General features: G+C 40.4%; 53 protein-coding genes and 2 riboswitches (2 of these 55 cut by a window edge). Of the genes, 9 read left to right on the top strand and 44 right to left on the bottom strand.

Features of this window, described 5'->3' with window-relative positions:
- From AC1ECB_RS25495 to AC1ECB_RS25470, 6 genes are all read right to left on the bottom strand, one after another.
- Positions 1-106: the beginning of an ATP-binding protein gene (locus AC1ECB_RS25495; RefSeq protein ID WP_485666412.1), read on the bottom strand. Its footprint begins 605 nt before the window's first position; only the first 106 of its 711 coding nucleotides appear in the window; its start codon is at positions 104-106; its stop codon lies beyond the left edge, outside the window.
- A 182-nt stretch (positions 107-288) separates the two neighbouring features.
- Positions 289-759 (bottom strand): universal stress protein, encoded by a 471-nt coding sequence (locus AC1ECB_RS25490; protein WP_485666411.1) that lies wholly within the window; start codon positions 757-759, stop codon positions 289-291.
- A gap of 169 nt (positions 760-928) precedes the next feature.
- Positions 929-1,570: a 3,4-dihydroxy-2-butanone-4-phosphate synthase gene (gene ribB, locus AC1ECB_RS25485; protein ID WP_485666410.1), complete on the bottom strand. Its 642-nt coding sequence runs from the start codon at positions 1,568-1,570 to the stop codon at positions 929-931.
- A gap of 112 nt (positions 1,571-1,682) precedes the next feature.
- A riboswitch (FMN riboswitch) is annotated at positions 1,683-1,833 on the bottom strand.
- A gap of 58 nt (positions 1,834-1,891) precedes the next feature.
- On the bottom strand, positions 1,892-2,548 hold the full coding sequence (locus AC1ECB_RS25480; RefSeq protein WP_485666409.1) for a YkgJ family cysteine cluster protein: 657 nt from the start codon (positions 2,546-2,548) through the stop codon (positions 1,892-1,894).
- A 14-nt stretch (positions 2,549-2,562) separates the two neighbouring features.
- On the bottom strand, positions 2,563-2,787 hold the full coding sequence (locus AC1ECB_RS25475; RefSeq protein WP_485666408.1) for a hypothetical protein: 225 nt from the start codon (positions 2,785-2,787) through the stop codon (positions 2,563-2,565).
- A 335-nt stretch (positions 2,788-3,122) separates the two neighbouring features.
- Positions 3,123-4,250 (bottom strand): reverse transcriptase domain-containing protein, encoded by a 1,128-nt coding sequence (locus tag AC1ECB_RS25470; RefSeq protein WP_485669407.1) that lies wholly within the window; start codon positions 4,248-4,250, stop codon positions 3,123-3,125.
- Between the two features lie 142 nt (positions 4,251-4,392).
- Here AC1ECB_RS25470 and AC1ECB_RS25465 point away from each other — a divergent pair, with 142 nt between their 5' ends.
- Positions 4,393-4,746, top strand: a complete 354-nt coding sequence (locus AC1ECB_RS25465) for a hypothetical protein (protein ID WP_485666407.1) — start codon at positions 4,393-4,395, stop codon at positions 4,744-4,746.
- 82 nt (positions 4,747-4,828) lie between these two features.
- Here AC1ECB_RS25465 and AC1ECB_RS25460 read toward each other — a convergent pair whose 3' ends face one another.
- Entirely contained in the window at positions 4,829-5,569 is a 741-nt protein-coding gene (locus AC1ECB_RS25460) for an ATP-binding protein (RefSeq protein WP_485666229.1), read from the bottom strand.
- Positions 5,556-7,133 (bottom strand): IS21 family transposase, encoded by a 1,578-nt coding sequence (istA, locus tag AC1ECB_RS25455; RefSeq protein WP_485666406.1) that lies wholly within the window; start codon positions 7,131-7,133, stop codon positions 5,556-5,558. The genes AC1ECB_RS25460 and istA overlap by 14 nt, the downstream gene beginning before the upstream one ends.
- 128 nt (positions 7,134-7,261) lie before the next feature.
- Here istA and AC1ECB_RS25450 point away from each other — a divergent pair, with 128 nt between their 5' ends.
- From AC1ECB_RS25450 to AC1ECB_RS25440, 3 genes are read left to right on the top strand one after another with little or no spacing between them, the layout of a single operon-like run.
- Positions 7,262-8,254, top strand: a complete 993-nt coding sequence (locus AC1ECB_RS25450) for a site-specific integrase (protein WP_485666405.1) — start codon at positions 7,262-7,264, stop codon at positions 8,252-8,254.
- On the top strand, positions 8,247-9,227 hold the full coding sequence (locus AC1ECB_RS25445; protein ID WP_485666404.1) for a tyrosine-type recombinase/integrase: 981 nt from the start codon (positions 8,247-8,249) through the stop codon (positions 9,225-9,227). Before AC1ECB_RS25450 ends, AC1ECB_RS25445 begins: the two co-directional genes overlap by 8 nt.
- Positions 9,214-10,224, top strand: coding sequence for a site-specific integrase (locus AC1ECB_RS25440; RefSeq protein ID WP_485666403.1), 1,011 nt, complete (start codon positions 9,214-9,216; stop codon positions 10,222-10,224). Before AC1ECB_RS25445 ends, AC1ECB_RS25440 begins: the two co-directional genes overlap by 14 nt.
- Before the next feature lie 105 nt (positions 10,225-10,329).
- On the opposite strand, the gene AC1ECB_RS25435 is transcribed toward AC1ECB_RS25440, so the two are convergent.
- The 20 genes from AC1ECB_RS25435 to ltrA (AC1ECB_RS25340) all read right to left on the bottom strand — a co-directional run bounded on the left by AC1ECB_RS25435 (position 10,330) and on the right by ltrA (AC1ECB_RS25340) (position 31,285).
- Positions 10,330-11,028 carry a reverse transcriptase domain-containing protein gene (locus AC1ECB_RS25435; protein ID WP_485666402.1) on the bottom strand — a complete coding sequence of 233 codons (699 nt, stop codon included), beginning with the start codon at positions 11,026-11,028 and terminating at the stop codon, positions 10,330-10,332.
- 1,073 nt (positions 11,029-12,101) lie between these two features.
- Positions 12,102-13,463 carry a WD40 repeat domain-containing protein gene (locus tag AC1ECB_RS25430; RefSeq protein ID WP_485666401.1) on the bottom strand — a complete coding sequence of 454 codons (1,362 nt, stop codon included), beginning with the start codon at positions 13,461-13,463 and terminating at the stop codon, positions 12,102-12,104.
- 581 nt (positions 13,464-14,044) lie between these two features.
- On the bottom strand, positions 14,045-14,326 hold the full coding sequence (locus AC1ECB_RS25425; protein ID WP_485669406.1) for a tetratricopeptide repeat protein: 282 nt from the start codon (positions 14,324-14,326) through the stop codon (positions 14,045-14,047).
- A gap of 27 nt (positions 14,327-14,353) precedes the next feature.
- Positions 14,354-14,599: a tetratricopeptide repeat protein gene (locus AC1ECB_RS25420; protein ID WP_485669405.1), complete on the bottom strand. Its 246-nt coding sequence runs from the start codon at positions 14,597-14,599 to the stop codon at positions 14,354-14,356.
- A 93-nt stretch (positions 14,600-14,692) separates the two neighbouring features.
- Positions 14,693-14,869, bottom strand: coding sequence for a hypothetical protein (locus AC1ECB_RS25415; protein WP_485666400.1), 177 nt, complete (start codon positions 14,867-14,869; stop codon positions 14,693-14,695).
- Positions 14,866-15,147 carry a hypothetical protein gene (locus tag AC1ECB_RS25410; RefSeq protein ID WP_485666399.1) on the bottom strand — a complete coding sequence of 94 codons (282 nt, stop codon included), beginning with the start codon at positions 15,145-15,147 and terminating at the stop codon, positions 14,866-14,868. The genes AC1ECB_RS25415 and AC1ECB_RS25410 overlap by 4 nt, the downstream gene beginning before the upstream one ends.
- 287 nt (positions 15,148-15,434) lie before the next feature.
- On the bottom strand, positions 15,435-16,481 hold the full coding sequence (locus AC1ECB_RS25405; protein ID WP_485666398.1) for a tyrosine-type recombinase/integrase: 1,047 nt from the start codon (positions 16,479-16,481) through the stop codon (positions 15,435-15,437).
- Positions 16,474-17,424 carry a tyrosine-type recombinase/integrase gene (locus AC1ECB_RS25400; protein WP_485666397.1) on the bottom strand — a complete coding sequence of 317 codons (951 nt, stop codon included), beginning with the start codon at positions 17,422-17,424 and terminating at the stop codon, positions 16,474-16,476. Before AC1ECB_RS25400 ends, AC1ECB_RS25405 begins: the two co-directional genes overlap by 8 nt.
- Positions 17,421-18,653, bottom strand: a complete 1,233-nt coding sequence (locus tag AC1ECB_RS25395; protein WP_485666396.1) for a site-specific integrase — start codon at positions 18,651-18,653, stop codon at positions 17,421-17,423. Before AC1ECB_RS25395 ends, AC1ECB_RS25400 begins: the two co-directional genes overlap by 4 nt.
- 542 nt (positions 18,654-19,195) lie before the next feature.
- Positions 19,196-19,672 (bottom strand): hypothetical protein, encoded by a 477-nt coding sequence (locus AC1ECB_RS25390; protein ID WP_485666395.1) that lies wholly within the window; start codon positions 19,670-19,672, stop codon positions 19,196-19,198.
- A 186-nt stretch (positions 19,673-19,858) separates the two neighbouring features.
- Complete coding sequence (locus AC1ECB_RS25385) at positions 19,859-20,155, bottom strand: hypothetical protein (RefSeq protein WP_485666394.1); 297 nt, start codon at positions 20,153-20,155, stop codon at positions 19,859-19,861.
- Position 20,156: 1 nt separating this feature from the next.
- Positions 20,157-21,524: a tetratricopeptide repeat protein gene (locus AC1ECB_RS25380; protein WP_485666393.1), complete on the bottom strand. Its 1,368-nt coding sequence runs from the start codon at positions 21,522-21,524 to the stop codon at positions 20,157-20,159.
- Positions 21,525-21,942: 418 nt separating this feature from the next.
- Positions 21,943-22,980: a hypothetical protein gene (locus AC1ECB_RS25375; protein ID WP_485666392.1), complete on the bottom strand. Its 1,038-nt coding sequence runs from the start codon at positions 22,978-22,980 to the stop codon at positions 21,943-21,945.
- Positions 22,981-23,168: 188 nt separating this feature from the next.
- Positions 23,169-23,816 (bottom strand): hypothetical protein, encoded by a 648-nt coding sequence (locus AC1ECB_RS25370; RefSeq protein ID WP_485666391.1) that lies wholly within the window; start codon positions 23,814-23,816, stop codon positions 23,169-23,171.
- Between the two features lie 71 nt (positions 23,817-23,887).
- Positions 23,888-24,436: a peptidoglycan-binding domain-containing protein gene (locus AC1ECB_RS25365; RefSeq protein ID WP_485666390.1), complete on the bottom strand. Its 549-nt coding sequence runs from the start codon at positions 24,434-24,436 to the stop codon at positions 23,888-23,890.
- Positions 24,437-24,502: 66 nt separating this feature from the next.
- Positions 24,503-24,979: a hypothetical protein gene (locus AC1ECB_RS25360; RefSeq protein WP_485666389.1), complete on the bottom strand. Its 477-nt coding sequence runs from the start codon at positions 24,977-24,979 to the stop codon at positions 24,503-24,505.
- Between the two features lie 250 nt (positions 24,980-25,229).
- Positions 25,230-25,508: a hypothetical protein gene (locus tag AC1ECB_RS25355; RefSeq protein WP_485666388.1), complete on the bottom strand. Its 279-nt coding sequence runs from the start codon at positions 25,506-25,508 to the stop codon at positions 25,230-25,232.
- Positions 25,509-26,011: 503 nt separating this feature from the next.
- Positions 26,012-27,568, bottom strand: coding sequence for a tetratricopeptide repeat protein (locus AC1ECB_RS25350; RefSeq protein WP_485666387.1), 1,557 nt, complete (start codon positions 27,566-27,568; stop codon positions 26,012-26,014).
- Between the two features lie 24 nt (positions 27,569-27,592).
- Positions 27,593-28,462, bottom strand: coding sequence for a hypothetical protein (locus AC1ECB_RS25345; protein ID WP_485666386.1), 870 nt, complete (start codon positions 28,460-28,462; stop codon positions 27,593-27,595).
- Positions 28,463-29,254: 792 nt separating this feature from the next.
- Positions 29,255-31,285 carry a group II intron reverse transcriptase/maturase gene (gene ltrA / locus AC1ECB_RS25340; protein WP_485664615.1) on the bottom strand — a complete coding sequence of 677 codons (2,031 nt, stop codon included), beginning with the start codon at positions 31,283-31,285 and terminating at the stop codon, positions 29,255-29,257.
- A gap of 983 nt (positions 31,286-32,268) precedes the next feature.
- Here ltrA (AC1ECB_RS25340) and AC1ECB_RS25335 point away from each other — a divergent pair.
- Both AC1ECB_RS25335 and AC1ECB_RS25330 read left to right on the top strand, forming a co-directional pair.
- Complete coding sequence (locus AC1ECB_RS25335; RefSeq protein WP_485665399.1) at positions 32,269-33,141, top strand: tyrosine-type recombinase/integrase; 873 nt, start codon at positions 32,269-32,271, stop codon at positions 33,139-33,141.
- A complete protein-coding gene (locus tag AC1ECB_RS25330) occupies positions 33,138-34,289 on the top strand; it encodes an IS91 family transposase (protein WP_485665747.1) in 1,152 nt (383 codons plus the stop codon). Before AC1ECB_RS25335 ends, AC1ECB_RS25330 begins: the two co-directional genes overlap by 4 nt.
- 403 nt (positions 34,290-34,692) lie before the next feature.
- Here the strand turns inward: AC1ECB_RS25330 and ltrA (AC1ECB_RS25325) are convergent, their stop codons facing one another.
- The 4 genes from ltrA (AC1ECB_RS25325) to AC1ECB_RS25310 all read right to left on the bottom strand — a co-directional run bounded on the left by ltrA (AC1ECB_RS25325) (position 34,693) and on the right by AC1ECB_RS25310 (position 39,088).
- Positions 34,693-36,069, bottom strand: a complete 1,377-nt coding sequence (gene ltrA, locus AC1ECB_RS25325; protein WP_485664894.1) for a group II intron reverse transcriptase/maturase — start codon at positions 36,067-36,069, stop codon at positions 34,693-34,695.
- Between the two features lie 362 nt (positions 36,070-36,431).
- Positions 36,432-38,651 (bottom strand): IS66 family transposase, encoded by a 2,220-nt coding sequence (gene tnpC / locus AC1ECB_RS25320; protein ID WP_485666385.1) that lies wholly within the window; start codon positions 38,649-38,651, stop codon positions 36,432-36,434.
- Positions 38,602-38,805, bottom strand: coding sequence for a hypothetical protein (locus AC1ECB_RS25315; RefSeq protein ID WP_485666384.1), 204 nt, complete (start codon positions 38,803-38,805; stop codon positions 38,602-38,604). The genes tnpC and AC1ECB_RS25315 overlap by 50 nt, the downstream gene beginning before the upstream one ends.
- A 13-nt stretch (positions 38,806-38,818) precedes the next feature.
- Positions 38,819-39,088 carry a hypothetical protein gene (locus tag AC1ECB_RS25310; protein WP_485666383.1) on the bottom strand — a complete coding sequence of 90 codons (270 nt, stop codon included), beginning with the start codon at positions 39,086-39,088 and terminating at the stop codon, positions 38,819-38,821.
- Between the two features lie 258 nt (positions 39,089-39,346).
- On the opposite strand from AC1ECB_RS25310, the gene tnpA reads away from it, so the two are divergent.
- On the top strand, positions 39,347-39,763 hold the full coding sequence (gene tnpA / locus AC1ECB_RS25305) for an IS200/IS605 family transposase (protein ID WP_485664871.1): 417 nt from the start codon (positions 39,347-39,349) through the stop codon (positions 39,761-39,763).
- A gap of 280 nt (positions 39,764-40,043) precedes the next feature.
- On the opposite strand, the gene AC1ECB_RS25300 is transcribed toward tnpA, so the two are convergent.
- The 5 genes from AC1ECB_RS25300 to AC1ECB_RS25280 all read right to left on the bottom strand — a co-directional run bounded on the left by AC1ECB_RS25300 (position 40,044) and on the right by AC1ECB_RS25280 (position 45,783).
- Entirely contained in the window at positions 40,044-40,589 is a 546-nt protein-coding gene (locus AC1ECB_RS25300; RefSeq protein ID WP_485666382.1) for a hypothetical protein, read from the bottom strand.
- A gap of 418 nt (positions 40,590-41,007) precedes the next feature.
- On the bottom strand, positions 41,008-41,877 hold the full coding sequence (locus AC1ECB_RS25295) for a tetratricopeptide repeat protein (protein ID WP_485666381.1): 870 nt from the start codon (positions 41,875-41,877) through the stop codon (positions 41,008-41,010).
- Positions 41,878-42,079: 202 nt separating this feature from the next.
- Positions 42,080-43,252, bottom strand: coding sequence for a tetratricopeptide repeat protein (locus AC1ECB_RS25290; RefSeq protein WP_485666380.1), 1,173 nt, complete (start codon positions 43,250-43,252; stop codon positions 42,080-42,082).
- Between the two features lie 538 nt (positions 43,253-43,790).
- Positions 43,791-45,320 (bottom strand): tetratricopeptide repeat protein, encoded by a 1,530-nt coding sequence (locus tag AC1ECB_RS25285; protein WP_485666379.1) that lies wholly within the window; start codon positions 45,318-45,320, stop codon positions 43,791-43,793.
- 4 nt (positions 45,321-45,324) lie between these two features.
- Entirely contained in the window at positions 45,325-45,783 is a 459-nt protein-coding gene (locus AC1ECB_RS25280; protein ID WP_485666378.1) for a tetratricopeptide repeat protein, read from the bottom strand.
- Between AC1ECB_RS25280 and AC1ECB_RS25275 the strand changes: the two genes are divergently transcribed.
- Positions 45,732-45,845, top strand: coding sequence for a hypothetical protein (locus AC1ECB_RS25275; RefSeq protein ID WP_485669404.1), 114 nt, complete (start codon positions 45,732-45,734; stop codon positions 45,843-45,845). The genes AC1ECB_RS25280 and AC1ECB_RS25275 overlap by 52 nt on opposite strands.
- 151 nt (positions 45,846-45,996) lie before the next feature.
- On the opposite strand, the gene AC1ECB_RS25270 is transcribed toward AC1ECB_RS25275, so the two are convergent.
- From AC1ECB_RS25270 to AC1ECB_RS25240, 7 genes are all read right to left on the bottom strand, one after another.
- Positions 45,997-47,199: a WG repeat-containing protein gene (locus tag AC1ECB_RS25270; protein WP_485666377.1), complete on the bottom strand. Its 1,203-nt coding sequence runs from the start codon at positions 47,197-47,199 to the stop codon at positions 45,997-45,999.
- A gap of 95 nt (positions 47,200-47,294) precedes the next feature.
- Entirely contained in the window at positions 47,295-48,197 is a 903-nt protein-coding gene (locus AC1ECB_RS25265; RefSeq protein WP_485666376.1) for an LPP20 family lipoprotein, read from the bottom strand.
- A 118-nt stretch (positions 48,198-48,315) separates the two neighbouring features.
- The gene (locus AC1ECB_RS25260) at positions 48,316-50,046 is read right to left on the bottom strand and encodes a tetratricopeptide repeat protein (protein ID WP_485666375.1); all 1,731 of its coding nucleotides are present in this window, start codon (positions 50,044-50,046) and stop codon (positions 48,316-48,318) included.
- Between the two features lie 16 nt (positions 50,047-50,062).
- The gene (locus AC1ECB_RS25255; RefSeq protein ID WP_485666374.1) at positions 50,063-51,763 is read right to left on the bottom strand and encodes a protein kinase domain-containing protein; all 1,701 of its coding nucleotides are present in this window, start codon (positions 51,761-51,763) and stop codon (positions 50,063-50,065) included.
- Positions 51,764-51,802: 39 nt separating this feature from the next.
- The gene (locus AC1ECB_RS25250; RefSeq protein ID WP_485666373.1) at positions 51,803-54,250 is read right to left on the bottom strand and encodes an FHA domain-containing protein; all 2,448 of its coding nucleotides are present in this window, start codon (positions 54,248-54,250) and stop codon (positions 51,803-51,805) included.
- Positions 54,231-55,037 carry a PP2C family protein-serine/threonine phosphatase gene (locus AC1ECB_RS25245; RefSeq protein WP_485666372.1) on the bottom strand — a complete coding sequence of 269 codons (807 nt, stop codon included), beginning with the start codon at positions 55,035-55,037 and terminating at the stop codon, positions 54,231-54,233. Before AC1ECB_RS25245 ends, AC1ECB_RS25250 begins: the two co-directional genes overlap by 20 nt.
- 177 nt (positions 55,038-55,214) lie before the next feature.
- On the bottom strand, positions 55,215-55,913 hold the full coding sequence (locus AC1ECB_RS25240; RefSeq protein WP_485666371.1) for an FHA domain-containing protein: 699 nt from the start codon (positions 55,911-55,913) through the stop codon (positions 55,215-55,217).
- 154 nt (positions 55,914-56,067) lie between these two features.
- Positions 56,068-56,153: riboswitch (cyclic di-GMP riboswitch) on the bottom strand.
- Between the two features lie 417 nt (positions 56,154-56,570).
- On the opposite strand from AC1ECB_RS25240, the gene AC1ECB_RS25235 reads away from it, so the two are divergent.
- A protein-coding gene (locus tag AC1ECB_RS25235; protein ID WP_485666370.1) for a tetratricopeptide repeat protein crosses the window boundary here: on the top strand, positions 56,571-57,671 show its 5' portion. Its footprint extends 354 nt past the window's final position; 1,101 of the gene's 1,455 nt are visible here — the first part of the coding sequence; the start codon lies at positions 56,571-56,573; its stop codon lies beyond the right edge, outside the window.

Here is a 57,671-nt window from a genome sequence, read left to right as displayed (position 1 = left end):
TAGCTTTTCCATCAATCAACTGCAGAGCCGCTTCATGACAAGCGCTAATACAAAGACCACAACCATCACACTTCTCTTCATCAATTGTAACAATTTTCCGTAACATATTTTTTCTCCTCCATAATTTATTTGAACTATTTTTTATCTCTAGATAAAGGATATACCAAATCCAGCTATTTATCAGTGATTAGAATCACAGAAGCAGTTGATTCTATCAAAAAGAAGCAGATCTTGTTTAACAAGAAATGCTTCTTTCTCCTCGTACTATTTTATTATGCTTTCCAGTTATTAATGACAAGAATACGGCACAATGGTCACAGGACACTGAGCAACATTAACTACACCGTAACTGACGCTGCCAAGTACCCCACCCAGCATCGGATTCATTCCGCGGGACCCCATTATGATCATCCGCACACCATTTGATGAACAACTGCCTGCTTCAATAGTATCGTCAATCCCTGCTTCTTGACAAATCTGATCCTTAGCATCACCGATTCTTAGTTTTAGTTCATAGGCTACACCTGAATCTTCCAATATTTTTTTAGCCGACACAATTATCTCTTGGAAAAGTTGTTGCTGATACTCACGAATGGTATTCTCATTGAAGAATATTTTGGTATGGACAGTATGAAAGCTGGATTGAACATTCAAAACAATAATTTTTTCCTGCAGCGCTTTTGCGATAGTGACAGCCCAATGTAATGCTTCAATGGCATTTTTTGAGCCATCAAAAGGAACAAGAATATCTTTCTTCACAGCAATACCTCCCGTTTACTAGTTTATACCTTAAAGTAATTCGCCACAGATTATCAATATTCCTCTTTTCAGTGCAGAAAGTGCCTCAATTTTCTGTAAATAGTAATATAAATTCATACAATAAAGCCCTCCAGGTAACCTGGAGGGCTGATTAGTCTTGAAGTATTCCTTATTCTCGCAACTTGCGGTAATCTATCAAATCATCCACTGTGACCACCGGCATATTGTGCTTGTTCGCAAAAGTCACGATTTCCGGTAAGCGCGCCATGGTTCCATCCGGATTTGTCAGTTCGCACAGTACACCATATGGTTTGAGACCGGCAAGCCGCATTAAGTCAACATTGGCTTCTGTATGTCCCGGTCGTTCTAATACCCCGCCAGGCTTGGCCTTCAAAGGGAAAACATGCCCCGGATGACGCAGATCCTGGGAACAAGCATTATCAGCAATTGCCGCTTTTATAGTCGCAACACGGTCAGCGGCTGACACACCTGTGGTAACTCCCGTAGCCGCTTCAATTGAAATGGTAAATGCGGTTTGAAAACTACTTGTATTGTTAGCTACCATCATTGGCAACACTAATGCTTCGGCTTTTTCCTCCGGCAGACACAAACAAACTATACCACTGCATTCACGAATTAACATCGCCATCTGTTTTGTTGTCAGCGACTCGGCAGCAAAGAAAATATCACCTTCATTTTCCCGCTGTTCGTTATCTGTTACTAAAACACCCTGACCATTGCTGAGAGCAGTAAGCGCCCTTGCCACCCGCTCCTCTGCATTGCCAAATTGACTTAACAAATTCTGATTCAAAGTAATGCGCCTCCTATACTAATAGTAGGACTTACTAAATCAGGGCAATAGACAGACAGCGACTGAACGATAATGCAATAGAACCTCCGGTTCCTTGTATTAATGCTGACCGCCTTATCCTCTTTCGTCCGGACTATACCGTCGGCACTGGCATTTCACCAGTTCTGCTGACCTCTTCCCAAGCAGGAAGAGCGCTCGCGGGCTCCCCGGTAAAAAACCGGGATACCGCCGGTGGGGACTTGCACCCCGCCCTGAGAATAAGTCTCATACCTGTTATTATACTCGCCGACCATTATTTGTCAACAAAATCATTATTCTGAATTACCTGTTGATGATTTCATGAAATAAACGCACGTCCTCTGGCGACACATTAGAATGCACAAAATCAGCTCTTACACAATCCTTAATCAGAATTTCGCTATAATTGTTGCACCCGTAAGCTGTACTGGCGCTTATTATTTCTTCGCGCAACGTTTTTGCCGGCTCAATAGCTGCCGGCGGCGTTGCCGGGTCGTTTATCACCGCATCAAGATATACGGCACGCATTGCATGGTGCATCTCGGCGACAATTGCCGCGTCGAGAATCTTGTAACATGGGCTTTGCGGAATACATATATAGGTTCGGCAGCTTGCCGGTCGCTCATTGTAAACAAGACATCTCGACAATCCATCCAGGTGGCGGCATTTCTTTTTCCCGGCAAGAAGAAATATCTCCAGTTTATTTTGGCCCACGTCAACAAACAGTTTAGGAATTATGCGTTCAAGCTTTCCTTTAGACAGTTTTTTAGCACTAACACTGTCCATATTGATTTTGAACCGGCCTTTACAGCAATGTTGCCTGCAGGTACCGCAGGGCAATGGATTTTCAAGTAAAAATTCATCGACAGCATCGAAAAATTCCTGTACTGTTGATCTATTGCTTAAGCCACTAATATCTACTTCATTTTCCTTGTTGAAAAATAGTTTCAGTTTGACCATTCCCCTCGCTAATTTTACTTCACACTAACCACAATCACACTATTGCTAACTTCGATCACTTTTACCGGCAACTCAGTCATAGAATTTACTTCAATTAGTTGCAGTAACGCTGACTTCCGATATAGGCTTGTAAAGTACTCAGTAAAATCTTGTACCAATGTCCACTCACTGCCATTAGTTGGTCTTCGTGTACTTAGCCCGATTTTATTTTCATTATTAATATAAATTACCTTACTCATAGTAACCCCCATATGGCAATTAGCTTAAATATTTTATCTTCCACAAAATTTTTGTATTTCCTGCTAGCAATATGAAACATCAATATTATTATTGTGCTTTGCACTAACCTGCTCTGCAGTGGCCTCCCAATTTCAAAAAAGTGCTTCAACCCATATTTTCACGGGCCGGAGCACTTTAAAATTTTTCCAAGTATTAAACTATCATACGCATCAAAATTAACCTATTTAGATATCAATAGGTAAGGTTTTGATATACTCGCCACCTTTTCCCCTGATTCACACCGTACGTGAAGCTTTAACCTCATACGGCGTTCCATCAATCGTAATTAACTTACTTAAACCACAGAATTTCCTACTTTTAGCCGGAATTGATTTACTTTTTCTATCTGTTCATTAGATAAATTAAGTTTCGCCAGTAGTTGATGAATGATACCGGATTTGGTTGCGTGTATTAATTGGTCAATATCAGGGTGAACTATAACAAGGTTTTTGTATTTATCATTTCCATTGGTTTGGATGTTTTTGATATGGTGACAGTGAAAATCACTGACATTCAGTCTCGTTCCAAGTATTCTGCATTTCCCGCATTGGGCAGAGAATAATGATATTCGGTTGTCATTGTATTCAATGCTTTGATTTTCTACAGGGTGTTTCACCAGATAGAGAAATTCATGCTCTGATACCTTTTCGATCTGTTCATGAATGAGTATTCTACCTTCAGTGGTGTAGTTATTTATTTTGGTAGAAAAGCTCATTGCATTTTTATGCTTGCAACATGACATGGGGTATATAATTTTGCAGCGGATATATAATTTGTTTTTGTTATAGCCCTTATATTTTTGGGTATATACTTTGTCAGGAGAGCCTTTATTGGTGGCGATTAACCGCCATCTCATTTTTGCTATCCTATCAAGATAGTATCCAATATTATTGAAGTCTATAGAACAGTGCGTTGCTATACGATAGTAATTTTGGGTTCCCAGCACGTAGGAATTGAACAGGGCGATATTTTTTTGGCTGGACTTCTGTTTGACTTTTTTGATTAGTTTTTTACCTTTGACCATTATTTTACTAACAGCATCAGATTTTATCCTTGAATGGGCTACCCGCTTTTTGCCTTTTACAACGGCTTTAATCGAAAAGCCAAGAAATTCAGATGATTTCTTTCGCAGATTTGTTATTTTGGATTTATCCGGGCTAATTTTAAGATGTAATCTTTCTTTGAGCCAAGACTTAACTGCTATGAAGACTCTTTCGGCTATATCGCGGGTACGACACATGATCTTAAAGTCGTCAGCGTATCTAATAATGAAGCATTCTTTTAGCTTTGAAGAATTACGTAGAGCATTTAGCTTATTGTCATTTCTTGTAAAGGTATGAGCTGTTTCGAAACTTTCCCATTGATCACTAATCCACCAGTCCAGTTCATTTAAGACTATATTCGATAACAACGGAGATAAAATGCCACCTTATGCAAAGAAAGTAACTATGCAAAGAAATATGCTAAAAATGTTGATTTTTGGCCATTTCGGGTTAAATTACTTTGCATAACCTCCAATGATAGATTTGAGATTGTTCTCAAATATCTATCAGGAGGTATTGCTCATGCAACGACAGACACTTCGCGAACTGCTCCAGGATCTGGAACAGGAACTGCTTCGCCTCGGTTACACAAAAGGCACCATGACCTTTTACCGCAACCGCTGGCGCAAGCTCGAGAATTTTGCCCACAAGAACGGGCAGGTTTACTATACGGAACAACTTGGCATTGATTTCGTACGAGAATATTTCGCTATTACGCAGGATGATTTCTCGCGAACATTGAACCAAGCGCAGACACAGGAACTCCGTGTCATACGTATGGTCGGTGATTTTCAGCTTCATCATGCGGTTTTACGGAGATACTTGAAACACCGGGTGATTATTCCGCACGATTCGTACCGCGAATCGCAATTATAGATACTGTCTGTCCATGCTAAGCGTACTGGTAGTCCGCTGGTCAGTACCGCTCCGAAGAGCGGTACCCAACACAGCTTTTTTGTTACTCGTTAACCTTTACCTTGCGCATATTCAGATCGCCGGAATAAATCCGAATGGAATTATTCACAATGCGGTCAATGATCGCATCCGCATGGATTCCACCACCAAGGCGTGTGTGCCAATCCTCAATTCGATACTGCGTACAGAATACGGTGCTTCTGTCAGTATAACGACGCTCAATCAGTTCGAACAGGAAATGTTCCTGCTGGCGTGACAGATCATCGATAAGCCATTCATCCAGAATCAGGAGTGTGTAACTCTCAAACTTCTTGAGGAGTTTTGATACGCCAGTGACAGTGGTAGCGGCTTCATCATGCAGCTGTAACAGATCCGGCATCCGGATGTATCTAGTTCTGTATCCCAACCTGCAGGCAGCTTTGCCAAATGCGCAGGCTAAATAGCTCTTGCCTGATCCCGTGAAACCGTCAATAATGATATTCGTATTGGAATTCAGGAACTGACAGCTAGCAACGCCAAGTACCTTGTCCCGGTCAAGATGACGGTCTGTGTAGTAGATATCATCGACATTGGCCTGTGGGAAGCGGAACTTTGCAAGTTTCGTCAGACGTTTCACTTTGTTTGTATATTTTTCCTGGTATATATAATCAACCAGGAGCTGCATGCGTTCCTCAAAAGTGAGGGTCTGGCAGCTCTGTTGACCGGATTGGAGCTCCAGTCCACGCATCATTTCGCTCAGATTGAGTTCTTCCAGTTTGCGGCGGGTTTCCTCATTTATCATCATCGTATCCTCCATAATAAGCGGCACCGCGGACATATCCGCGCACCTCACTATTCTTTTGACGGATTTCGCTTTCTTCTTTCTGGGCAAGATAGATTTTATCTTGATTGCCGGAAAGAACGGCTTTAAGATGATGGTAACGGGGCACCCGTATACTGGACAGGCCGATTTCACATGCGGTTTCCAGACGCTCTTCGGAATACGTCTTTGCCAGATGTAACACCGACAGGGCCGAATTATAGCCCTGCTCTTTTATAGTTACGCTACGGAAAATACGGTCAATGACTTCCGCCGTACTTTCTCCTATGGACGCAGCCCAGCGTTTGATGCGGTTTTCATCCATTTCAGGCTGATTGTATGCATCCGGCATATCCTCCTTGTGCGTGCTCCATCCGTTGCTCCGGTAATCGGGGAACTTTGGATGGGTGGCAATGCGCTCGTGATTGTAATAGATTTCGAGAAGCGTATCCGTGATCCGTACACTTACTTCCTTGCCGCGATAATGAAACGGGCAGGAATAATGATTTTTCCAGAACACGATATGGCAGTCAGGATAAACCTTTACCCCATGCTTCCACTCGCAGATCTCATAAGGAACTGCCGGCAGTTCATGCAGATAGGGTTTTTCCTCCACATACACGAGGTAGCGGCTGCCTTCCCGCTTCTGAAACGGCGCTTCATTCAATTCAGCCAATGCTTTGCTCACTGCAATCCTGAGTTCACCGAAGGAATGGAATTCTTCATTCCTGAGCTTTGCGATGACCGCAGTGGCAATTTTACCGACCGTCCCTTCTACAGAGGCTTTCTGCTTGGGTTTGCGGACGCCGGTAGGCATGATAGCGGTGCAGTAGTGATTGCCAAGTTCCTCATATGCGCTGTTAAGGAGGATGTCTCCTTCTTTTGGGTGTTTGATAACGCCCGTCTTGAGGTTATCGCATACAGTTCTCACAGGCACACCGCCAAAGAATTTATACATGTTGATATGGCATCTGAGCCAGGTATTCAGTTTCATATCAAGGCAGGGCTCAACATAAGAATACTGGCTGTAAGGAAGAGTCGCTACAAACAGGTAAACCTTTATGAGCTCACCAGTGTCCGGATCCATAAATTTCATGGTAGGTCCGCTCCAGTCCACTTCGCACCGGATTCCCGGCTTATGGATAAGATGATTGGTAAGCGCCTTCTCTGCAACGTATTGGCCGTAATCTTCGCAATACTTGGAGTATCCGACTGGTATTCTTCCGTTTGCTTCGCACTCGGCTTTGTATTCTTTCCAGAGAAGTTTTAAGGTAACACCTACCTTTTTGAGTTCGTCATGAACCTGATCATACGACGGTAATTCATAGAGCTGGCTTAGATCCGAGTATTTGTTGGGGAAGAACATCTGATAGACTTCATCTTCAGCCAATTCTTTAACATCGTCATAGCGGATCTGTTTCTCATCAGCGATGTGGCATACTTCGCTGACGGAGGATTTTGACATGTTTCGAGTGGCAGCAATGCTGTTCTGAGACATGTGTGCATCCCGCAGTTCCAAAATCAGTTTGACTTTGATTTTGTTTGCCATAGTGATGGTCTCCTTTATCTTAGATTTGAACCAAATGGTTCTTACTAGTAAGATAAAGGAAACCGGTATCATTGTCATGGACTGATGGTACGATTGCGGTAGATTAGGGAATCGAAGTGGTGGTATCATTGCCATGGAGTGCCGGTATCATTGTGCGGATTAGCGGTACGCCACGCACGGAATATTCACACCGGGAACTGCTGACTAATTTATGTTTCATTGAGACAAGCAGACGGTTCGAGGACTACTGTGTCTCAACAAAAGATTATTCAAAAGCCACGGTAGAACACTATACCAAACAATCTGGCTATTTCATGGACTATCTAGAGGCCCAGGGGATGCATGGTTTTTCGGGTATAAGTATGGATACAATAAATGCCTACATCCTCACACTCTCAGGGTTTTCCTACAAGACGGTCGAGCAAAACATTTGCTCTCTGCGTGCCTTCTTCCTGTTCCTGTTTAGGGAAGGCATCATAAATACCGATTTAGCATCGAAGATGCCTATGGTCAAAGCCAGAAAGCAGACATCCATTCCATCCGTATGGACCACAGAGGAACTGACAAAGCTCATCGGAGCCATAGACCGCGCAAGTCCTAAAGGGAAGCGCGACTATGCAATCATATTGATTGCCTGCCGACTGGGACTGCGTTGTAGGGACATTAAGAACTTGCGCCTGGGGGAATTTCATTGGGCGGAGAAGAAGCTCTGCTTTATACAGTCAAAGACCAGGCAGCAGATGGAACTGCCGCTCGTACCGGATGTTGGCTGGGCCGTCATAGACTATCTGAAATACGGACGACCAAAAGTGGATTCTGACTGTGTATTCGTACGGCACATGGCACCGTTCCTTCCTTTTTCAGAGGGAGACCATCTGAATCAGTTGATCCTGTCATACATGGAGAAGGCTCATATCCCAAGGCTTAAGAAACGCCGGGGTATGCACAGCCTTCGCCATACCATGGCAAGCGTGCTACTGGAGAAGGAGACCCCACTCCCAGTTATCTCGGACATCCTCGGCCATCTCAACACTAACTCCACCGCGATATACCTGAAGGTTGACATGGAGCGTCTTTCACAGTGCCCGCTCGATTTCGAGGAGGTGATCCACTGTGAATGAATTCGGTTTTATCGGCCCGCTGAAGGACGAGATGAATAAATTCATCCTGCTGAAACGTTCTGTCGGCAACAAATACGAGTCGGAGGTCGGTGTCCTGAAGAGATTCGACCGGTACCTGGCCCTGAACTACCCCACAATTACTGGGCTTTCAAAAGAGTCCGTCACTGGTTGGTGTGCAAAGCAGGCACATGAAAAACCGGCTAACCAGTGTTCACGTGCCTCTGCTATCCGGCAGTTCGCAAAATATCTGGACAGCACCGGGTATCCGGCATATATACTGCCGGATAATTATTATCCTTCAGGATCTCAATATGTACCACATATCTATGTGCGGGATGAACTGTTGCGTTTTTTTGCGGAGACGGATAAATGCCATTTCTGCTATGAATGTCCTTGGCGGCATCTGGTTATGCCGGTCTTTTTCCGACTCTTGTTTGCATGCGGGATGCGCTGTTCGGAGGCGAGGCTCCTTATGGTCGGCGATGTAGACCTCGAAAAAGGTTGCCTGACCATACGGGAATCGAAGAATCGTAACAGCAGACTAGTAATGGTATCGACATCCATGTTAAAACGTCTCAGGGAATATGCGGATGCGGTACATCCATTCCCGGATGAAGGCGCATTCTTTTTCCCAGGAGCTCCTCGCAGGCCTATGACGCTGGTAAACGTCTATAGAAATTTCCGGCGTTTCTTATGGCGGGCCAGAATATCCCACACTGGCGACGGACCGAGGGTCCATGATTTTCGACATACTTTTGCAGTCTATCGGCTGAAAGCCTGGTCGGAACAGGGGAAGGATCTTATGGCCATGCTCCCAGTCCTGAAAACCTACATGGGTCACGACAGCTTTAATGAGACAGCATACTACCTGCGCATGACGGCGGACGTATTTCCGGACATCCGTATGAAATTAGAAGGTGCATTTGGGAACATAATACCGGACACGGGAGACGAACCTTATGAAGCCGACTGATTTTTCCATCTACCTGACGAAGTTTCTCTCTGATTACCTGCCCGGGCAGAAGAATGTGAGTCCCAACACCATCCGCTCCTACAGGGATACCTTCAAGCTCCTGCTCCGGTATTTCCAAGAACAGGAGGGGATGCCACCTGAAAAGATCAAGATGTCTTGTATTACCCATGGGTGCGTCATTTCCTTCCTTGACTGGCTGGAAACGGAGCGTGGGTGTGGCGTGACCACACGCAACCTGCGTTTGACGGCGATCCACTCCTTTTTCCGGTATGCACAAGCGGAATCCCCGGAATCACTGTTTCATTTCCAAAAGGTAATTGCAATACCGGTTAAAAAAGGTAGGAAGAAAACCGTGGAGCACCTAACTCCGGAAGGAATCCGTCTGCTGCTAGAACAACCGGACCGCAGTTACCCGAAGGGACGCCGTGACCTTGTAATGTTGAGCACGCTGTATGACAGCGGTGCACGCGTGCAGGAACTGATTGATTTAAGTGTCGGGGACTTCATCTCCGGTGCCAATGCGATCCTCATGCTTACGGGAAAAGGAAGCAAGATGCGACGTGTCCCGCTAATGAAGAATACAGCCAACCTTCTTGTCGCTTATATTTCTGAAAACCATCTGGATGTATCGCACAAGAAGACATACCCGCTCTTTACAAACAGCCAGCATAACCGGCTTACAAGGGAGGGCGTTGCCTACGTGCTCGGGAAATATGCAGCACAGGCACATGAAATATCGGATTCAGTCCCATCGAAGGTTAAATGCCACATGCTCCGCCATTCGAAGGCCGTCCATCTGCTCCAAGCAGGGGTGAATCTCATATACATCCGTGATTTTTTGGGGCATACGGATATCAAGACCACTGAGATTTATGCTCGGGCTGATACGGAATTAAAACGCAAGGCACTAGAGAATGCGTACCCTGACCTTGTGGATCCAGATCTCCCTGACTGTAATAGCAATACTAATCTGATGTCTTGGTTGTCAAGCCTTTAGACTTGCAGATAACTATGCAAAGTAAAGCGGATAGAAATGCAGTAGTTCCAAGCTTTTCCTGCGGTTACTTTGCATAGTCTCCCACTTTGCATAAGGCGGTCTATGCTAAGCTTTGCATAGGCCACCTTGCGGAGTACCTTTTGAGGGGATACCCAATCCTTGAATTTCTGCTTTTAACATTGCTGATATGATACAGAGAAGCCTTTTATCCTGTATTCCCATAGTCCACATTTGTTTTAGTAATTTGCCATGGTCAACATTATCAAAGAACCCTTTAATATCAATGTCCACAACAAAATGTAATTTTTGTACATTAATCCTCCTATTCATAGTGGCAATAGCATGTTCTGTACTTCTGTTGGGTCTAAAGCCAAAGCTATGATTATGAAACTTTGCTTCACATATGGGTTCAAAAATTTGCAGGATACATTGCTGAATCAGCCGGTCAGATATGGTTGGTATGCCTAGTGGTCTTAATTTTCCATTGTTTTTTGGAATTTCCACTCGTTTGACTGATTGTGGTTTGTATCTTATTAGTCGTTTTTGCACCAGTCTTATGACTTGCTCATTTTTCATGGCTGCAATATCATTGATGGTTTTATTATCCGTACCCTCTGTTATACTGCCGGGATTAGTCTTGATATTGCGATAGGCTAAAAGAATATTGCTTTCACTTATTATTTTTTCGTATAGTTTCTTGAATTTAGCACTTTTAAGACTTTGCGAATATAATTCATCAAGTGTACTTTGCTCGCCATAATATTCATTGTGGCGTAGCTTTTTATTCTTAGCCGCAGTAGCCATAGTCGTCAACACCTCCTTTCGTGGAGTGGCCTCTTTTAGTCGCACCAGAACCTATGGAGTGATTTGTGATGTTAAGTTTTTAATCATGATTGACTTGGGTCTATCCCTCCACCAGTTATTATCATGGTTTCATTGGTACTGTGACCCTGCTTTCGCATTGATAAAGACAGGTTACCCTGTCACCGCTTCATAGAAGATAAGTTCTCCACGTTCAATGGTTACCACGTTCCAATATCTCTATCTTGCATATACCGTTAGGCAGTTCCTCTAGGTTTGTAGATTATCCAATGCCTATAACATTGCAAGGATTTTCATACATAGGATTTTTTACTCATCCTCATCTACCATACTTATGTATGTGCTAACATTTCTATTAGCCGCGAAATTCCCCCGTACATTCGGAATCTTTGTCGGAGCTCTGATGCTCATTCTTGCCATAGGTATTTTATAGACTTCCGCGCTATAGACTGCACCATCCACCGCTGGACAGGTTTCCTGCTTCTTTTGAAACAGGGCAGTTCTCACGCGACTTCACCGAGCTTCTGACATTTCAGTACTTACCTGTATCGACGCCAGTCGGAGTATTAAAGTGAACCCTTCAAGGCGTTACCCCATCATTTGATTCATCAAGATATTAGTTCTCTTGGCAATAGTGCCAATGCCTAAGCTTTTCACTTAGAAACGTGTCGCACGCTATGTTCGCACAGACTTAGGGGGCGTTTTTTTCGATTCCCAATAAGTGTTAGCCCCATTTTGAATGTCTATGCAAACATAAATATACACATTTTTAATTTATCAAAACCAGCGAATCCTTACAGAATCAGGCTATTTAGGCTCTATCACGGCTACTGACTCAACGTGTGTTTTGATAGAAAAACGATACTAATACACGTAATTTGAGTTTCGTGTAAAGGTTCGGCACCCTTAGAGGGGGGGCGTTTTTCGCATAGGATTACCAGGAGATCTCCATACCTGATCAACGGCTAACTTTTCCATTTAGACAGGAGTTTGATTCGTTGATCCGTAACCTTGCAAATCCACGTATTCTAAGTTTCAACATTCTAGTATTCAAACTATTCCCAAACTGAAATATTTTGATCTTTAAGGTTTTTTGCGACTAAGTATTTACCATTAGGTGAAATAGCTATAGGACCCGAAGAATTTTCGACCACTTGTGTAAATTGTCCAGTTTTTATGTTATATATTTTAATTGCCTTATCTCGCACATCTTCAATTGCCAGGTTTTTCCCATCTCCTAAAAACGCTATTTTACCTCCTCCAACATCTATTTTTTTAACTAATTGGAATGTCTGTGCATCCCATAATATTGTAGTTTTGTCCTCACTGCTACTGGCAATTAGAGTCCCATCAGGTGAACATTCTACTGCAGTCACCCCCCCATTATGACCGTTTAATGATCTAACGAGTTTTCCACTAATAGTCCAAACCTTTACTGTGCCATCAAGTGAGCTGCTTGCCAACAAATGACCTTCGTCAAAAAAAGAAACAGACGTAATGCTAGGTGAAAACCCTTGTATTAATGCTTCCGAATGTCCATACATCGTAGATGCGGGTGTACCAGTAGTCGCTCGAGTGATCCATACCCTTACTGTTTTGTCATGACTCCCGCTTGCTAAAAGCTCTCCATCTTTTAAATAGGTAATAGATGAGACCCATCCTTCATGACCATTAAGTTTATTTATCAAATTACCTGTATTAAGATCATAAATACTAATTCCAGAGTCTCTTCCTCCCATTGCTACTGCCACACTATTACCATTAGATGAAAAGGCAATATCTAGCACAAGTTGACCATCAATTGCGATTTCCCTAATTTTTTCTCCTGAAATAGCATCCCAAATAAGTAATTTATCATGAAAAATGCTGCGATCATATAGATTAGTTGCGATTTTTTTTCCATCTTTTGAATATGCAATAGAAAATACGTTTTTTAAGTTCATCGGTATTTGATCATTACCAAGGACTCGATATAGTTTTCGGGTGTATATTTTTCCTTCTTCGACTGTTGGTTTATCGAGCAATATTTGCGAGAGTTTATCCAAATGTATTATTGCTTTTATCTTAATCCTAACTTCCATAGTATTTCCTGATTTGATTCTTTGTTTATCTAAAATATTTATCTCCATTACAGCTGCTGATAGCGACGTAATTTTATCTTCTGTCAAAGTAAAGTTTTTCACATTTGACACACTCGTTACATATGTTCCTGCTTGCTCCAGTGCATTTCTTTTGGCCAAAAGCAGCGCAGCTTCATCGGCGGATTTAAATGAATCGTTATCCCCCATTTGATAGACGCCATCTGCGATGATTTCTTTACTTTCAGCGGCGATGGATTGTACTGGCAAAGCCGCATACAAAAATAATATCATTATGTATAAAATGAGCCGCCTCAAAAATAACATAGTTATATCCATTCCTTTCGCTTAAGGCACAAAACGGAATGAAATCCGTTCGCGTTGAGCAATTTTTTTTGTATCCTTACTCACTAATAATGCAAAAAAATAATCAAAATAAATCAACATTTAAAAACGATTTCCGGAAAACATCCGATTCCAGATCTTATAGAAGTTATTCTTTATGTCTGCTTCGAACGCTTCCAGGCTTTCGCCATCTATTCCGGCTGCCCCCTTGTTCGCTTTTACACGTCGAAACGCCTCAAGCACTACATGCTTGGGAATATCTTACGGCTTTGTTTTGTCCATTAGTTCCTCCCTTTCGGTTGACCTTTGCCCATATTAGCGGGACTTTTACTGTATTAACATTACCATATGTGCTATTGCGGAAAGGACTAAGGACTCCTGCAGCATAATCTGCATCCGCACTTTGACCACATATTGGTGGCGTTTCCCGTAACTATTGTTTTTTCTTTCCCCAGTCACCGCTATCATTGCTGCCTACCACCTGCACATAACTGGCTTTCTGCACGAGAGTGTAGCTCAAGAGCCCTTACTTCTCTCTAATTCAATAGCCTTTTCCTTTTCATAGTCAGCATTTGCTAAATCATACTTTCCTTGAATCTATAAACATCACCACGATTATGATATGCGCCTGACTTAGTAGGATTCAATTCAATAGTTTTACTGTAATCAGCTATTGCCAAGTCATAATTTTGCTTTACATAATAACAATTCCCTCGTTCGAAATAGGCAAGATAATTCGTAGGTTCTAATTCAATAACTTTACTAAAGTCAGCTATTGCTAAATCGTATTTACAATTATTGCGGTAGGAATTTCCACGCTTAAAATATGCTTCTACAGAATATGGATTTAATTCTATTATTCTATCATAATCACCTGTAGAGTATTATTGTTCAACAATTCTATTTACATCACCATTTTTTGCTAACTCTGTTTTTAATTTGAAAGCTTTTCCATAATCTACTAAGGCTAAATCTTGTTGTCCTTTTGCCTTATAAACATCACCACGATTTCGATAAGCTTCTGGCAAATTTGGATTTAAATCGATAGCTTTTGTATAGTCGCATATCGCTAAACTGTATTCACCGATATAATAATAAGCGAGTCCCCGATTATTGTATGCCTCTGGAATATTTGAGATTAATTCTAAAGCTTTGTTATTGGCAATAATGGCATTATTATAATCTTTCTTATTAACAAGGTAGTCATATCCTTTTTCAAACCACTAAATAGCTGTAAAATATAGTTCGTTTTGGTTTATCTTTGTTTCGACTAAGTTTTTCTCTTGTTGAGTTCTAGCTTGTGTCTGTTGGCGTTTTAATGTTTCGATTTCTATCATTGCTTTTTCATAATCAGACTGTACTTTTTTTAGAGTATCTGACAGTGTAGTTTTATCGTTCATCTTATTACGCATAGCTTGGATATTTTATCAGTGTCAACTGAACATCGAACCTTCACCCAAAATTGAATACTATCATTATTTCCAAAGCTTCGCTTCTTATCAAGTACAGTAGTCTCAATCAATCCAGAAGCAAATGTCCTAATTTCATCCCTAGTCAGTTGCATATCCTTTACTTCTGTAAAACTCTCTAAGTAAGTACCAGCCTGTTCAATGGCAGTACGCTTAGCCTCTACAATGGCTCTTTCTTGAGCAACAGAAGGAGTCTCGCCATCACCCATAGTATAAGAACCTTCTGCGATAATCTCTTTAACTTCAGCAGAAACAGGGGAAGGGAGAATGAGAAAGGCTAATAACATCAAACAAACAAAGAGTCGCTTCACCAAATAACTTGATAACATATAATGTCGAGTAGACGCTCGATTTCCACCTCACTTTTTAATGGTATTGAATGTGAGAAGGCCGTCTACGCCTCTCACAAAACTTATCCCGCAAAATGCGGCATCCCGATTATCGGCATCACACCCTCATATAAAGCCCTTCTTTCATGATAATATCGGGATAATATTTAGCGACTCAGTCCGTAAAGCTGCCTGATTAATTCCTCATCATCTTCCCATTCAAGATATGTGGTTTCTCCAGACACCAGCGGGTTCAGCTTTGAAGTAACTTTCTGGATGGCCTCTTTCTTCATTTCCGTATCAGCATTCGCATAAATCAAGGTCGATGAAATCTGCGCATGCCCGAGCCATTCAGCCAGCAATACCATTGGCATACCACTTCTGTACAAGTGCATGCTGCGGCTATGGCGAAACATATGGCAATGAAGCGACTCAGGAACTTCAGGATTCATATTATGAGCAGCGACACCGTATTTCTTGATGAATCTTTCTGTGTTGTCTGGCGACATTGCAAATCGGCGCCCTTTACGCTCAGTGTAAAAAAGATAATCGTCAGAAGTGTGTTCAGGGTAAAAAACTGCAGCATATTTTCTGAAATGATCAACGGTTTTGGGCATTACCGGCACCAAACGCGTTTTTCTGCCTTTTCCGGTAATGACAACGTAGGGAGATTTCCCTTCGAAATGAATGTCACTTAGCTTGAGATCCAGCAGTTCTTGGTTTCGGGCTCCGGTATCATACATCAGTATCATAAAGAATAGGTTTCGCAACTCTTTCTTCTTTCTGGTATCTGGCTGCTCAAGTATTGTTTTCAACGCAGCTTCACTGAAGAATTTAATGACGGTAGTCTTTGCTGCCCTCTTTAAAGGGATAGTACACAAATCTTTGACGTATGCCTGAACACCAATATCCCTGGCACCGGCATATTTAACGAATGACCGGATACATGCGAGCCGATGATTGCGCGTGGAAACACTGCAATACCGTTCTTTTTCAAGATACCCTAAATAATTCTCGACAGTCTCCTTGGAAAGGCGCTCAAAGCTGAGTTTTCCCAGACTGATCCCATTTCTATCGCAAATGTAGCGTAACAACTGGTTAAGGCATTCACGGTATGATTTAACTGTATTGACGCTCACAGCTTTTTGATCGGGGAGATATACCGTCAAAAAGTCTCTCACCAACTTGAAAAACCGAGTGCTCTTCTCATTCATCTTCGGCCACCTCCGGGATCAAATCCGAAAAATGGCTCCAGTCAATAGCAGTTGAACGAATGAGCCTTTCGGGCAAAAGGTGGATGTAATATGCCGTGTCCGAAAAGTGGGTGTGGCCCATGTACGCACTCAGGTACGGGAGCTTGGCGTAAAGGTTCGCGCCTTCGTCCAGCCATTTCATCATCATTGTCGTAGCGTAGCGATGTCTAAGATCATAAGTAACAGCGCTTGCTTCATTGCCAGTTCCCCGGGCTTTACTCCAGATCATTTGAAACTGTCTGGCAAGCCAACGCCGATTAAATGGCGCGCCGTTTGTTGATGGAAAAAAGTACATATGGTTGGCGAAAATCTCTGCAACAGTTGATTGATAATTCTTGCACATCTGTAATACATCGTCGGACATGGCGACATAGCGTTCTTTGTGGGATTTATTTTTTCGGATTAGCAGTATGCCTTTGTCGAAATCAATATCGCAGCCCTGCAGTTCCCGACCTTCGTTCGGGCGTAGGCCGCAGAAATAGATCAATCTCAATAATACAGGAAGAATCAGATGCCGATGCGGAGAACAAAGATTAGGTGGAAGCCCGTCGCATTCCTTGAAAATGCTCAACATCTCTTTATCTGTGAAAATATATGGGGTTCGTGTCTCTTGCCTGGGGAGAAAACTTGATGGGATCACATAACAATCGACTCCGATTGCAGATAGGTACTTAAGCAGCTCCCGAATTGATTGAATCCTTCTTCTTGCCCCGGTCTTGGACTCGTTTTCCCGCCGTGAGCACCAGTTAAGAACTACGTCTTCCTTGAGTTCAGACACATTCAACTGCTTTGACTCTATGAATCTGCAAAAACGATCTAAATCGTACTCGTAGGAACGTCTGGAATAACCAATGGACTCTTTGTAGAGGAGCATATCCTCAATATATTCGCTGAGCGTTTTCATAGTCTGGAGCCCTCCTCAAAAGAGTCAAACCCCAGTGCGCATTCGCGTAAGCCCTCAATATCCAAAGAAATATATGGTCTTGTCGCGCCGGTGTTTTGATGACCAAGTATCTGTGTGACCGTTGTGATGGGTACCCCTTCCATTGTCATCTGGGTTCCAAGCATCCTTCTGATGCCGTGCATCGTTTTCCCATCACCAAGCCTATGTGAAACCCCTGCTGCTTTCATACGTCGGCGCAAGACGCACGCTACTGAAACGCCATCTTTAAAGCTTTGAAAAGGTGCAAGGCTTCTTAAAAATATCTGTGGAGATTCCGATTCCGGACGGCTGTTCAGGATATAGTCTGCCAACGCTGCGCCAACGGCTCTTTGCAGTGGAAGGCTAATTGGTATCTGGGTTTTTCCTTGGATTATTTGGACCTCGCTTTTACGCCAGTCAATATCCGACAGTTTAATCTTCGCAATGTCCCCAGCACGCATCCCGCTGCTTGCTGCCAAAAGCAAAATGGCATAATCGCGTTTCCCTATCGCGGTGCTTCGATCAATAGACCTGATGACTAAGTTCAAGTCATCCAGAGGCATGCACGGATATATTTTTCTCTCTCTTGCTCTCGGCACCATCAGTAAGCCTGCATACGGAAGTCCTGAATCCCCTGAACTGGTGAGATAATGATCCAGTTTACGGAGTGATCCGACAACATCGTCCATGCTTTTTGCGCGTGTCTGCGAAATATCGCTCAGAAACATCTGCACATGCTCTGCCTTAATTTGAGAGATATCGCTGATTCCCAAGCCAGTAAGCGACAGAAGAAAGCGCCTGACTATGGTTTGGTTATTACGATTTCTGAGTTCTGAGTGACTATCATCAGCGACACCGGCGATAATGCGCTCAAAGTTCTCCGATAAAGCGAAAGTATCTTTGTAAGCGGGGCCTTTCCAAACGAATCTGCCCGTCTCGCCTACTTCTCGCAGTATCCTGATTCCTCGGGTGCGGAGATTGAATACATTTCGGGAAATCGCTCCGGCCTGCAGGTTCTCTCTATAGAGTTCCTCAAGTTCGTTTATCAAGTCTTCACTGTAAAATTCTTCTTGTTTTACCTTGAAGAAAGCAGAGATTGGCTTAAAACTACGTGATGCAATCACTTCAAGTGAAGATGGGGCTAATCCTACTTCTTTTTCCAAAATCATTAATGCTTGTTGGATGATTCCAAAAATCGTACTATCTTTCATGTAAACCTCCTATTGAATTTGATAAATTCAATATACAGCATACTGAAAGAAAAATATTATCCCGATATTTTTACGGAAGAAGGGCTTTATATGAGGGTTTCAGATCAATAATCGGGATGCACGATTTTACGGGATAACACCACCCAACGTGCCCTATTAAGGCATTGGGCTCCTCATATAGCCTACACGGCTTACCAGGTATTTACATGTATATTCAGTTCCACTATCGGGTGCTTGTTAAGAAGCATCCTGTACCGCCTTCTGTCAGATAAGCCCTCTGGCTGCGGCTTGTTGCATATTCCGGCGTATCCGGACGGCGAATCTGGACACTATTCCTGAAACATGCGGACAGTAAAACCAATTAAAACATATGGCGCACTAAAATCTTTTTTATGGGATTTAGTTAGTTATTGCTTTTTCTCTAATTTTCGGATTTATGGCTTTACCTGTCTTCAGTAGACACATAGAGTCCCAATTTTCTAACAAATTCATAGCGTAGCAGAATTATGCTAATCATCCTCCATTTATATCCTCTCAACAACTTAATCATCGCCACATTGCATTACTATTTTGCTAACCACAGTACCGTTAATATAAAATGACATTATGATGTTTTTTCTGGTATCGTGATAGTAATAACAAGAATTATACGAACCCCATTTTACCTCTGGATAGGTATTTAGTAGTGTTTGAACTGAATCACCGACTTTAAACCCCTCGCCAGTTGCCACAGAGCCAACTGTTGTTGAAACGCTGGCTACTCCGGCAGTGCCATCATTACGCACACGTAAAACTACTTTTAGCCCACCATTATAGTCATAATCTAGATATTTAAGCTGCCCGTTGCGATAAGAACGTTCTCTTACTGAGGTGGGTTCCCCCCAAATCTGAACAACTTTGTCACCACTATCCCAAATTTTAAGCCACCCAAGTTCGCAATTGATATTGGCACTTACAGTAATCGCAACATTTACCAATATCAAACATGCTAGAAAGATAATTCTTTTCGAAAAATACATGCCTAATCACCTTTCTCATTTTAAATTTTATTAATAATCAATACCGCCAAAATGTTTGTTACTCACCTAATTCCAGCGAATGTTTTGAAATTTAACGTATCTTTATCAAATAAAACTCGTAGCCTTTATTGTACCACTGAAAAGTCGTAAAAAAACTGACCTCGTTTTGCATTATCTGTATATCGATTACTTAGTTAGTTCACCGGTAAATATCTTATCCCCATTAACGCTAAAGACCTCAAATTTCATTGCAATATTTCCAGGCGTAATTGTATAAAGATACTCCTGAGCATCGTATATACTTTTTTTTCTAAATAATAGACGTCCATTATCAAGCTTTTCGTCCGAAACACTCCAACCACCTTGCACAGTTACCTTAGGGTGACCATATATTACTTCAATCTTGATGTTTCCTTTATTGGATTTTCTTCCTATCTTCTCACTCCATATTCCAAGAAAAGGTTTGATATCCTCGTAAACCACTTTATAATGAGGACTGATCGTTTATTAGCAACTGTTTATCTAGTGCGGTATTAGCTAGTCGTTTCCTTGCATACTCAATTCTAATTATCTCTATTGGTTTAGCATATTGTGGGTTAGAATACTTCAATACATTCTGATATGCTTCATTAGCTTCAGCTAGACGACCCAAAATTTCAAAAAGCCGAGCATTAGCGAAAAAATAAATTGTAGGATTCGATCCGCCTTTTAACATAGCTTCATTATCAGCAATGTTTTTCTGAACCGTCTTTTCATAACTTGGATCCAGTTCAATTAATTTTTTTCTATCGGGGAGTGCTAAATCCCATTGGTCCAGCAGTTCGTAAATAGTGCCTCTAATTTTATACGGTTCAGTCATATATGGTGCTAATTCAATAACACGACTACAGTCTGCAATCGCCCGCTCTATACCTTGCCGATTAGCATCAGGGTTAAATGCAAGTTGTGCCTCGCTTCCTCGCGATAATAATGCCCTATTTAGTAATGCCCAAACATCGTTAGAGTTAAGTTCAATTGCACGATTAGTATCAATTCTAGCTTCATTCATTTTGCCTAAATCATAAAAAGTAGCTCCTCTATTGCGATAAGCGTCAGAATAGTTCGGTTCCAACGAGATAGCATTACTATAGTCAGTCAAAGCCAATTCGTATTGCTTTTTTTCATTATAGGAATTTCCACGAAAGAGATAAGCTGCAGCAGATTGCGGATTAAGTTCTAACGATTTAGAAAAAGCTTCAATAGCATTGTCATATTCGTCTTTACAATAATACTCGTAGCCTTTGTTATACCACTGAGAAGCTGTGAATTTTACTTCGTTTTGCACTATCTGCTTTTCAATTACTACTTTCTTATCTGATGTAATACCAGCCATTTTCTTCCGAAGATCTTCAATTTCATTTTGCAGTTTTGTATTTTCATCTCGTATTCTATTATACTCACCAGCTATCTGCCGCTCATTAAGACGGTTCTTTAAAGCCAAAACATTTGATGTATCAACTATGGAACGTATTTTTACCCAACATTTTATCGACATCCCATCCGGAGCAACAGTTCGCCGCTGGTCTAGTACACTTGTCTGAATAACACCTGCTGCAATGGAGAATACTTCATCCTTAGTTAACCTCATGTTATTTACCTGTGAAAAGCTTTCTATATACGTGCCTGCTTGTTCTATTGCTACCCTCTTAGCTTCAGCTATGGCCCTCTCCTGCGCAACACTGGGCGTCTCGCCATCACCCATAGTATAAGTCCCTTCGGCAATAATTTCCTTAGTTTCAGCATAAGCAGATGACACAGAAACTAAAGTAACTAATACCACAGCCAACAGAATTAACTTCTTGACAAAAAACATTTCTACTTTTCCTCCCCGAGTCAACTATTTGAGTTCTACACTATGCAAGCGAATTACTTGCTTCCAGGTTTGTGCCATGGGTATATTCCAAAAATTCTAATCTCATTTTAGACGTTAAAACGTCACTATGGTTATGCTAACCCTATTTTATCCACCCTCGTCTTTTAGCATATTCTTCAGGTATTACAACCATCCCTGGAGTGAAATACTTTTTTGTTGGATCGTAATTTTCCACTTTACATATTGTAAAATTCTAATAAACTAAACAATCTTTGGTCCTTTATATAAGATTGCATTTCCTGCAAGTTTATCTACAATTAGAAAAAATTCCGTTTTTACTGCCTACAAAAATTATAACTTTGTCATCTTTCACTATATCGACAGTGTGATACATCAACTTTATTAACCCATTTCTATGTTACACTTTTGTATTGATTGTTTTAAAGAATTCAGTTAAGCATCGTTGAATAGCCTCCATGTTTGAACGATATTTCTCTCCTCCTCGATCGCCAACCGGAGTAAGTGCCCCATCCGTGGCTTTGCCCTCGGCCACAAAGACGCCAGTATATAAATACACGTTTCTTTGCACATCAAAAACCTTTATATTGGCGATTAAATAAGAACGATAGTTAGTTCCCCACATGCTTGTTCCTAATTCCTCACCATCTTTAATAAAGTTGGCTTTAACAATAATCAACTTGTCATAGCCATTTTCCTTGCCAAACTGCCGCCATTTTTCCTGGCTGACTTCAGTATATTGCAACTTGCGCCGTTCCTGGTAAAATTGATTTTCGAAAAACTTATTGGCATAATGGTAAGAAATTTCCAAAGGAACAACTTTGTTTGGTGCCGTAACTATTCCCGATTTTTCAAAGAACTTTTGAATCGCCAAAAGCCCTTTTGTATTTCCCATCATATACATACCATGATAATCTGGAAAATTTTCCAGATAAGGCCCACTGTCAGTCATACCTAGATCACTGCCCTGTTCTTTCGGATCAGCAACTATAAGTACCGCCAAATCGTTAAAATTGCCTCTAGGTGACAACGTAAAAATCCTTTCCGTACTCTTTTCCATATTGCGCAAAAAGCCATCCACTTCCACCTCTGCTTTGATTTTTACTTTTAATTCTATGCCACTTCCAATCAAAGTCCGGTTGACATCCAACACCTGAACTTCCATTAAGCCGGCTGCCATGGAGGTAACCATATCTTCCATGACGACAAAATTTTTTACCTCCGTTCGGCTGGCCACATAAACTCCAGCTTGTTCTACGGCATTACGCTTTGCCCGCTGCAAAGCGACGGAATAGGCATAATCCTGCGCTTCGTTTTCACCCATTTGATAAACGCCTTCTGCAATAACCTCTTTTGTTTTGGCCAAACTAACATTGGGAATGGTCAAAATCTCAAAACATAAAACCAGTGAAAACAACATACGTGCCCAAGTCTTCAAGTTAACACCCTCCCTGACAGCTTTGAAAATATTTATTTTGGTCATCACATTACATCAGGATTTGATTTTCTCAATCATTTATGTTCACCAGAATATTTTACATAAAAAGGTATATTGCCTGTCAGCTTAAAGCTATCCAGCAATTTTACCTGATCCTGATCACGCAAGATGCCATAAACAACCATATATCAGCCAGGAGAAAGATTAGACCAATCTGAGGAATAGGCCATAACCGGCTTTAACCCTAAGGCACGGTGTTTCTTCACTTCGTTTTGTGCTACCTCATAGTCTTTGGTACATAATCCTATAACAAAATATCCAGGGAAAACTTCACCGCTATCGATATATTTGTCTTTTTTAAATTGCCCGGCAAGCAAAAATCCATCACTGACCAAAGTTCCAAATCCTTCCTTATCCCCGGCAATAAAATCCCCAATATAATGGTTGGATGCAGTAATTAACTCTCCTTTACCACTAAATTGGCCCAAACTCCAATTACCACTATATCGTAAACCCTGCCAGTTCAGCGTTCCGTAACCGTGCCTATAGCCATTTTCCATATAGCCTTCGTATGTCCCAAGCAGCGCTCCACTGTGTGAAAAAAACTGTTGAGTTCCATATCCATTGACTTGATTCCTATTATTTCCTAAACCATTCCAGGAAAATATTATATTTTCGCTCTCAAAAGCTGTAGAAAAATAGGAGAAACCCTCTTTACTATAAATCCATCCCGAACTTGCAGAACATACTACTGTATTAAAGATAAATAAGATTCCCAGCAATAAAAGTTTTATATGCCTGTCGAATACTAGCAGTCTTTTCATTTCTTCTGACATCCTCCAATCTACGAGGAATTAAACACGACTTATACGTCAAACTTTAAAAAAAGACACTTGTTTACAGTTTATTATCGAACTACGCGTCCTGCCCGCCAATCATCCAACGAATAGTAGCTGTTCCTGGGATTTGTATGGTTGTAGAAAAGTATTTCATCCATATCTCTGCGAACGAGGAACCGATGCCAAACATTAACCGAAACCTTACCTTCGGATCCAACATACATATAATAATAATTGCGTCTATATTGATCACTATCATTCGGGTTTGGGTGCCTTTCAATATATATTTTATATCGCTCCCCACTCCGCTCTTTGAACTGTTTAACCTCCGGCACAGTCTCCTCCAGATATCTGGTTAGAAGTGCCTCTTGAGTTAAAAATCCTACTATTCCATCTGCGTCTAGTGCATTATTAAGCTGAAAATTTATGATTGCCTGATTGGTTCTTTCTGTTGCAAGATTACCGTCCACTACACAATCGTAACCAAGCCGAGTTAATATTTTTTGTATACCGACGGTATCAATAACTAGTTGGTTTGAAGCTGGTGCTGCATAAGTAATTGTGCTTAATAACAAAACAAATATAGGAAGCATTAACATAACTCGCAAAAACTTCACCTTCATCATCCTTCCAATTTTAGTTCCTCACAAGGCTCAATAAATTGATATGCTATGAAAAGTTCTTTAGTCATCGCCAAATTCCATTACTATTTTGCTGACCGTATTACCGATAACATAAAATGACATAATGATGTTTTTCCTTGTATCAGTGTAGTAATAGTAAGAATTATTCGAAGCTCGTTTTAACTCTGGATAGGTATTAAGTAATGTTTGAACTGAATCGCCGACTTTAATGCCCTCACCAGTAGGTACAGAATTAACCGTTGTTAAGACAAGGGCTACCGCAGTGGAGCCATCATTACGGACAAGTAAAACTATTTGTAGCCCACCATTATAGTCATAATCTCGATATTTAAGTTGGCCGTTATGATAAGAACGTTCTTTTACCGAGGTGGGTTCCCCCCAAATCTGAACTACTTTGTCACCACTATCCCAAATTTTAAGCCACCCCAATTCACAATTGATATTGGCACTTACAGTAATCGCAGCATTTACCAATATCAAACATGCTATAAAGATAATTCTTTTCGAAAAATGCATACCTAATCACCTTTCTCATTTTAAGATTTAAAGCATCTTTATCAAATACAGTATAAAGTAATTATAATTAATAAATTCATACTCTTATATTGCATTCTCATTATAATTACATTATAAAATCTCTCTAATTCCCATACCATCCATAAGTTCATCATTTTAGATCTTTCTCTTGAATAGCTTAGAAGCACCGGTTCATAGTAAAACCACTCTCTTATCATTAAAATAAGAAAGTGGTTTTACTATATAGAACTTAAGTTCTAAACTCACCATTCATTAATTTATTATTATAACTTTTTACAGCCAGTGCACCCCAAATCATACAAACTGGATGAGTTAGCAAGAGTCCAAACCCAAGTGTCACAATCGCAACAATCACTTCCACAATAAGCATAATGATTGCGCCCATAATAGTCGAATAAAACATGCCAATGGAACCAAAAAGAAATGTAAGCATTAAAGATAGACCCATGCTTTTGGGGGAAAGAGCTACTATAGTCCTCACATTTGTATCTGAATTGACTTCAGACATTAACACATTCCTCCTAATTCTATCAATCTTTTCATTTCAAGTTAACTTCCTAACCTTCCAACAACATTATTTTTCATAAGGAATTGTAGTAACATACGCAAGAATATTCCTTTCAATTACTCTGACCAGATTTATGGCTTCTTGTACTACCTATCCTCCCTTATACATTTTTATCCACATAGGCTGATCATTATATCCTATTTAGTTACAAAACTTTTAAATTCCTGCCATTATGTTACAAACTAAATAAAAATTTCAAATTATTATAAATATAGATTGATCATTACCATTAGTATTGGGATTATTTCCCAATACTAATTAGAAAATCCTTAGGCAAACCGCTACCTGTCAATACTCTATACCTTTTTGCATACTACCGGTATGCAGGATTTCCCCAATTATTTATCACCGTATTTACTTCCGAATCAATGTACTTAACATAAGTTAAAAAAGTTCCTAAACTTGAACTTTGAGAGCTATAAGACATACAATTGAATAGCAATCTATCCACCAAGTACGTCAATGCGCTGTTGGGCATATCTAATATTTTGTGAGTATTTCGGCGGTGCACAGTTAATGAACTGCTTATAGGCTTCCACAGCATCATGAAATCGATTTAGCTGCTCACAGGCTAACGCTTTATTCAAGTAAGCTTCTATATACTGAGGATTGATTGATATAGCCTGATCAAAATGGGTAATGGCTTGCCTGAACTGCCCTTTGCGGGCATATACTATACCACAATTACTATAAGCTTCTGCATATTGAGGATCAAGTACCAGGGCTTTGGTAAAATTGTCGATGGCTTTTTCATACTGCCCCATGTCACGATATGCATTTCCCCGGTTATTATAAGCCGATGTAAGCTCGTGGTTTATGAGCAATGCTCGATTAAATTCAACAATCGCCTGTTCATATTGCCCTTTGCAATAATATACAAGCCCCTGATTGTTATAAGCTTCTGCATATTGGGGGTTGTAAGCCAGCGCCTGTGAGTAATCCACATAAGCCTGATCATAATTCCCCTTACGAGCATATGCGATACCACGGTTATTGTAAGCTTCTGCATATTGTGGATTAATCAGCAAAGATTGATTAAAATCAGCAATCGCCAAGTCGTACTGTCTCTTATCAAGGTAAGCAACACCACGGTTATTGTAAACATATTCATGTTGTAAGTTGAGAACCAGTGTATGGTTATAGTCAACAATGGCTCTGTCGTACTGACCTTTTCTGACATATGCATTGCCGCGGTTGGTGTATAGTTGTGAATCTTGAGGATCAATAGCCGCAGCGTGATTATAATCGGCAAGAGCCAGATCATACTGCTTCTGTTCCATATAGGCATTGCCACGATTATTATAGGCCGCTGCATACTGTGGATTATTGGCTATTGCTTGAGTGTAGGCATTTATCACTGCCTCCAAATTCTTTTGATTGGAAGTCAGACCTTGTTCAAACCATTGGCGGGCAATAAACATCCTTTCATTCCGCGCTATCCGCTGTTCAACTATTTTTTGTTGTTGCTCAGCTTTTGTAATCGCATATTCCTGTTTAAGCAGCAAATTTTCTTTTTCTAGCCGAGAAAAGTCTTCTTGCAACTTTTTAAAGTCTTCGTTATATCGCTTAAAACCCGATCTTTCTTGCAGACTCTGACGCAATGAATCTATATCGTCCGGATTTACGGTAGCCGCAATTGTAACGGTATATAGGGTATCGACAGGCTCAATCAGACGCCGCTCACATTTTTTGCTGACAACTTTGACAATGCCTCTGGCAAGTAACCCAACTTCATCATGGGAAAGTCTAAGATTATTAGTTCGGCTATAGCTTTCAACATAAACGCCAGATTGTTCAGCAACAGCACCAAGAGCACGGTGAAATGCCCGTTCTTGGGCAACAATTGGTGTTTCACCTTCACCCATGGTATATTCGCCGACAGCAATAAGCGTATTGCCTTCAGCTATTGTAGTATAAGGAGTGAACAATGTTATCATTAAAAGGCCAAAACTCAGACGAAACCATTTGCTATTCCAAATGAGCGAAATCTTACAAAGCAATAAACATCACTCTCCCCAACACCACTATTTGTTCTCATACCATACTGTAGCAAATTGACCTTTTTCATCAATATTAATTTTCCAAACATATTGCCTGATAATATACCGAGAAATATCATTCACCGGTACACTAAATGAATGACTAGGAATATTTATCCCTTGATAAGAAATAGGCCCCACTATATATGTACCCGCACCGGGACACATAATATATACCGGGTTATTCCCAAAAGTACTATAGTTGGTTATATTGCCTTCAGGATCAGTGCAAGTAAATCTAACTACACCAAGCAATGGTTCCATTCCACCCTCTGAATCTCTTCTAAGCCAAAGTTTAATCTGTGTCCCTGTATGGGTATCTTGCTGCACCTGGTTGCCAACAGACTTAATTTCTTCTTGTATCTCGTTATTTTCTTTCTCAAGACTTTCAACAGTTCCCTGAAAGTTTATATATTCAGTTAAAGAATTATTCTTCTGCATGTTCTGACGCAAAACCTCAATATTGGCTGTATCTACCTTAGCAGTAATTTTGACAACATATAGTATCCCGCCCGGGTCAAGAAACCGGCGCTCATATTGCTTATCAGTAACTTCAACAATGCCACGGGCTAATATTTTTATTTCTTCCTTGGTAAGTATAAGATTATGTGTTTGGCCATAGCTTTCGACATAGATGCCTGCTTGCTCAGAAGCCGAATCTACAGCTCTAGCAAGCGCGTGTTCTTTAGCAAGAGAAGCTGTTTCACCTTCACCCATAGTGTATTCACCAGTTGCGGCAATGAGTTTCGTTTCAGCCTGAACTGGTAGCGGCATAATCATAACACATAGAAGAAGGAGTATAGTAAAAGCAAATAACATAGATACATTCGAAAAGTATATTAATCGAAACTGCAAACATGAACCTCCTTTTTAGCCTACCGCTCCGTTATTAGTAGTTATATCTCAACTTTGTCTATCTTAAAAAATTTTTTCAAGCAGTCTAAAACTATATATAACGACTAAAGAGCTTTAAATCATAGAATAAAGTCGATCAATAGTTGCTACTGTTTTTTATTAACTTCTTCGATGAAAGTTTGAACACGACTGCTAATTTTCCGAACAAAAGAATAAAACATTATCAACACAAGAACATTTGAGTCCTCCCCTGAATTCTTCAAGGAAGAAGCAAGGGGACGCAAAATCCGCTTCGCAACAACACTTGATTTTATGCTTTCTGGAGGGGGACCGGGGTCTGGTACAACACAAGAAAATGTACGTCCCGGTGCTTCCTTTATGCCTTACCCTGAATTGCAGTAAACACCTGTCACCTTCTGGCACTTATCAATACGTTCACACCTCAATAGCAGAGAAACAAAACAACCGTCACCTCGTATCCTTCAACAGCAACCAAACTTTCGCCTTGTCTTCCATTGTCCCCGTGAGTCACAATTTCGATAATCGGCAACACAACTCAGCAAAATTTCGCTGTCAAACGGAAGAACGAAATCGCTCCCGCGATGGCTTATTTACAGTTCAGCCTGGATAAGATAAAATTGTAATGTACACATTTATAATTTGAGAAAACGTCGAAATAAGTCGAAAAAGATTGAAATTCCATAGCTGGGCAGCCCGCGACTTCATTCTTCTGAGGCAATCAAAAATTTTGCGCGTAGATAGTTTTGTGGCTCAACTGGCAGCCGGGAGCTGTTAATTGAGCCTTTTTGCGCGCAAAACTTCCGATTGAAGTACCAGTAGGTAAGGGGCATCCTCGCACGCATTTTGCGCCGTTCGGACTCCCTTTTCCCCTGATTCACACACGGCGTGAAACTTTCGCTTCACCGCGCGTTCCATCAATATTTTATGGTTAGTCAACAACAACTTTTCTCTCATCCTGTTAAGCTTTTTCTCCGATTTTACAGGTAATTTCGGATGTACCGCAGTCCAGTGGATTCTTTCATGACACGTTTTACAAACACTCGCTAAATTTGGGACACGGTTAAGGTCTTTCAAAGACAAAGATGGTCGAATGCGGTGAAATTCCACATTTTCACTCCCAAGCTTTACTTTGCACACTCTACATGTCCCTTTATCCCGGTTAAATGCATACGCACAATTTAAATGATACTCAAAGTTATACCCTAAACCGTTTGTTTGACTCGCAATTTTGCTCGCGTTGAGCAATTTGTCTTGGCGAAATAATCCCTTGGTCTTTCCTGTCCGTTGTTGATACCTCTCGCGCCCTTCCTGCGTGTATGGAGTTTCCTCTTGGTTTTTCAGTTTGGTTTTTCGCCATTTGCAAAAGGCCAGAGAGGTAAGTCCAATTTTCTGTCCGTTTACTTCTAGCATCGGTATTTTTGTTGTATATTGACTATGCACCGATGATAAATTGTCAGTCTGATTCGCAGGAATCGACCGACCACCAATTTTCTTCATTTCACGGCGGGCAAGGTACATAAGATTCCAAGAATGTTTGTTTATATCCGTTGTGATTTGAGTCGCCTTGTCATAGTAATTGATGATTCCCCGAATTTGACTGTTTAGCAGATGGATGTGCTTTATTGTCTGTTCTGGCGTCCCTTGTTTACTTATCTGCCGTATGGGTTCGCGTAGGCTGTTTATTTTGTCTTTAAGCCGTAAGGGATTGGGTCTTGTTTTTGTCTTGTATCCTTTACGCGCCTTAGCGAACTTAATGACCTTGAAGGTAAACCCCAGGAATTCTATTGGTTTTTTCCTGACGTTCGTGATTCTTGTTTTTTCTTCTGATAGTGCCAGTTTATATTTGGACATAAATTCTGTCTGTAGGCGGAATTTCCACTTTTCTGCATTGGTTTTTGTGTTGGTGACAAGTACCCAGTCATCCGCATAGCGGATAACATACGCCGGTTTTAGTGCGCTACGCTCCCGTAAGGCTTGTAACTTACCATCCTTTCGCGTGTATGCATACCGGGTTTTCTTTTCTTCCCAGGCATTGGCAACTGACCAGTCGAATCGATTTAAATACACATTTGCCAGTAGCGGCGATATGATTCCGCCTTGCGCGGCTCCCATTAGATTTCGCTTAACTTCGCCCATAATTCCGGCTTTAAGCATTTGTTTAATTATCATCAAGACTCGTTTGTCCCTGATACCCATATGCCAAAGTTGTTTGATCAGCCGGGTATGATTTATGGTATCGAAATAAGCTTTTATATCTCCCTCGACGATCCAGTGGTATCCAGTTTTATGGACGATGTCTGCTATTCTTTCCAAAGCCATATGTGTGTCTCGGTAGGGTCGAAATCCATAAGAATGACTATAGAACTGAGCCTCGAGGATTGGTTCTATGACGATGCGAACACATTCTTGGATAATGCGGTCTGTAACAGCGGGTATTCCCAGCGGTCGAAGGCTTATTTTTCCCGGTTTGGGGATGTACACTCTGCGTATCATCCGAGGTTGGTACTGGCTAAAATGTTTCTGGATTGTATCGATAACTTGCTCATAGGGTAATTCAAGGATTTGCCGCATGGTTTCGTTATCGGTTCCCGGCGTGTCAGCTCCACGGTTTGCTTTAATATTGTGGACTGCGGTTTGTATGGTAACCCCTGATATGATGATTTCCAGCAGACCGTTATGTTTTATAGCTTTTCTATCTTTTTTTGCTTTCTGGGTCTTTGTATACAACTGGTCAAGGTATTGATACAGTTCCTTTTCGTCGGCAGGAACTTTTAGGACGGGATAGTTAGATTGTTGTTCCAAGCATCAGCCTCCTCGTTTTCGATTTGGCCAGCTGGTTTCATGTCAGGTATGGCTCCACGCCTTCCCTAGCAGGTTGTGTTGACTTTCATATAAATATTGACTATGCCCCTTCACTCCATGGACATTACTCCATTTCATCATTACTACGGGCTGCCGCCCTCCAGATACAACGGGCATTTCCTCCCATTTCGAGTCATCTGCTTTTATCTGCATTAGCATTCTCGTCCGAAGTTCCACTGTTTCTTACATTCTAGCTTTACATAGTGACTTTAACCTCTTCCTTTGGCCCGCCAATCATCTTTTTGACCATTATCGGCGGTCGTAAGACTCCAAACCTCATTGGGTTATCATTGGGTTTGGAACAGGAATGAAAAAAGGAATTTCCATTCCTGCGCTTGGACTCCACGAAGGGAGTAAATACCTTCAGTTAGGTATCTTGTTCTTTACGGGTCGTACATACGGAAGTTCCTGATGAGTAGGCATGATCACTTTATAGCCCCCGACTACTTCGCTAACCACTTCACAGGTCTGCTTTTCGCCGTCTTCACCGAGCTTCGTACCTCAGCAGGATAATCTACTTAAGTCACGTCGGAGTATTAGGGATGGTCTGCCGATATTCAGTCCATAGCAGGTAATGCTCCTGCCAATTTGAATGTAAAATTCGCTTTATGCGCCTGGTTTTATTGCTCATTTCTGCACAGGTTGTCCAGGAACAGTGCGCACCCTTTGAGAAGAACGAAATCGCTCACGCGATGGCCTTGGTAGTCTCCCGTAAATAAAAATTTCATGAAAAATGTAAAAAGTACGCCCTTTTGTGGTATTGTTTAATCGCCAAACCAAACAAACCAGAAAGGAGGAACGTACTTTTTACTTTATGATTATACCATGTCTTAAGATTGAAATACATACGTTTTTTAACACAGCTAGAGCTCCTCCTGATGCCATGAATTGGCTTCACAAAACCCAAAAAATCAGGAGGTAGTATGTCTATGCAACAATATAAACAAGAGATTGAGCTATACTTTGAACTTAAAGGAACTCCGGAATCTTCACGAGAATCCTATTTGCGAAGAATCTTTGCCTTCATCAATTATATGCAAAATCAACACAAATGCATGGAAAACGTTACAGATAGTGATATCCAACAATATATCCTCTATCTCAAAAAGGAAAAGGGTCTGTCAGCTGGAACCATCAATTGTTACATTTCTGCTGTCAAATTCTTTCATACCTGCATCATAGGTAAAGAGTGGAACCCCTTAAAAATTCCCCGGATGAAAAGAATACGTAAATTTCCAGTCATCCCACCTAAACAAGATGTACTGGCAATATTAAATAAAGCTGCGAATCTAAAGCATAAAGCTATTTTAGCATTACTATACGGTAGTGGCCTCAGGGTCAGCGAAGTAGCTAAATTGAAGATTTGTGATATTTGTAGTAAAAGTATGCGCGTACGGGTAGAAAACGCCAAACATAATACAAATCGATACACCATCTTATCAGAACTGGCCCTTGATGTATTGCGAAAATACTTCCGGGCATATTTTTCAAGCTACCAAATGGACGATTGGTTGTTTCCAGGACAACACAAAGGTGAGCACATTAACGTTAAGTCCATCAAAAATACCATCATTAAGCTGCGCAACCAGTTGCAAATGGACCAGAATATTTCTGCCCATACGCTTCGGCACTGTTTTGCTACACATACATTAGAAGATGGGGTCGATCCCGTGTTTATCCAGCAAATGCTGGGGCATAAAAATCTTCAGACTACAATGACGTACCTGCATATGACATCGAAAAGCCTTATGGGCATTAAGAGTCCTCTTGATACTGGAAACAGCAACCCCAAATGACTACTGTACAGGATGTTTTCCTTAAGTTTTATCCCCAGTATGAACAAAGCTATGCTCCATATATACAACAAGCCAAAGCCGTTAGTGACATCATGCGCTGCAGGACAGCAGCTTTAGGTGGTCATACGTTTGAATGCGAAGAATGTGGCCATATAGTTGTTCGTTACAATTCATGCCGGAATCGGCACTGCCCTTTGTGTCAGGGTATTAATAAGGCAGTTTGGGTAGACGCAAGAAGCAAAGATATCCTCACTGCCCCTTACTTCCATGTTGTGTTTACCTTACCATCACAGCTTCAGCCATTGGTTTATCAAAACCAGGAATTGCTTTATGGCTTGTTGTATAAAGCGGTAGCCCAAACCTTGGCGGAACTTTCCCAAGATACCAAATATCTTGGTGCACAGATCGGCTTTTTTTCCTTGCTGCATACCTGGGGACAAGATTTGCACTATCATCCGCACATCCATACTGTGGTATTGGCAGGTGGACTAACCAAAAACAATCAATGGCGAAACAGCAGCAAGAAGTTCTTCATTCCAGTAAAGGTGTTAGCTAAAAAGTTTCGAGGTAAATTTCTTCACCACATCAAGCAATACTACCGCCAAAACTTGCTGATGTTTTATGGAGATGCCCAGAAATATCAACAGCCAAAATGTTTCCGGGATTTACTCAAACAGTGTTATGCCAAAAACTGGTACATTTACTCTAAAAAGACTTTTTCCGGACCACTCGCTGTTGTCCGATATTTGGGGAGGTACACGCACCGGATAGCCTTATCCAATACGCGCATTGTCGCCATGGATGAACATACGGTGACAATTACCGTAAGAGACTCTAACGACAACAACCAGACAAAAACGCTAACGCTCAGTGGCGTTGAATTCATCCGGCGATTTTTACTGCATGTACTTCCCAAAGGTTTTGTCAAAATCAGGCATTATGGACTCCTTGCCAACCGAAACAAAAAGACCAAGCTGGAACTAAGCAGAAAACTAACGTTAAGTCCAACCTACAAACCAAAATTTGAAGGTCTTACAACTGTTGAGATTCTATGCATTCTTGTAGGCCGGGATGTAACGAGGTGTCCTGTATGTGGAAAAGGTAAATTACAGGCAAGCTATTCGTTACCCAAAGAGGCATCGCCTTAATAGTTGCAAAAATTGAATAGATACTGCCAAGACCCGTTTGTGGGGAGGGGGAAGGTATGTCCAATCAAGACAAATGAAGCCCAATTTATTACAAATCAGCAAAGTAAAGCACAAAAAAATGTACGAAAACAGAAAAAATTAACGATCAAAAACCAAGAGAAAAAGATTGAAATTCCATAGCTGGGCAGCCCGCGACTTCATTCTTCTGAGGCAATCAAAAATTTTGCGCGTAGATAGTTTTGTGGCTCAACTGGCAGCCGGGAGCTGTTAATTGAGCCTTTTTGCGCGCAAAACTTCCGATTGATACCTTCAGTAGAGTAGAGGCCTACCTCACGGCGGCCCCCTCTCAGAACCGGACGGGCCCAATTAAGGCATCCGGCTCTTCCACAGCATTCACTTACAGTTAGCCATACATATCTACATAGATTCTTGCCTCGGCAATTGCGAATCGCTCCTCAATCTTTGCAAACCCATCCCAGTTCACGCTCTTCTTCTGGCTCCTGCGGTTGAGGACCTTAAACAGTTTTCGCCGTACGAAATACCGGAATGCTTTGATTCGCTGCAGGTTGCCGGTAATCCCGTAATAGCGAAAATGGCCAATTAGTTTGGCATTTAGCTGCTTGATTAAGTCCCCAAGCTCGGTATGCATATTCTTGCGGACCCATTCTGCGAGGACTTTTAGCTTCACAATGAATTTCTTCTTGCTTGTTTTCCGCTTGACGCTGTAGTTCCCAGGCTTGCCTTTGCTACAGTAATGGCTGAACCCGAGAAAGTCAAAGGTCTCCGGTTTGCCATCGCCTCGTCTGGCTCGTCTTTCTTCGGCAAATCGGCCAAATTCGAGTATCTTCGTTTTCTCTTGGGCAATCTCAAGGTTGAATTTCCCTAGTCTGTCTATTAGTTTCCTATAGAAGGCTTCTGCGTCGTCTTTGTATTGAAAGAAGCAAACAAAGTCGTCGGCATACCGGATGATATGGGCTTCGCCTCTGCTTTCACGCTTTATGTTCAGAGTGAACCATAAGTCGAGTACATAGTGCAGATAGACGTTTGCAAGCGTTGCAGACACGACCCCGCCCTGCGGCGTTCCTGTATCTGTCTCGTATTCTACGCCTTCTTCCATAACGCCCGCCTTGAGAATCCGGCTTATCAGCCGCAAAAGGTTAGGGTCTTGTATGCGTTCTTGCAGACACCGCATCATCCACCCGTGGTCGACGTTGTCAAAGAATCCCTTAATGTCCGCGTCTACCACATAGCTGACCTTCTTCGTCTCAATAATTCTGCCGACTTCTTTTAGCGCATCATGGCAGCTTCTTCCCGGCCTGAATCCATAGGAACAGTCGAGAAATTCTGTTTCGTAGATGACTGTTAGAATTTCGTTAAGGGCTTTCTGCACCACTTTATCCTCGTAGGACGGAATACCTAGCGGACGCATCTTGCCGTTTCCTTTTGGGATATAGACTCGCTTGACAGGTTGTGGTTTATACGCTTGCCGTTTCATTCTTCCCAGAAGATCGTTGATGTTTTCTTCTAGCTGCTTGCCATATTCCTCTTTGCTCATTCCGTCTACGCCTAGGGCTTTACCTGCTTTTAGCGCCTGATGAGCGGCTTTCAGGCTTTCTTCGTCAATAGCATGAATCAGGGTTTGCAATTTGACTTTTGGTCGCTGTTTGGCTAATTCGGCTATCCTTGTTAGTTTAGTTCCCAATGGTTTCTCTGCCTCCAGTGCAGCATTGTTTCCCTTTTCAAGGTCACTGCTTCGTAGCGCCCTTCCCTCCGCAGGCATTACCCTGCATCCTCAGTATTATAGCGCATTCCGACTCCCTGCCGTCTATTTGGCCTCCTCGTCTTCGACTTGTCCGCCATACTCTCGTTAGAGGGCGGCAGGGTCTCCCAAGTTCACACAGAGTAATGATGTGTAGCATGCCAAGACCTTTGACCCCGGGGAGCTGAATTTAGCTCGCCTTTTATCGCTAAACTCAGTGTTGTCTTCTGCTGGTTCTAAGGCATCGACCTACCCATTTGGGGATTTCGGGGCTCTACATCTTCAGCTCTCGCTTTCGGCCTACTACCTTTCTTGCCTACGCTTAGACCTGGCGTTACCGCTTCAGTCCCAAGGCTAGATACTGAGTGGCTGGCTAAGCCTTCTCAGGCGGGACTCCCACCCGCTATACTCTGTGCGCTTCTTGGCGCACAGAACCGTCCCTGTTGACACCTGATTCTGAAAAAGGTGCTTGCCCCATCAGTTCCCCGGAAACATCCCGATATTTTTTGACGAAGCTGTTCAGCGAGATTATTATCAAAGGGAACCTCGAAATCGTAAAGGAACGCAAGTGTTTCTAAGTCATATTGCCGAAGCTTATGGAGTAATTGAAGGGGTTTACTTTTCTTAGGCTCGCCCCATTTATTTAATACTTGGGGACTTTTATCAAAATCCTCACGAATACCCTTTTCGATGATATGGCAATAGCGCTCATGCCACTCCAGCGTTTCTTCCCAAGGCATCGCTAAACAGCCATTCGCTTTTAGCATGTTCACCCTTCGGTGAACTTCAATCAGCAAACCCGCCATTTCGCCAGCCCATTCCTGCTGGTAATTATCCGCAACATCTTTTAAATACCGTAAGTTATGCGCGTTGCATTCTGCATGAGTGCAGTCGCTGAAACAGTAGTATGGCTTCCAGTGGTCATGCACTGCAGTCCCTTCAAAGCTGGGCAGAATACCTATATCGCGTACCGCTTTTTCACCGCGTTTATCATGAATCTCATAATAGGTAAGATTTTCCGTAGACGCTACGTGCAGCCATTTTGTTTTACCTTCCGAGCGTATCCCCGTTTCATCGAAATGAGCCACTACCGTCTGGATAATCGCCTGTTTTATGCTTTCAACCGTGCCACTTACTTTATTGCTCAACACTTTCGCAGAACTTACCAAGGTTCCTTCACTTACACTCTGTCCTGTAAGATCGCGAATGGCTTCCGTTGCTCTATTTAGCGGGATGAGCTGGTACATCGTCAAGTAGTTCATCAGGGTTTGCATATTTTTGCCGTATTGTGTAGGCTGCGTAACACTAATGGGAAATTCGCTTTTGTGCACTTTTCCGCAACTGGGACACACCTTGCTATGGGCAACATACTCTGTGACCAAAATCTGGGGCTTGGGAATATCAAATACTTGCCGAGTTCTCCGGCTATCCTCAACTCTTTCCAGATTACAGCCACAATCACAGATTGTTTGTATGGTTAGCTCAATGATTTTGTCGGGGGCCATTACTTTTTCCAGTGTCCTACCCTGATGGCCTGGCTGACCACCCGTAGTTTTGCCGCTCTTTTGACGACTATTCTTTGGTGCTTTTCTGTATCCGTCTTGGGATGGCGGCTTACTGCTATTATTGCTGTTTTTGTTGAGCCTAGCCTCTAATTCGGCTATCCTCACTTCTTGCTTGGCATTGGATTCTTTCATTTTTTGAATTGCACCGTTAAGATTATCGACTTGACCATTTAATCCGATAATTTCAGTATTCAACCCAGTAATCGTTCCGCCCAAAAGGTCAATACGGGAACTCATATCTTTAACTACGGTTATCACCGCATTTATGCCTTCGTTGTATGTTTTGATGATTTTTGATTCATCCATGACATTCCCCGCCTTGCTCATAGTGTTTTGACTCAGTATAGGCTTTACTACGGGCTTTGTCCAATATTTTCTTTTTATTAGCATGTCATTGTGTTTTGTCCATGGCTGAGTAGTAACGATTGTTTTAAAGAATTCAGTTAAGCATCGTTGAATAGCCTCCATGTTTGAACGATATTTCTCTCCTCCTCGATCGCCATCCGGAGTAAGTGCCCCATCCGTGGCTTTGCCCTCGGCCACAAAGACGCCAGTATATAAATACACGTTTTTTTGCACATCAAAAACCTTTATATTGGCAATTAAATAAGAACGATAGTTAGTTCCCCACATGCTTGTTCCTAATTCCTCACCATCTTTAATAAAGTTGGCTTTAACAATAATCAACTTGTCATAGCCATTTTCCTTGCCAAACTGCCGCCATTTTTCCTGGCTGACTTCAGTATATTGCAACTTGCGCCGTTCCTGGTAAAATTGATTTTCGAAAAACTTACTGACATAATGGTAAGAAATTTCCAAAGGAACAACTTTGTTTGGTGCCGTAACTATTCCCGATTTTTCAAAGAACTTTTGAATCGCCAAAAGCCCTTTTGTATTTCCCATCATATACATACCATGATAATCTGGAAAATCTTTCAGATAAGGCCCACTGTCAGTCATACCTAGATCACTGCCCTGTTCTTTCGGATCAGCAACTATATGTACCAGATTGTTCAATAGCTGTTCGCTTTGCTTCAAAAACAGCTCTTTCTTGGGCAACAGAAAGAGTTTCTCCATCCCCCATAATATATATACCTTCAGCAATAATTTCTATCACTTCAGCAGAAACTGGGCAAGAAACTAGTATTACTGCAACTAACAATAAACTAGTGAGTATTTTCCTGACGAACATATAACCACACTCCTTAGTCAGCTAAAGACATTACTTGTCGCCATTCTGCTACAATATCGTCAGGTAATGTTACTGAATAGTAGTAATCGCCAATCTTAGTGTAAGGGTAGAGAGCCTGTTGACCACTTGCAGTATAACCACCATTACCACCAACATATTCAACCATAGGGATTTCAATTGTTACAGATGTAGCCTTCTTAAACATATTTTGCGGCCTATATCCAAAAGTAGAATAGGATAGTCTACTTACCTGCCCATATACACTATCAATGTAATGAACCACAGGATTTTTTTCAGGACCGCCAAAATAACCACCACTATATCCACCTTCGTCGGTTGTTATTTTTAAATTCTGTAAAGCGTTGGTATCGGGAACAAAAACAACATTGTGGGTTGGATAAATGATAATCCTAATCCCCCAGCTATGCTGGGGAGAACAGAGTAAGCAGAAGCGTTACTGCGGGTGAACTAAAAAACCTCCTGTGTTAGTATGATACTGGTGTCGCAAGCCAATATCAGAGAACATAGGAGGTTATCCAAAATGGACAGTTCAAGCTTATCACATACAAAATGGAAATGCCAGTATCACATAGTTTTTATACCGAAGTACAGAAGGAAAGTTCTGTACGGAAAAATAAGGGCGGATGTGAGAGAAATATTAAAAAAGCTCTGCAAATACAAAAATGTAGAAATTATTGAAGGAGCAGTATGTGCTGATCATGTACATTTATGCGTAAGTATCCCGCCCAAATTGAGTGTAGCAGAATTTATGGGATATTTGAAAGGGAAGAGTGCGTTAATGATATACGATGTACATCCAGATCAGGGGAGTAAGTGGAATAGAGCATTTTGGGCACGAGGCTATTATGTAGCAACAGTGGGAAATATCACGGAGGAAGCAATTAAGAGATATATACAAGAACAACAGGAAGAAGCAAAAAAAGAAGAAAAGAACTAAAAGAGCCTCTTTCAGAGGCCGATGGTAACAATGCTTGCGATACCCGCCTTTTAGGCGTAGCAAGTAATCAGCCCTTACAGGGCTAATAACAAGCCACCACTTGAAGTGGTGGTCGTATGACTAAATACCGTTAATCTTGGTGAATTTGGTCCTGACCGAGTAAATGCAATTATTATCTTAATACCATCCATTTCAGTTGTATAACTACTGGTGTTTCCTTGTTTTTTATATTGGGCATGGGTTACTAAAATTACGCTTATATGAAAAGAAACCTTAATATTTAAGCCCCATTATATGCAAGTTCAACTTGAGTAACCCTTCCATCACTTCCGATCAGAAAAGAAATGTATCGAGAACCAACCATATACATAAATCTGTTTTTCCCATATCTTCCATATGAACCTTCTGGATATATTTCTTTTACTTTATCCAAAGAATCACCGGCTCGGATTCCCCTTTTTGTATACAAATCTGGTGACGTTGTACTCAGTCTATGTATACCGCCTGACCCGTTAGGGCCTACAACAAAAGTAACACTTAGTCCATCATACTCATAGATTCGCCAAATATAACCTTCTCCGAATGGACCGGACGCGTCTTTTTCATTAATGCTTTTTGGCTGACCAAAAACACTGACTACCTTTTCCTGCGTATCATTTAATTGCATCCAGCCAACCTCAAAGTCAGCATATTTATCTTGCGCCGAAACAGTGGAACATGGCATTAAGAATATAAAACCTAACAATACTAATGAGAGACAAACCCTAGAAATTGTTGATGAAAATGAACTTAATTGTCTTATGATTTCTTTATTATGAGTAAACATTTTTTTCGCCTCCTAAATTTGAATTATTTTCCGGTATCATTAATAAAGTTCTTTGGATTCGACAAACACATTTAACGGGAATGCAGAAATCAAGGAAAATGCAACCAATAAAACAACCTTTCTGATCTCCTCAAAATCTTAATTGTACACCTGTATTTATCATAAATGATACAGATTAGAAACTGAATAACTGTTATATTACAACTTCATTAAAGTTGAGCCCGATGTGGTCAAAACACGCACATGGAACCTAGTGGCATAGTTGTAATGCACAAAGGGGGCAATGTAACAAGGACTATTTGAAACTCGGACACATTTGATAAAATATTAGGCAAAGACAATAAAGTAGACACTTTTTTATTATGAGCTTCCAGCATTGGTGTTTTTTCTATACAAGCCTATTACTTGATCTGTAATGTTATCTGCCTAATGCGGCAAGTCGTCTATTAGAATAATCAATTTTCTTTTTGTTTCTAACATTTTGAGGGTTAGTATATTTTATTACATTCTGATATGCTTCAATAGCTTCAGATGAACGACCCAAAACATCATAAAGTTGAGCATTCGTAAATAAATAATTAGCAGAATTATTTCCACCAGCTTTATTTCGAGCAATGTTTTCTTCAATTTTGCTTCTATAACTTGGATCAAATTCTAACCGTTTTTTTGCATTTGACATCCATAAATCATAGTCGCCCCTCGCTGTGTATATAATATCCCTAATTATATACGGTCTAGTCATAAAAGGCGCTAATTCAGTCACATGATTGCAATCTACAATCGCCTGGTCCAGACCTTTCATATTAGCATCGGGGTTTTCAAAAAGTTGTACTGCTATTCTACCCATAGATATATCAGCCCTAACGATAAACGCTGCTAAATTATTAGGATTAAGTTCAATTGCACGATCAATATCGATTCTGCCTTCATTCATTTTGTCTAAATTCTCGTAAGCTAAAGCCCGGTTGCGATAAGCATTAGAATTTTTCGGTTCCAACAAGATAGCTTTACTAAAGTCAGTTACAGCCAATTCATATTGCTTGTTGTCATTATAGGAATTTCCGCGATAGAGATAAGCTGAAAAATGTTGCGGATTAAGCTCTATCGCTTTTGAAAAAGCTTCAATAGCATTGTCATATTCTTTTTTACAATAAAACTCATAGCCTTTGTTATACCATTGGGAAGCAGTAACCATTTCCTCAGTTTCAGCATATGCAGAAGATAAAGAAACAGCAGTAACTAATAGCATAGTCAACAGAATTAATTTAAAATACCTGAAAGAATACATAAATTATTGTCCTCCTTGTATGATGATGTTTGCCATTGTTGGTTTGTGACCGCGCCATTGATAGCATATTATCGAAAAAACCAGTATTGCTATCATTGTTGCCCTTTATGAACACTCATCTTACCACCAGCAACCGCTACAACTATTTTCCACAATGTTCTCCTGAAAATTTTGATTGGTCAAACGCTGATATACGAAAAACTTACTTTATTTTGTCTTTTATACGTTTCTTCCACGTATTAACATCTAATTTTTTTATGGAAAAGGGGATCAAGTTAAACTCAGACAAAGCTTTTTGATATTGTCCTAATTCTGTGTAACATCTCCCTAAGTAAAAATGCACTCTTAAATACGCCTCAGATAATTTTTGTTTTTTATTCAGCTTATACTTTTGTAAATTTACTGCCATTATATAATCTTGAATAGCAAGTTCATATTTTTTTAAGTTTTCAGCTTCTAAGCCACGACATACATAAAAACTACTATTTTGGGAATTTAGCTTTATTGCTTCCGAATAATCTTGGTATGCAAGCTCTCCTTGCTTAATTATTCCATATTCTATTGCTCTAAGATAATAGAGTTGTTCTTTATTAGGAAAATGCTTAATAGCCTCGTTCAAAGTGATTATGGCTTCTTCATTGCAAGAATTGGCCTGGAGCATTTCTGTTTGAGCTATATATGCGTCATAGTTTTGAGGATAAAGCTCAATTGCCTCATTTAACAGCTTTATTGCCTGATAACGGTTTTGTTTTTGTAGAGCTTTTATTTTCTCGTCCATCCAATCTGATTTGGTACCTACTACTTTTCGTCTAAGATTTTGCGCTTTTTCATATAATGCAACAGATTTAATTTTCTTTTCATTATTTCCAATATCAATAATAATCTGTTTTTTATCAGCTTGATCATTACTATTTTTATATTTATTTTTTAGAATTTCGATCGCTTGTAATAATTCGTTATTTAACTTTAGAAGTTTTTGGTTTTCTTTAATTATATCATTGTTTCTGATAGTGGCGTAAATCATATCATCTTTAACTAATGCTTTTATTTGAACGTAAACAAAAAAATTATTGTTTTCAGCAAAAAATTTACGTTCTAGTATGGTTGTTTCAAGTATACTTGAAGCAAGGGACTTTATTTCATCTTTTGCTAATTTAAAATTTACAACTTCAGTATTACTTTCTATGTAGGTACCTGCTTGCTCAATAGCTATTCTTTTTGCATTCAATATTGCCTTATCTTCAGCTCCGTCAGGAGTTTCACCAGTACCAATATTGTAAGTATATTCAGCGATTATTTCTTTTGATTCAGCTACCGCAAGAGAAGGTGTAAGAAGTACTAGACAAGTTATTAAAAGCAATAAATATTTATTCAATTTTGAAACCTCCATAATAACAAAGTAAAAACCAAAATCTCTCCATATCTGCCTTAGCTAAGGTTGATCCATTACAGATGACTTAATCACTTTTTCTTGGGAAAATAGGAAAGTTAGTTTACTACCATTATGAAAAAAGCAGTGTAAAGCCACGGTAATAAAAAGTCAAGTTATGCTGCTTTCCGTGTAGTTTGATGTAAAATAGCTCCTTGAAGCCTTGTTTTCAGCATACCATTGAACAAGAGACACCTAATGGGGAATGAAGGCTAATAATGATTGAAGGTGTGTTATAGTCCTTGAGCATTGCCTTTGCCATCCATGGAAATTTTACACCGGTCTCTCCAAGCATTTGTTGTATTCGTTGTATTTCGGATTCGCTGGCTATTCTCGTCAATTTAGACCGACGTTCCTATGCCATCCAGTCAGCCGTTCCTAAAGTATCCGAACGCCATTCTTGCGGTATCCGGCCATCCTTCTTATCTATGCGGTCAATGGTCAAGACCTTTTGTTTGGAGTGTAAAATAATTCATATTAATGATTAATTAGTACCTCCTAGCCGCCTAATAGCTTGCTTAATTTGTTCGATATTAGGGCTATTAGCGGGTGCATTTAGTAAGAATAACTTATAGGTCTCTATTGCTTCTGAAATTCGTCCTAACTTTTCATATGTGACTGCTTTGTTAATATAAGCATCCAATTGTTTACTATCTAAAGAAATAGCTTTGTCAAAGTCAGATAATGCTAATTGATACTGACCTTTTAAAGCATACGCAACTCCACGGTTGCTGTATATTCTTGCGTCGTTAGGTACAACATTGAGAGCTTTATTATAATCTTCAATTGCTAAGTCAAACATTCCCATATTTTTATAAACAATTCCACGATTGCAATAAACTTCTGATTGAGGATTTAACTCAATGGCTTTATTAAAGTCTGAAATTGCTTGAGGATAGTGTTTGACAAGTGCGTAGCATTTACCGCGAAGATTGTATGTAGTAGCATTAGGTTCTAACTCAATAGCCCTGTTAAAATCAGATAATGCTAATTCATATTGCTTTGTATTACTGTATAAGTTTCCACGATTGTTATAAGCACTTGCATATTGCGAATTTAATTGAATTGCCTTATTAAAATTTGTAATAGCCAATTCATACTGTTTTAATTCAGAATAAACATTTCCGCGGTTACTATAATAAGTGGGGTTTTGATCATCTAATTCGATAGCTCTATTAAAATCTGCTATCGCTAACATATGCTGTCTCACGTCTCTATAAGAAATTCCACGATTATTGTAAGCATTTGCATATTTAGGATTTAGTTCAATGGCTTTACTAAAATCAATTATAGCTAGGTTATGTTGTTTTTTCTCGGCATAAGCATTTCCACGATTATTATAGAAATAATCAATATTGGGGTTGATTTCTATGGCTTTACTGAAGGCAAATATTACATTATCATAATCATTTTTATTTGCATAGTCGTATCCTTTAGCTGCCCATTGAATAGCTGTAAATGATTGTTCATTTTGAGCTATTTTTACCTTAAATTGTCCCTTTTCTAGGTTAGATGTTGTTTGAGCAAGCTTTTGTTTTAGATCCGTAATTTCTTGCATAGCTTTCGTATAATCAGCCTGAACTCTCTTTAATGTCTCTAGATTTTGCCTATCTTGTATTTTATATCGCATTGCTTGGACATTGTCAGTATTGACAGTACATCGTACTCTAACCCAAAACTTAACGGCTTCACTTCCAACAATATCACGCTTCTTATCCAGTACAATAGTTTCAATCATCCCAGCCGAAAAGGTTCTGATTTCATCCCTAGTCAGTTGCATATCCTTTACTTCTGTAAAACTCTCTAAGTAAGTACCAGCCTGTTCAATGGCAGTACGCTTAGCCTCTACAATGGCTCTTTCTTGAGCAACAGAAGGGGTCTCTCCATCACCCATAATGTATGTTCCTTCTGCAATGATTTCCTTAACTTCAGCAGAAACAGGGGTGGGTAGTAGAAGAACTGACACTAGCAACATACTGATACATAAATGACTTAATAATTTATTAACGCACATTTCATCATCTCCGTAAGATTATTTTAAAAGCAAAACAATTCCACCAAGTATCAATATTGTTGTTTAGCTTCATTAATATTGGTAGCAAAACTGGATGGAGCAGATTATATAAACAATTTATATGTTTGTATCGCTTCTGATTTACGTATCCTTTCACAAGCAACTGCCCTATTATAATAGGCAGATCTTTTTGTGGGTTAAGCTGAATCGTTTTATCGTAGTCATCAATAGCTAGGACATACTGCCCTTTAGCAAAAAATCCATTACCTCGATTGTAATAAGCAGATGATTCTTCCGGATTGTATTCAATTACTTTATTAAAATCAGCTATTGCTAGATTGTATTGCCCTTTATTTTGTATATTAATCCACGGTTCTGGAGTAAAATGAAATATAAATGGGTAAGTCTTCCATCTCCGAGTACGTAGAAATATTTTATAACAGGCAGCGGTTACACACTTCAAATACCTACCTAACTCCAGACAAATATTATTCTAGTAAGATGGCTACATATGAGCCATTATGAAATATTAAGCAATTCCAAGATAAGCTGAGGAATCCGTTAGTTTTTCCTGTCGATTGAACGGGGGACGCCGCACATATGAGTGAACGGATAAAAGAGTCTCTATTCACTCTTTTATCCGACCTCAAAAATGACTATAAAAGTATAAGACTATTTATATTGCTTGGATTTGATGCATTACTCCCGCTTTATCTATTATTAACCATTGCCCATTTAGTTTAACTACTGCTACTCCCTCTTTGAATCCATATACTTTTTCATAAATCGCATTAATTACAAGAGTACCCGTTGTATCAATATATCCCCATTTTTCATCAATCTTAACTGCTGCGAGGCCTTCTGAAAAACCATATACACTATCATATTTCGCCGGTATAACTACTTGCTGCTCTAAATTTCTAAATCCCCACTTACCTTTTATCTTTTGACACACAAATCCTTCGGAGTACCACTCATCCGACTTCATCGGGTAAAGTTTACCGTCCTTATCAATATACTTATATCCATTATTATATATAAGTGCAAACCCCTTATTAAATGGCTCATACATACTAGCTTTTACATTTATTGTTCTTTGTCCTTGTTGATTAATATAAGTAAGTTCTTTGCCAATTCTTACAAGGGCTAAGCCATCGCTAAAATGACCCTGATTAGCTGTTTCTTGATTCCAATAATGATGTCCACTCTCCCCTGAGTTTTCTATCCAATTTTTTGAATCACTAATACTTTTATCATAATCGCCATATTGTAGAGGTATTACAACTTTTTCTTCTTTATTAATATAACCCCAATCACGTATTATCTTAGTAGTAATACCTTGGAATATATCAAATCCGGTCTTCCGCCCTTTATTAACCATAACCATACCTAATCCTTCAGAAAAAGGCGCTGCATAATCATACTCCGGCTTAATAACAACAGTTCCACTAACGTCGATATAGCCCCACTTTCCGTTAATTTTTACTGGCGCAAAACCTTCTGAAAAGTTTAATGCATCTTGAAACTGGGCAGAAATTACAACATTTCCCGTATTATCAATAAACCCCCATTTATCATTTACTTTTATGAGAGCACGTCCCTCGCAAAAACCAAACTTGCCAAGCCATGGATATCTTGTTTCCCGCTCTTTCATGTAACCAAAAGAATTCTCATCCGCAAATTGGGGCTTTATCGCCCAAGCGCCATTAGCATCAACATATCCCCATTTTCCGTTACTTTTGGCAGGGAGTAACCCTTCCGAAAATGCAGTACCTGTTTCTTCAATCCCTTGCGCTGAAGCCGCTTGAGCAAAGATTGTCATACATACAAACAATAATAGCGTCAAAACTGAAATTTTTATATTCTTATAAGAATACATATACTTTACCCTCCCTGAAACTGTTAATTTTGAATTTCAAGAGTAATGAATCTTAATTAATTATCTTTGAAAAATAAATAAGTACTTTCCTTTCACTACAATGCAAATACCACTGCACAACTTCTCAAAAAGCACGAAGAATCATTGCTTTCCAACAGCTTATCCGCATCAGAATTACTAATAACTACATTAAAGTTGTTATCCTTAGTGGCAATCGCTTTTATAACCATCGGCCTACTTCCCGAGCGTGAGCCACCTTTTAAAGCATTATCCAACATTTCGGCGGTTAATGAATATTCAACCAGTCCTTGCGAAATAGCCTTATCATAATCAATGTATATATTTCCATAGATGATACGTCCGGTCTCATCATAAATTTGTGGCGAAAAGGTAGGTTCCAAGTTAAGACCACGCGCATCAATGATGACGCCGGTATAGACTGAAACTTCTGGTGCGCGCTCTAAAGTAGCAGCCTGTGGAAATGACTGAACTTGCGCAGGTTTAACAGCAGCCATTGCAATATCTGCTATACTACCTTGCCCGTACAAACTCACGCTCATCACAACCATGTAGGAACCATCTGCCTGGGGGATTTCCCGAATAATTTGCGCCCCTCTAACCATAGCCGATACTCTCGCATTAACTATATCACTAGATACTTCAAGGTTCTTCATTGTTGTATCAGAATCAACCTGAACACCTTGGATAGTCTCGGCCAGATTTCGGTACCCATCTAGAATTGCCGCACGACGTGCCAATGCTTGACCCTGACCAAAAGTCCGGTCATTGGCTGGTGGAAAACCAATTCCAATCGCCTCAACTGTTCCTTGTTCACCTTGACCCCAATTTACCCGCCCGTTTTTGCCAGTTTGTTCTATTGGGATATTACTGCTAGTACTTACTGTAATACCTACTTTTGTAACACTCTGAGCAGAAACAGTAGATAGTGAAACTAAGAAAACCATAGGGATTATAAGGGTAGCTACTAGTTTATTCATTGCTCTCCTCCTCCAATTTTGGAAATTCCAGAAATTCTCTGTTAAAAAAAGTATAAGCTATTTTTGTTCCAATTTTTATTACAGTAAGATTACATCCAGATTATAAAAATTAGATCAATCAACCACCCAATGCGGCAATACGTTGTTTAGCTTGTTCCACATATTGGGCGTATTGTGGCGAGGCATATACGATGAATTGGCGGTAAGAGTCGATAGCTTCTTTTATGAGTCCAGCTTTTTCGCAGGTTAACGCTTTATTGTAATATGCATTCGCATACCTCGGATTCAGACTCAGCGCCTGGTTGTAGTCGGCTATTGCCTGGTCTAGCTGGCCTTTTTTAGCATAAGTATTGCCGCGATTGTTATATGCTTCCGCATACCGCTGATTCAGACTCAGCGCCTGGTTGTAGTCGGCTATTGCCTGGTCTAGCCGGCCTTTTTTAGCATAAGCAGCGCCGCGATTGTTATATGCTTCCGCATACCGCGGATTCAGACTCAGCGCCTGGTTGTAATCGGCTATTGCCTGGTCTAGCTGGCCTTTTTTAGCATAAGCAGCGCCGCGATTGTTATATGCTTCCGCATACCGCTGATTCAGACTCAGCGCCTGGTTGTAATCGGCTATTGCCTGGTCTAGCTGGCCTTTTTTAGCATAAGCAGTGCCGCGATTGTTATATGCTTCCGCATACCGCGGATTCAGACTCAGCGCCTGGTTGTAGTCGGCTATTGCCTGGTCTAGCTGGCCTTTTTTAGCATAAGCAGCGCCGCGATTGTTATATGCTTCCGCATACCGCGGATTCAGACTCAGCGCCTGGTTGTAGTCGGCTATTGCCTGGTCTAGCTGGCCTTTTTTAGCATAAGCATTGCCGCGATTGTTATATGCTTTCTCATACCGCGGATTCAGACTCAGTGCCTGGGTGTAGTCGGCTATTGCCTGGTCTAGCTGGCCTTTTTCACCATAAGCATTGCCGCGATTGTTATATGCTTCCGCATTCCTCGGATTCAGACTCAGCGCCTGGTTGTAGTCGGCTATTGCCTGGTCTAGCTGGCCTTTTTTAGCATAAGCATTGCCGCGATTGTTATATGCTTTCTCATCCCGCGGATTCAGACTCAGCGCCTGGTTATAGTCGGCTATTGCCTGGTCTAGCTGGCCCTTTTTCTCATAAGCAACGCCGCGATTGTTATATGCTTTCGCATACCGCGGATTTAACTTTATCGCCTCACTATATGCGTGAATAGCACTATCATACTCCTGATTCAAGGAATACCTATACCCTATTTCAAACCACTGAACAGCGGTAAATGCCTGTTCACTTGTAGCAATCTGGGTTTCAACCTGCTTCCGTTCCTGTATAGTTTGCACTTGCGTTAATTTATTTTTAAGGTCGCTAATTTCCCGCATGGCTTGGTCATAGTCTTCCTGGACTTTTTTCAAAGTCTCAACAGCAGACTTATCCTGCAGTTTATTGCGCATAACAGCGATGTTATCGGTATTTACCTTACAGGTAATGGTTGCTTTAATAAAATCGCCGCCAGTATTATTCATTGTTCTTTCAAATTTTTTATCAACAACTTCTACAATGCCGCCGGCAATCATATTTACTTCGTCTTTAGTGAGCTGCAGTTTTTTGCTCTGGGAGTAACTTTCCACATAAACGCCGGCCTTTTCTACTGCGGCGCGCATTGCCAGATGAACGGCAAGTTCTTTGGCGACAATCATTGTTTCACTTTCACTCATGTTGTATTCACCGGTTGCCGTTATTTCCTTTGTCTCGGCAAAGGCAGTTGACGCTGAAATTACAAGCAATATACAAACAGCTATCATCCGCCAATATTTTCTAGTAAAAATCATAAATTCTTCCCCTCCCCTATCTGTTGACCACTGCAGCTGTACCTGGCACAAGGCTACCGTTTCGCCAGGTGCCGCTCAGTTTCCGTTGCAGTACTCCTCCCTTGAAGTACGATACAGTGCCAGAACCATTGGCGTAACCATCTGCATTCCCGCCTGACCACATAAATACTTCACCTGCCTGGACTCCGCTACCAGTAAGTTTAATGCCGCGTGTATCAGTTTCCCAGTTCACTTCGGGTTTCTTACTATCAGATAAATTTTGACCTTGTGACTCTTCTGATTCAGCTGTCTTTTCAGGCTCACTCATTTTCACCGGTACAGATTTACCAGCCTCGGGGGCTTGAGAATTCTCTGAAGTAGGCAGGACTTGTACAGTAGGTGATGTTTCACTATTTCCTGAAAAAGTGGCAGTATTGGAAGTACCAACAGTTGTATCTGCCTTTACTTCATCATTTTTCTGAATATCACCTTGCGCAGTCGTCTTGTCAGTCAAGCTTGTTGGCACCAGCCAATATATGCCGCATACCAGCACTAGTAGGACAATAGCTACTCCTGCAATATACTTAAATTTACCAAAACTTCCCCGTGGGGGTGGCGCCAATACATTCCCGCACTCCCGGCAAAGCGTGTTATTTACGGTCTGACCAACGGACAATATATTGATAGTTTTACATTGTGGGCACTCGACCTTTTCGATACCTTGAGAAATATATTCATTTATATTAACATTCGCTTTTATGGTAGCTGAATCAATTTCTTCCGAAAGAGCCATTCGAAACTCGATAATTGTTTGAAAACGCTCCTGACTATTACATGATAGCGCTTTTCTAACAGCAGTCTCTACTTGCGGCGATGCATTTACTCCTTTTGTCTTCAGTGATAAAATACGGTCTTCGACAATTCTATCGGTGGCTTCAGGCGGCCGTTCCCCGGTTAGCGCACGATACAATGTAGCCCCTAAAGCATATACATCTGTCCATGGTCCTTGTTTACCATCTTCACAATATTGCTCAAAAGGTGTATATCCTGGAGTAAATACTGAAGATAGATTTCGACTGCGCAAACCGATAAATTGCCGTGCAACACCAAAGTCGATTAATACTGATTGGGTTTCATTCTTGCGAATAAATATGTTATCAGGCTTAATATCACGATGGAGCATATCATCCTTGTGCATTACCTCTAGGGCACAAAATATATTTTCTAATAATTTTACAGCCTTATTTAACGGAATTTTTCCGCCGTTCTTAGCTAAATAGGCGGTCAAGGTTTGACCATCAAGATACTCCATAACGATATATCCGGTTCCGTTTTCATGAAAAAAGTCAAGAACATCTACAATTCCTGGGTGATCTTGATAGCGTTTTATCGCTCTGGCCTCATCCAAAAATTTGTCAAGACCTTGCCTAAAAAACTCGCCTTTGCCGTCCGGATATACTGAAACTTCCGATTGTCCAGGTATCCTAGAGACAGTTCCCTCGGGAAAGTACTCTTTTATGGCTGTTTTACGTTCATCAAGCTTATCCCAGGCAATATATGTTATTCCAAAACCTCCACGCCCCAAAACCTTACCGATTACATACCGTCCTTTCAAAATAGTTCGTGGCGTTATATAGGTCAAATCTGTCGCTGTCTTCTCTACGTGACCACAGAAAGGACAAGGTGATTGACCTCCAGTATCTTCTAGGCACCCTACGCAAAGTTGTTCTAAATTCATGAGTAAGCTTCCCCAACCTTCCTCAAGTATTACATAGCCTTAACGCTCGGCAACTGATGCCTTGTGCCGAATCGCCAGAATTGCCAATATATACATTATACCGGTGAACAATAATAGAGCTGACCAGTTGGTTACAGAATTAACCGAGTAAAGATCGGTCATCAATGTACCTTTGCCAACATCAGGACATATCAGAGAGCGTATATCCACTACACCGCCGCCAATCAGGCTAAAAGACCATTTACTTATTGCCAGATAATAAACTCCCTGCATAAAGATAGATTTTACCTCTGACATTGGTATGATGGCACCTGAAAGAATAATTTGTGGAATCAAAAGCAGTATTACCGCCGTTCCGGCTTTGTCTGTGTTAGAAACACATGCCGACAATGCTAGTCCCATCATCATGCTCGCCAATGACGTCAACAAGAAGGCTAACAAGCTTAAGCACAAATTTGGAAGCCCAAGTCCATATTTTATAATTCCAACAAGCATTAGCGACTGTACCAAGCAAACGATACTCAACACCGCTATTTTTGATAATAAATAGGGGTGTAACTGTAAACTAGCAAGTCGCTCTCTTCGAAATACTGCCTGTTCTTTTACAATTTCCCGCGCAGAATTTGATGCCCCTAAGAGAATTGCCGTATAGAGCATCATAGAAATAGCCTGAACCATGCTGGAAAATCGCTTGGATTCATCGGCAGCATTTTGTGCAACTTCTGACATCTTGCCTGAGAGGACTACCGCCTGGGTTATGGTTAATTCTCCTTCTTTGTATTGGCTTGGCTCAAAAGCAGGCGCAGCGTATTGAAACACCATTACAATGATTGCCGGAATGATAAAACCTTGAGCCAATAAAACCATAATATTTTTTCGGTCACGACACATAATCTTTATGTACCTGTCCGTTAATGTCCACCATTGTTTGAAGGCTGAATTTCGCGGGCTTTCTTCTGCAGGTTTTCTGCCTGATTTCCTAGACCTATCGGAAAGTCGCTTGGGAGAATGGTTTACTTGAGGGTGTGCTATTGGAGAAATAGCGAAAAGTTCAGCCCACTCTTCCGGCGATTTTGTACTATCAATTTTTTTATAAATTTCGGCAAAATCATCACACTGAAAGTAGGCTAATGCTTCTGCAGGTGTACCAAAGAAGGCTAACTTCCCGCCCCGAGCTAAAAATACGACTTTGTCGCAAAGATTAATATTGCAGGTAGCATGAGTTACTAACATTATGGTGCGGCCTTTTCCCTGCTTGGCCAGTTTACGTAATAATTCCATCATTACTTTTTCCAATCCTGGATCTAAACCGGATGTTGGTTCATCAAGAAAGAACAGACTTGGTTGAGTAAGCATTTCCACACCAATACTTACTCGTTTCCTTTGCCCCCCGCTAAGCTCCCGCACATAAGAATTTTTATGGGCAGTAAGTTCTAAGTCATTTATGACGCCATCAACAAGTTCGCGTACCTGCGCTGAATCAAAGTCATCCGGCATCCTAAGTTTTGCTGAATAGGTTAACACCTCATTAACAGTAAGTTCTTGGTGAATAATATCGTCCTGTGGTACGTAACCAATCATGGATTTTACCATCCCGTATTCTTCACCAATATCCAAACCATTGATGAGAACACTTCCGGAATTAAATTTTGACATTCCCGTAAGAGCACCTAAAAAAGTGCTTTTACCTGCTCCACTGCCACCTAAAATTGCCACAAATTCACGTGGTTCAATTGTAAGATTAATATTGTCTAAAAGAATCTTTTCTTTTTTGTCCCTTATAGTTACTTTTCGAAAGAGATTTATTATTTCCACACGAACACCATCGGTATCGTCGTACTCTATTATCCGCCCGTTGTTAAAATACATTCTGTAGCCACCGACAGAAATCAATGCATTTAGCGGCAGTACCGTCGGTTTTTTGACAAGTTTTCCTTCAAGAAAAGTTCCGTTAGTACTATTTAAATCAGTGATAATATATTGGCCATTAACTAACATGATTTTGGCATGATGCCTAGAAACTAGTGGATGCTTTAATACGATGTCGTTGGAAAGATCACGCCCAATCGTCGTGACAGACATTTTACCAAAATCCATTGTTCTTTTAATTGCTGTCGCTGGTTCATAGTTAGGTTTTATGTCTGCTTCTTTTATTAAAGGCACCGATTTCGCTAGTGGCTTTTCCTCGCCACCAATATTGTACAAATTAATAATGCTGTCACAGATTTTAATGGTGTCTCCAGGTTCGAGCAGGACAGCCTCATTAACCTGTCTGTTATTGACAATAGAAGGGCTATTTCGATTGCAAGTCTCTAGCCGGACTTTTCCCCCTGGTAAAATTGAAATGCGAGCATGAAACTCTGCAACCATAGCATTATCAATAATTAAATCACAAGTATCATTTTTACCGACAGTAAAATCAACTTTTCCCTTAAGAATTAGCCTCTTACCTCGCCCTGGACCGGCGTTAACGACTAAAGCATACATTTTTTCCTTCCCCCAAGCACTGACCTTGTTGTGAATTCTCTACTTCTAAAAAAACGGCCATTGCCGTATAGTTGTCATACGCTCCGGTTGCTCTAATTTTCAAGCGATTTTCCATGCTTTCCAACCATTGATTCGGTGTATCAGCCGCCATTAGGTCTGCCTCCATTTCAGATTCAAATACATGCTCCCAGAAGCCATCAGTACATAGAAAAAAACATTCATTGCTTCCAATATCTGAGTATTCTATTATTTCTGGATTAAAGTACTCTTTACTACCCAAACATTTAGTCAGTTTATTACGATTGGAATCAAAGCGTATATCTTGATACTTTATTTTACCTGCATCTACCAATACCTGTGAAACACTATGATCTTTAGTACAAGAAGCAACACAACAATTCTTGAAATGATATAGCCGTGAATCACCAACATGGCCCCATACTGCCATATTAGAAGTTAGGAGTAATACAGTAATTGTTGTACGCATACAAAAAAGTCTTGGATTTCTTGCTTGTTCCATAAGAATGGCATTTTGAGCTTGTTCGATATACCATTGTAATGCTTTTTTTGAAACCTCCGGATTTTTATCAAAAGCCCTGATCACATTGGTAACCGCCAACTCTGAAGCAATCGCACCACCTTCATGACCTCCCAAACCATCTGCAATAACCCAACAGCCAAAATCCCTACTCTGGGAAACTAAATAACCACAGTAATCTTCTTGCTCTTTTCTCCCCCCAACATGAGAAAAAAATTTTGGCTCTGATGTAATATAATGTAGGCTCATGTAACCATCCCCATATTTCAGTACTTAATAACATACTAAAGTCAGTTCTTATCATTTCTTTAACTAATCTTCTTAGTTACTCATCTGTAAACTTATATATATATCTAGTATACTTGAGCCTTCTATCCAGTTATATTACAAACAAATTACAGTTTAATAAAAAAAAAATAGATCGACTTATTTAGGCAATTCGAGAATACATCCCCGACCTCGAATTGTTTTTAAAATCGAACTATAGGTTCCCAATTTTTTCCTCAGGCGAAAAATTAGAATATTAACTTCTTCAGTACTAACATCTAATACGCTGTTTTCTAAAGCACGCTCTTTCCATACTTCATTCATGATGGTATCATGAGAAATCACTTTATCACGATTCTGATAAAGCAAAGCAAATAACTCCCATTCTTTAACAGATAGATATACCTCTTGTCCATTGATTACTAATTGCATTTTATCCAAATTAACAAGAAAAGAACTATCTAATAGGGTTTCGCGCTCCTTCTCAGACTGAAGTTGTCCAATGGACGGGTCAATTGTATTTTCAGACATCTGTGGAAGAACAAACCGGAAAATAGCAACGTCCCCAGCAAGACTAATCCTATCCCCATCATGTAGACTCACTTCATTCGAGGCCTCAACTCTTTCATAGTTAATCAGTGTTCCATGGCGACTGCCAAGCTCAGACAACATCCATCCGCCATTACGAAACTCAATAACACAGTGGCTGCGGGAAATTAAAAGATTAGTAAAACTTATTTCGGGTACAAAAGAAGCAGTCATTCTACCTATCAAATTCTTATTGATTTGTAACGGCAAAATCGTACCAACTTCATACGGAGTACCCTTTTCAATTATAAGAAAAGCTACATTTTCCACTATATTTCCCCCAGGCTTGAGGTAGTAATATTGAAGATGATTTGCACCTATAGCTCACAAGGGTAGCCTTATTTACAAATCATCACAATACATTCTGAACATCTACCTTACTATAGCACTGATAAACAAAAAAACTGCCAGTACTAATAGTCAAATTAGCAACCTGGCAATCATAGATAAAAATCTTTAGACCCATGGCTTTGCGTCCTTACCTTTCGGATAAGTTTGCCCATATAATATTCTCTATTAAACAAGTAACCAATAATAATCAAAACAAAATTCATACAATATTTTTTATATTTTACATTTTTCTTTTAATTCCTTCTATGCATTGGATTTTTTGTAAAATTTGTGAAAGAATTCGTGTTTTTAAAAAATTTTGACGGTTTTTCTAAATATAAAAGGCCAGTCAAGGTGGATTACCTTCATCCTAATCGGCTCATTATTATTCCTACTATTCAGTTATATATTGCATAGCAGTTGATCTTTATCTGTTATATAATTGTAATTCAGCAGTAATGTTGTCACTAAAAAATATTTAATATACTATTACCTATAGATTGGTTTATTCCTATATAAATTACTCTTATACTTAAGAGGAAATAAAGGAATTTTGTGGTATAAAAGTAAGATATACAAATAACGGAGTGTGGTTACATGTTTATTGAAAATTATTTTTGTCGATTACTTGCTAGCCTATTACTATTAACAGTTATATTACTCCCTTCACCTTCTTTTGCTGAAGTTAAAGAAATCATTGCAGAAGGTACTTATATTATGGGTGATGGTGAAACTCCTTCTGTTGCTCAAGAAAGAGCTGTAGTCGAAGCAAAGCGTACTGCTATTGAGCAGGCAGGTACATATCTTGAGAGTTTTTCTGAAGTTAAAAATATGCAATTAACTAAGGATGAGATAAGAACTTTTGCATCAGGCTTAATTGAGACTACCGTGCTCGATAAGAAGCGTGATATTGTTGGCGATGAAGCATTTAAGTTCTGGGTTAAAATTCGCTGTACAGTGAGTACAGATAACGTCCAGGCAATGCGAAATAAAATCCAGGATAAACAAAGCCTCGATATGTTAAAGGTAGTACAAGAAGACTATAAAAGGGCTATGCAGGAGATTACGGCACTTAAACAACAATTGGCACAAGCAAATTCTGTTGAAGCAAAAAAACAAGTCGAAAACAAGATAGCACAAAATGAGCAGTCTTTCACTGCTATTCAATGGTTCGGTAAGGGATGTGATTATCTTTTTTCTACTAAGGATTACGATAATGCTATAACGGCCTACAGTAAAGCAATTGAACTAAATCCTCAATACATTACAGCTTATGTTAATCGTGGTATAGCTTACCAAATAAAAAATAGAACTAATTTAGCAATTGCAGACTACAACAAAGCTATTGAGTTAAATCCTCAAAATGCAGATGCTTATAATAATCGCGGTTCGATCTATGGCTTTCAAAATGAATATGATTTAGCAATTGCAGACTACAACATTGCTATCCAATTAAATCCTAATTACGCAGGGAGTTACAGCAATCGCGGTACATCTTATTTAGCTAAGGAACAATATGAATTAGCAATCAAGGATTTTACCAAAAGTCTTGAATTTGAGCCTAAAGATATAGAAACTTATCAGAAACGTGGCTACGCGTATTATTCCCTAAAGCAATACGACTTAGCTATTGGGGATTATTCAAGAGTAATACAGTTAAATCCACAATTGGTATCAGCTTATAATATTCGTGGTACT

The organism is Sporomusa sp. 246TCP1, assembly GCF_057319775.1.
Note: the sequence above shows the minus strand (reverse complement) of the source record. Positions and strands in the feature narration are given on the sequence as shown.

What these genes read in the sequence shown, in the direction of transcription:
- AC1ECB_RS25460 (WP_485666229.1), bottom strand. Translation starts at nt 5,569, where the DNA reads ATGATGATAAATGAGGAAACCCGCCGCAAACTGGAAGAACTCAATCTG.
- AC1ECB_RS25430 (WP_485666401.1), bottom strand. Translation starts at nt 13,463, where the DNA reads ATGGATATAACTATGTTATTTTTGAGGCGGCTCATTTTATACATAATG.
- ltrA (WP_485664894.1), bottom strand. Translation starts at nt 36,069, where the DNA reads ATGCCTGCGGAGGGAAGGGCGCTACGAAGCAGTGACCTTGAAAAGGGA.
- tnpA (WP_485664871.1), top strand. Translation starts at nt 39,347, where the DNA reads ATGGACAGTTCAAGCTTATCACATACAAAATGGAAATGCCAGTATCAC.
- AC1ECB_RS25400 (WP_485666397.1), bottom strand. Translation starts at nt 17,424, where the DNA reads ATGAAAACGCTCAGCGAATATATTGAGGATATGCTCCTCTACAAAGAG.
- AC1ECB_RS25330 (WP_485665747.1), top strand. Translation starts at nt 33,138, where the DNA reads ATGACTACTGTACAGGATGTTTTCCTTAAGTTTTATCCCCAGTATGAA.
- AC1ECB_RS25390 (WP_485666395.1), bottom strand. Translation starts at nt 19,672, where the DNA reads ATGTATTTTTCGAAAAGAATTATCTTTCTAGCATGTTTGATATTGGTA.
- AC1ECB_RS25315 (WP_485666384.1), bottom strand. Translation starts at nt 38,805, where the DNA reads ATGTTCGTCAGGAAAATACTCACTAGTTTATTGTTAGTTGCAGTAATA.
- AC1ECB_RS25260 (WP_485666375.1), bottom strand. Translation starts at nt 50,046, where the DNA reads ATGATTTTTACTAGAAAATATTGGCGGATGATAGCTGTTTGTATATTG.
- AC1ECB_RS25415 (WP_485666400.1), bottom strand. Translation starts at nt 14,869, where the DNA reads ATGAACGATAAAACTACACTGTCAGATACTCTAAAAAAAGTACAGTCT.
- AC1ECB_RS25255 (WP_485666374.1), bottom strand. Translation starts at nt 51,763, where the DNA reads ATGAATTTAGAACAACTTTGCGTAGGGTGCCTAGAAGATACTGGAGGT.
- AC1ECB_RS25370 (WP_485666391.1), bottom strand. Translation starts at nt 23,816, where the DNA reads ATGTCAGAAGAAATGAAAAGACTGCTAGTATTCGACAGGCATATAAAA.
- AC1ECB_RS25405 (WP_485666398.1), bottom strand. Translation starts at nt 16,481, where the DNA reads ATGAATGAGAAGAGCACTCGGTTTTTCAAGTTGGTGAGAGACTTTTTG.
- AC1ECB_RS25435 (WP_485666402.1), bottom strand. Translation starts at nt 11,028, where the DNA reads ATGGCTACTGCGGCTAAGAATAAAAAGCTACGCCACAATGAATATTAT.
- AC1ECB_RS25395 (WP_485666396.1), bottom strand. Translation starts at nt 18,653, where the DNA reads ATGAAAGATAGTACGATTTTTGGAATCATCCAACAAGCATTAATGATT.
- AC1ECB_RS25480 (WP_485666409.1), bottom strand. Translation starts at nt 2,548, where the DNA reads ATGGTCAAACTGAAACTATTTTTCAACAAGGAAAATGAAGTAGATATT.
- istA (WP_485666406.1), bottom strand. Translation starts at nt 7,133, where the DNA reads ATGGCAAACAAAATCAAAGTCAAACTGATTTTGGAACTGCGGGATGCA.
- AC1ECB_RS25380 (WP_485666393.1), bottom strand. Translation starts at nt 21,524, where the DNA reads ATGTTTTTTGTCAAGAAGTTAATTCTGTTGGCTGTGGTATTAGTTACT.
- AC1ECB_RS25250 (WP_485666373.1), bottom strand. Translation starts at nt 54,250, where the DNA reads ATGTATGCTTTAGTCGTTAACGCCGGTCCAGGGCGAGGTAAGAGGCTA.
- AC1ECB_RS25360 (WP_485666389.1), bottom strand. Translation starts at nt 24,979, where the DNA reads ATGCATTTTTCGAAAAGAATTATCTTTATAGCATGTTTGATATTGGTA.
- AC1ECB_RS25355 (WP_485666388.1), bottom strand. Translation starts at nt 25,508, where the DNA reads ATGTCTGAAGTCAATTCAGATACAAATGTGAGGACTATAGTAGCTCTT.
- AC1ECB_RS25440 (WP_485666403.1), top strand. Translation starts at nt 9,214, where the DNA reads ATGAAGCCGACTGATTTTTCCATCTACCTGACGAAGTTTCTCTCTGAT.
- AC1ECB_RS25285 (WP_485666379.1), bottom strand. Translation starts at nt 45,320, where the DNA reads ATGTGCGTTAATAAATTATTAAGTCATTTATGTATCAGTATGTTGCTA.
- AC1ECB_RS25465 (WP_485666407.1), top strand. Translation starts at nt 4,393, where the DNA reads ATGCAACGACAGACACTTCGCGAACTGCTCCAGGATCTGGAACAGGAA.
- AC1ECB_RS25265 (WP_485666376.1), bottom strand. Translation starts at nt 48,197, where the DNA reads ATGAATAAACTAGTAGCTACCCTTATAATCCCTATGGTTTTCTTAGTT.
- AC1ECB_RS25270 (WP_485666377.1), bottom strand. Translation starts at nt 47,199, where the DNA reads ATGTATTCTTATAAGAATATAAAAATTTCAGTTTTGACGCTATTATTG.
- AC1ECB_RS25245 (WP_485666372.1), bottom strand. Translation starts at nt 55,037, where the DNA reads ATGAGCCTACATTATATTACATCAGAGCCAAAATTTTTTTCTCATGTT.
- AC1ECB_RS25475 (WP_485666408.1), bottom strand. Translation starts at nt 2,787, where the DNA reads ATGAGTAAGGTAATTTATATTAATAATGAAAATAAAATCGGGCTAAGT.
- AC1ECB_RS25295 (WP_485666381.1), bottom strand. Translation starts at nt 41,877, where the DNA reads ATGTATTCTTTCAGGTATTTTAAATTAATTCTGTTGACTATGCTATTA.
- AC1ECB_RS25300 (WP_485666382.1), bottom strand. Translation starts at nt 40,589, where the DNA reads ATGTTTACTCATAATAAAGAAATCATAAGACAATTAAGTTCATTTTCA.
- AC1ECB_RS25410 (WP_485666399.1), bottom strand. Translation starts at nt 15,147, where the DNA reads ATGGGTGATGGCGAGACTCCTTCTGTTGCTCAAGAAAGAGCCATTGTA.
- AC1ECB_RS25335 (WP_485665399.1), top strand. Translation starts at nt 32,269, where the DNA reads ATGTCTATGCAACAATATAAACAAGAGATTGAGCTATACTTTGAACTT.